53 protein-coding genes and 3 tRNA genes (2 of these 56 running past the window's edge) are annotated in these 57,671 nt (G+C 35.3%); 27 read left to right on the forward strand and 29 right to left on the reverse strand.

The window, feature by feature from the left end; genetic code table 11:
- From DR871_RS01775 to purT, 5 genes are all read left to right on the forward strand, one after another.
- Positions 1-1,024, forward strand: partial view of a pyridoxal phosphate-dependent aminotransferase gene (locus DR871_RS01775; RefSeq protein ID WP_113665118.1) — the 3' portion only. The gene continues 164 nt to the left of window position 1, outside the view; 1,024 of the gene's 1,188 nt are visible here — the last part of the coding sequence; its start codon lies beyond the left edge, outside the window; it ends in the stop codon at positions 1,022-1,024.
- A 464-nt stretch (positions 1,025-1,488) separates the two neighbouring features.
- Positions 1,489-2,295 carry a hypothetical protein gene (locus DR871_RS01780; protein ID WP_113665117.1) on the forward strand — a complete coding sequence of 269 codons (807 nt, stop codon included), beginning with the start codon at positions 1,489-1,491 and terminating at the stop codon, positions 2,293-2,295.
- Positions 2,282-2,758, forward strand: a complete 477-nt coding sequence (locus DR871_RS01785) for a hypothetical protein (protein ID WP_113665116.1) — start codon at positions 2,282-2,284, stop codon at positions 2,756-2,758. The genes DR871_RS01780 and DR871_RS01785 overlap by 14 nt, the downstream gene beginning before the upstream one ends.
- A 159-nt stretch (positions 2,759-2,917) precedes the next feature.
- On the forward strand, positions 2,918-3,274 hold the full coding sequence (locus DR871_RS01790) for a bleomycin resistance protein (RefSeq protein WP_113665115.1): 357 nt from the start codon (positions 2,918-2,920) through the stop codon (positions 3,272-3,274).
- 61 nt (positions 3,275-3,335) lie between these two features.
- Positions 3,336-4,496 carry a formate-dependent phosphoribosylglycinamide formyltransferase gene (gene purT, locus DR871_RS01795; RefSeq protein WP_113665114.1) on the forward strand — a complete coding sequence of 387 codons (1,161 nt, stop codon included), beginning with the start codon at positions 3,336-3,338 and terminating at the stop codon, positions 4,494-4,496.
- 105 nt (positions 4,497-4,601) lie between these two features.
- On the opposite strand, the gene DR871_RS01800 is transcribed toward purT, so the two are convergent.
- Positions 4,602-5,465 carry a helix-turn-helix transcriptional regulator gene (locus tag DR871_RS01800; RefSeq protein ID WP_113665113.1) on the reverse strand — a complete coding sequence of 288 codons (864 nt, stop codon included), beginning with the start codon at positions 5,463-5,465 and terminating at the stop codon, positions 4,602-4,604.
- Between the two features lie 92 nt (positions 5,466-5,557).
- On the opposite strand from DR871_RS01800, the gene DR871_RS01805 reads away from it, so the two are divergent.
- Both DR871_RS01805 and DR871_RS01810 read left to right on the forward strand, forming a co-directional pair.
- Positions 5,558-5,920: a DUF983 domain-containing protein gene (locus DR871_RS01805; RefSeq protein WP_113665112.1), complete on the forward strand. Its 363-nt coding sequence runs from the start codon at positions 5,558-5,560 to the stop codon at positions 5,918-5,920.
- A 39-nt stretch (positions 5,921-5,959) separates the two neighbouring features.
- Positions 5,960-6,277 carry a DUF6370 family protein gene (locus tag DR871_RS01810; RefSeq protein WP_113665111.1) on the forward strand — a complete coding sequence of 106 codons (318 nt, stop codon included), beginning with the start codon at positions 5,960-5,962 and terminating at the stop codon, positions 6,275-6,277.
- A 38-nt stretch (positions 6,278-6,315) separates the two neighbouring features.
- Here the strand turns inward: DR871_RS01810 and DR871_RS01815 are convergent, their stop codons facing one another.
- Entirely contained in the window at positions 6,316-7,959 is a 1,644-nt protein-coding gene (locus DR871_RS01815; RefSeq protein ID WP_113665110.1) for a hypothetical protein, read from the reverse strand.
- A 226-nt stretch (positions 7,960-8,185) separates the two neighbouring features.
- On the opposite strand from DR871_RS01815, the gene DR871_RS01820 reads away from it, so the two are divergent.
- The 6 genes from DR871_RS01820 to DR871_RS01845 all read left to right on the forward strand — a co-directional run bounded on the left by DR871_RS01820 (position 8,186) and on the right by DR871_RS01845 (position 13,471).
- On the forward strand, positions 8,186-8,860 hold the full coding sequence (locus DR871_RS01820) for a response regulator transcription factor (protein ID WP_113665109.1): 675 nt from the start codon (positions 8,186-8,188) through the stop codon (positions 8,858-8,860).
- A 3-nt stretch (positions 8,861-8,863) separates the two neighbouring features.
- Positions 8,864-10,252, forward strand: a complete 1,389-nt coding sequence (locus DR871_RS01825) for a HAMP domain-containing sensor histidine kinase (RefSeq protein ID WP_113665108.1) — start codon at positions 8,864-8,866, stop codon at positions 10,250-10,252.
- An 80-nt stretch (positions 10,253-10,332) separates the two neighbouring features.
- Positions 10,333-11,040: an adenine nucleotide alpha hydrolase family protein gene (locus DR871_RS01830; protein ID WP_113665107.1), complete on the forward strand. Its 708-nt coding sequence runs from the start codon at positions 10,333-10,335 to the stop codon at positions 11,038-11,040.
- Between the two features lie 39 nt (positions 11,041-11,079).
- Positions 11,080-12,030: a bestrophin family protein gene (locus tag DR871_RS01835; RefSeq protein ID WP_113665106.1), complete on the forward strand. Its 951-nt coding sequence runs from the start codon at positions 11,080-11,082 to the stop codon at positions 12,028-12,030.
- Positions 12,031-12,234: 204 nt separating this feature from the next.
- Positions 12,235-13,110 (forward strand): ACP S-malonyltransferase, encoded by an 876-nt coding sequence (gene fabD / locus DR871_RS01840; RefSeq protein ID WP_113665105.1) that lies wholly within the window; start codon positions 12,235-12,237, stop codon positions 13,108-13,110.
- A gap of 109 nt (positions 13,111-13,219) precedes the next feature.
- A complete protein-coding gene (locus tag DR871_RS01845) occupies positions 13,220-13,471 on the forward strand; it encodes a hypothetical protein (protein ID WP_113665481.1) in 252 nt (83 codons plus the stop codon).
- A gap of 155 nt (positions 13,472-13,626) precedes the next feature.
- On the opposite strand, the gene galE is transcribed toward DR871_RS01845, so the two are convergent.
- Positions 13,627-14,640 carry a UDP-glucose 4-epimerase GalE gene (gene galE / locus DR871_RS01850; protein ID WP_113665104.1) on the reverse strand — a complete coding sequence of 338 codons (1,014 nt, stop codon included), beginning with the start codon at positions 14,638-14,640 and terminating at the stop codon, positions 13,627-13,629.
- An 83-nt stretch (positions 14,641-14,723) separates the two neighbouring features.
- Positions 14,724-15,854: a DegT/DnrJ/EryC1/StrS family aminotransferase gene (locus tag DR871_RS01855; RefSeq protein ID WP_113665103.1), complete on the reverse strand. Its 1,131-nt coding sequence runs from the start codon at positions 15,852-15,854 to the stop codon at positions 14,724-14,726.
- A gap of 227 nt (positions 15,855-16,081) precedes the next feature.
- Between DR871_RS01855 and DR871_RS01860 the strand changes: the two genes are divergently transcribed.
- From DR871_RS01860 to DR871_RS01875, 4 genes are all read left to right on the forward strand, one after another.
- Complete coding sequence (locus DR871_RS01860) at positions 16,082-17,317, forward strand: 3-deoxy-D-manno-octulosonic acid transferase (RefSeq protein WP_113665102.1); 1,236 nt, start codon at positions 16,082-16,084, stop codon at positions 17,315-17,317.
- Positions 17,310-17,756, forward strand: a complete 447-nt coding sequence (locus DR871_RS01865; protein WP_113665101.1) for a GNAT family N-acetyltransferase — start codon at positions 17,310-17,312, stop codon at positions 17,754-17,756. The genes DR871_RS01860 and DR871_RS01865 overlap by 8 nt, the downstream gene beginning before the upstream one ends.
- A 420-nt stretch (positions 17,757-18,176) precedes the next feature.
- Positions 18,177-20,351 carry a S46 family peptidase gene (locus DR871_RS01870; protein ID WP_113665100.1) on the forward strand — a complete coding sequence of 725 codons (2,175 nt, stop codon included), beginning with the start codon at positions 18,177-18,179 and terminating at the stop codon, positions 20,349-20,351.
- A gap of 193 nt (positions 20,352-20,544) precedes the next feature.
- A complete protein-coding gene (locus tag DR871_RS01875) occupies positions 20,545-20,769 on the forward strand; it encodes a PG1828 family lipoprotein (protein ID WP_113665099.1) in 225 nt (74 codons plus the stop codon).
- A gap of 185 nt (positions 20,770-20,954) precedes the next feature.
- Here DR871_RS01875 and DR871_RS01880 read toward each other — a convergent pair whose 3' ends face one another.
- From DR871_RS01880 to mutS, 4 genes are all read right to left on the reverse strand, one after another.
- Positions 20,955-21,302, reverse strand: a complete 348-nt coding sequence (locus DR871_RS01880; RefSeq protein ID WP_113665098.1) for a YegP family protein — start codon at positions 21,300-21,302, stop codon at positions 20,955-20,957.
- A gap of 137 nt (positions 21,303-21,439) precedes the next feature.
- Positions 21,440-21,525: transfer RNA gene (locus DR871_RS01885), tRNA-Leu, on the reverse strand.
- A 12-nt stretch (positions 21,526-21,537) separates the two neighbouring features.
- Positions 21,538-21,613, reverse strand: a tRNA-Gly gene (locus DR871_RS01890).
- A 147-nt stretch (positions 21,614-21,760) separates the two neighbouring features.
- The gene (gene mutS, locus DR871_RS01895) at positions 21,761-24,367 is read right to left on the reverse strand and encodes a DNA mismatch repair protein MutS (protein WP_165355296.1); all 2,607 of its coding nucleotides are present in this window, start codon (positions 24,365-24,367) and stop codon (positions 21,761-21,763) included.
- Between the two features lie 161 nt (positions 24,368-24,528).
- On the opposite strand from mutS, the gene DR871_RS01900 reads away from it, so the two are divergent.
- From DR871_RS01900 to DR871_RS01910, 3 genes are all read left to right on the forward strand, one after another.
- The gene (locus DR871_RS01900; RefSeq protein ID WP_113665097.1) at positions 24,529-24,978 is read left to right on the forward strand and encodes a DUF1573 domain-containing protein; all 450 of its coding nucleotides are present in this window, start codon (positions 24,529-24,531) and stop codon (positions 24,976-24,978) included.
- 69 nt (positions 24,979-25,047) lie between these two features.
- Positions 25,048-25,584 (forward strand): RNA methyltransferase, encoded by a 537-nt coding sequence (locus DR871_RS01905; protein WP_113665096.1) that lies wholly within the window; start codon positions 25,048-25,050, stop codon positions 25,582-25,584.
- Between the two features lie 93 nt (positions 25,585-25,677).
- The gene (locus tag DR871_RS01910; RefSeq protein WP_242497062.1) at positions 25,678-27,789 is read left to right on the forward strand and encodes an Ig-like domain-containing protein; all 2,112 of its coding nucleotides are present in this window, start codon (positions 25,678-25,680) and stop codon (positions 27,787-27,789) included.
- Between the two features lie 17 nt (positions 27,790-27,806).
- On the opposite strand, the gene folK is transcribed toward DR871_RS01910, so the two are convergent.
- Complete coding sequence (folK, locus tag DR871_RS01915; RefSeq protein ID WP_113665094.1) at positions 27,807-28,943, reverse strand: 2-amino-4-hydroxy-6-hydroxymethyldihydropteridine diphosphokinase; 1,137 nt, start codon at positions 28,941-28,943, stop codon at positions 27,807-27,809.
- Positions 28,944-29,081: 138 nt separating this feature from the next.
- On the opposite strand from folK, the gene sppA reads away from it, so the two are divergent.
- Together sppA and DR871_RS01925 are read left to right on the forward strand one after the other, a co-directional pair.
- Entirely contained in the window at positions 29,082-30,842 is a 1,761-nt protein-coding gene (sppA, locus tag DR871_RS01920) for a signal peptide peptidase SppA (RefSeq protein WP_113665093.1), read from the forward strand.
- A gap of 187 nt (positions 30,843-31,029) precedes the next feature.
- Positions 31,030-33,642 carry an AsmA-like C-terminal region-containing protein gene (locus DR871_RS01925; RefSeq protein WP_113665092.1) on the forward strand — a complete coding sequence of 871 codons (2,613 nt, stop codon included), beginning with the start codon at positions 31,030-31,032 and terminating at the stop codon, positions 33,640-33,642.
- Positions 33,643-33,829: 187 nt separating this feature from the next.
- Here the strand turns inward: DR871_RS01925 and DR871_RS01930 are convergent, their stop codons facing one another.
- Complete coding sequence (locus DR871_RS01930) at positions 33,830-34,624, reverse strand: DUF2797 domain-containing protein (RefSeq protein ID WP_113665091.1); 795 nt, start codon at positions 34,622-34,624, stop codon at positions 33,830-33,832.
- Positions 34,625-34,718: 94 nt separating this feature from the next.
- Here DR871_RS01930 and DR871_RS01935 point away from each other — a divergent pair, with 94 nt between their 5' ends.
- Both DR871_RS01935 and DR871_RS01940 read left to right on the forward strand, forming a co-directional pair.
- A complete protein-coding gene (locus DR871_RS01935) occupies positions 34,719-36,242 on the forward strand; it encodes a GH3 auxin-responsive promoter family protein (RefSeq protein ID WP_113665090.1) in 1,524 nt (507 codons plus the stop codon).
- Positions 36,243-36,256: 14 nt separating this feature from the next.
- On the forward strand, positions 36,257-36,442 hold the full coding sequence (locus DR871_RS01940) for a hypothetical protein (RefSeq protein WP_113665089.1): 186 nt from the start codon (positions 36,257-36,259) through the stop codon (positions 36,440-36,442).
- A gap of 354 nt (positions 36,443-36,796) precedes the next feature.
- On the opposite strand, the gene serB is transcribed toward DR871_RS01940, so the two are convergent.
- The 4 genes from serB to DR871_RS01960 all read right to left on the reverse strand — a co-directional run bounded on the left by serB (position 36,797) and on the right by DR871_RS01960 (position 41,914).
- Positions 36,797-38,035, reverse strand: coding sequence for a phosphoserine phosphatase SerB (serB, locus tag DR871_RS01945; protein ID WP_113665087.1), 1,239 nt, complete (start codon positions 38,033-38,035; stop codon positions 36,797-36,799).
- A gap of 162 nt (positions 38,036-38,197) precedes the next feature.
- Positions 38,198-39,430 (reverse strand): ATP-dependent Clp protease ATP-binding subunit ClpX, encoded by a 1,233-nt coding sequence (gene clpX, locus DR871_RS01950; protein ID WP_113665086.1) that lies wholly within the window; start codon positions 39,428-39,430, stop codon positions 38,198-38,200.
- Positions 39,431-39,516: 86 nt separating this feature from the next.
- Positions 39,517-40,191, reverse strand: a complete 675-nt coding sequence (gene clpP, locus DR871_RS01955; protein WP_073351820.1) for an ATP-dependent Clp endopeptidase proteolytic subunit ClpP — start codon at positions 40,189-40,191, stop codon at positions 39,517-39,519.
- A 397-nt stretch (positions 40,192-40,588) separates the two neighbouring features.
- Positions 40,589-41,914, reverse strand: a complete 1,326-nt coding sequence (locus DR871_RS01960) for a trigger factor (protein ID WP_113665085.1) — start codon at positions 41,912-41,914, stop codon at positions 40,589-40,591.
- 383 nt (positions 41,915-42,297) lie between these two features.
- Between DR871_RS01960 and DR871_RS01965 the strand changes: the two genes are divergently transcribed.
- The gene (locus DR871_RS01965) at positions 42,298-42,864 is read left to right on the forward strand and encodes a hypothetical protein (protein ID WP_129752519.1); all 567 of its coding nucleotides are present in this window, start codon (positions 42,298-42,300) and stop codon (positions 42,862-42,864) included.
- A 209-nt stretch (positions 42,865-43,073) separates the two neighbouring features.
- On the opposite strand, the gene DR871_RS01970 is transcribed toward DR871_RS01965, so the two are convergent.
- Positions 43,074-43,145, reverse strand: a tRNA-Glu gene (locus tag DR871_RS01970).
- A 482-nt stretch (positions 43,146-43,627) separates the two neighbouring features.
- Between DR871_RS01970 and DR871_RS01975 the strand changes: the two genes are divergently transcribed.
- Positions 43,628-45,079: a flavin-containing monooxygenase gene (locus tag DR871_RS01975; protein WP_113665081.1), complete on the forward strand. Its 1,452-nt coding sequence runs from the start codon at positions 43,628-43,630 to the stop codon at positions 45,077-45,079.
- A 135-nt stretch (positions 45,080-45,214) separates the two neighbouring features.
- On the opposite strand, the gene DR871_RS01980 is transcribed toward DR871_RS01975, so the two are convergent.
- A complete protein-coding gene (locus tag DR871_RS01980) occupies positions 45,215-45,499 on the reverse strand; it encodes a hypothetical protein (RefSeq protein WP_113665080.1) in 285 nt (94 codons plus the stop codon).
- 150 nt (positions 45,500-45,649) lie between these two features.
- Here DR871_RS01980 and DR871_RS01985 point away from each other — a divergent pair, with 150 nt between their 5' ends.
- On the forward strand, positions 45,650-45,829 hold the full coding sequence (locus DR871_RS01985; RefSeq protein ID WP_113665079.1) for a hypothetical protein: 180 nt from the start codon (positions 45,650-45,652) through the stop codon (positions 45,827-45,829).
- 138 nt (positions 45,830-45,967) lie between these two features.
- Here the strand turns inward: DR871_RS01985 and DR871_RS16380 are convergent, their stop codons facing one another.
- The 13 genes from DR871_RS16380 to DR871_RS02045 form a co-directional block, all read right to left on the reverse strand.
- On the reverse strand, positions 45,968-46,105 hold the full coding sequence (locus DR871_RS16380; RefSeq protein ID WP_165355297.1) for a hypothetical protein: 138 nt from the start codon (positions 46,103-46,105) through the stop codon (positions 45,968-45,970).
- A 106-nt stretch (positions 46,106-46,211) separates the two neighbouring features.
- Positions 46,212-48,803, reverse strand: a complete 2,592-nt coding sequence (locus DR871_RS01990; protein WP_113665078.1) for a multicopper oxidase domain-containing protein — start codon at positions 48,801-48,803, stop codon at positions 46,212-46,214.
- Between the two features lie 8 nt (positions 48,804-48,811).
- Entirely contained in the window at positions 48,812-51,346 is a 2,535-nt protein-coding gene (locus tag DR871_RS01995) for a heavy metal translocating P-type ATPase (RefSeq protein ID WP_113665077.1), read from the reverse strand.
- A gap of 80 nt (positions 51,347-51,426) precedes the next feature.
- A complete protein-coding gene (locus DR871_RS02000; RefSeq protein ID WP_113665076.1) occupies positions 51,427-51,987 on the reverse strand; it encodes an AraC family transcriptional regulator in 561 nt (186 codons plus the stop codon).
- Positions 51,988-51,989: 2 nt separating this feature from the next.
- Positions 51,990-52,721 carry a DUF3347 domain-containing protein gene (locus tag DR871_RS02005; protein ID WP_113665075.1) on the reverse strand — a complete coding sequence of 244 codons (732 nt, stop codon included), beginning with the start codon at positions 52,719-52,721 and terminating at the stop codon, positions 51,990-51,992.
- Between the two features lie 75 nt (positions 52,722-52,796).
- Entirely contained in the window at positions 52,797-53,606 is an 810-nt protein-coding gene (locus tag DR871_RS02010) for a hypothetical protein (protein ID WP_113665074.1), read from the reverse strand.
- Positions 53,606-54,136 (reverse strand): heavy-metal-associated domain-containing protein, encoded by a 531-nt coding sequence (locus tag DR871_RS02015; RefSeq protein WP_113665073.1) that lies wholly within the window; start codon positions 54,134-54,136, stop codon positions 53,606-53,608. The genes DR871_RS02010 and DR871_RS02015 overlap by 1 nt, the downstream gene beginning before the upstream one ends.
- Positions 54,133-54,612 carry a TlpA family protein disulfide reductase gene (locus DR871_RS02020; RefSeq protein WP_113665072.1) on the reverse strand — a complete coding sequence of 160 codons (480 nt, stop codon included), beginning with the start codon at positions 54,610-54,612 and terminating at the stop codon, positions 54,133-54,135. Before DR871_RS02020 ends, DR871_RS02015 begins: the two co-directional genes overlap by 4 nt.
- 20 nt (positions 54,613-54,632) lie before the next feature.
- Positions 54,633-55,508, reverse strand: coding sequence for a DUF3347 domain-containing protein (locus tag DR871_RS02025; RefSeq protein WP_113665071.1), 876 nt, complete (start codon positions 55,506-55,508; stop codon positions 54,633-54,635).
- A 153-nt stretch (positions 55,509-55,661) separates the two neighbouring features.
- Positions 55,662-56,033 (reverse strand): hypothetical protein, encoded by a 372-nt coding sequence (locus DR871_RS02030; protein WP_113665070.1) that lies wholly within the window; start codon positions 56,031-56,033, stop codon positions 55,662-55,664.
- Positions 56,034-56,119: 86 nt separating this feature from the next.
- Positions 56,120-56,464, reverse strand: a complete 345-nt coding sequence (locus tag DR871_RS02035) for a phage holin family protein (protein WP_113665069.1) — start codon at positions 56,462-56,464, stop codon at positions 56,120-56,122.
- Between the two features lie 53 nt (positions 56,465-56,517).
- Positions 56,518-57,276: an alpha/beta fold hydrolase gene (locus DR871_RS02040; RefSeq protein WP_113665068.1), complete on the reverse strand. Its 759-nt coding sequence runs from the start codon at positions 57,274-57,276 to the stop codon at positions 56,518-56,520.
- 105 nt (positions 57,277-57,381) lie between these two features.
- Positions 57,382-57,671, reverse strand: partial view of a pyridoxine 5'-phosphate synthase gene (locus DR871_RS02045; RefSeq protein ID WP_113665067.1) — the final stretch only. The gene runs 424 nt beyond the window's last position; 290 of the gene's 714 nt are visible here — the last part of the coding sequence; its start codon lies off the right edge, out of view; its stop codon occupies positions 57,382-57,384.

Raw genomic sequence — 57,671 nt, forward strand, 5'->3', positions numbered from 1 at the left:
AGCGATTGATGAAAATTACAGCACGTATTCTCCGGTAGAAGGATATGCTGAATTAAAAGAAGCCATCTGCAGAAAATTCAAAAGAGATAATGATTTAGAGTACAAACCATCTCAAATTGTAGTTTCAACAGGAGCAAAACAATCCTTATACAACATTGCACAAGTAATGTTAAACGATGGTGACGAAGTAATCTTACCAGCGCCTTACTGGGTTTCTTATTTCGAAATTGTAAAATTATCCGGTGGAGTTCCTGTAGAAGTTCCTACATCTGTAGATACTGATTTCAAAATCACACCAGAACAATTAGAAGCGGCCATCACGCCAAAAACAAAAATGATGTGGTTCAGTTCTCCTTGTAATCCAAGTGGATCTGTTTATAACAGAGAAGAATTAACGGCTCTTGCAAAAGTGTTAGAAAAATACCCAGACGTATATGTTGTTGCTGACGAAATCTACGAGCACATCAATTTCTCAGGGACTTTTTGCAGCATCGCATCCATCCCAGGAATGTTAGAAAGAACAATTACCGTAAATGGAGTTGCTAAAGCTTTCGCCATGACAGGATGGAGAATTGGATATATTGGCGCACCAGAATTCATCGCCAAAGCCTGCACAAAAATTCAAGGTCAAGTAACCTCAGGAGCAAATTCTATCGCACAACGTGCTACCATTACAGCAGTAGATGCTGATCCAAGTGTATTGAAACACATGGTTGACGCTTTCCATAGCCGTAGAGATTTAGTGGTAGGATTATTAAAAGAAATTCCAGGAGTAAAAATCAACGTTCCCGAAGGTGCTTTTTACGTATTCCCGGACGTTTCTTCTTTCTTCGGAAAAACATTGAAAGGAACCGAAATCAAAAATGCAATGGATTTATCAATGTACCTTTTGGCCGAAGCTAACGTAGCAATGGTAACAGGTGACGCTTTTGGAAATCCTGACTGTATCCGTTTCTCTTACGCAACCAGCGACGAGATCTTGAAAGAAGCATTAAAAAGAATCAAAGATGCTTTGGCACTATAGTCAAAACTCATAAAATCGAAAGTTAGAAAGTCAAAAATCCAACTTATAATTCTATAAAAACCTCAAGATATTCTTGGGGTTTTGTTGTTTTTGGGCGTGACCACAAGGGTCGGGCTTTCCGCTGCAATCTTTATATTTTTAAAGAAAAAATGTAAAGGATTTCCACTGCACTCCCTCACGCAAACCCTGCCAAAATCTTAATTTTTCTAATCCAATACGGAATGTTCGTGAGCTGTCCTTACACTTCTTAATACATTCGGAAAAACAATGAAATTTCTGATGATTTGTATTTTTAATTTTATACTTTTAGGAGATTAACTTAAATTTCGTTTGGCTACCTAAAGCCGCAAAATTTAGGTAGATTTTAATAACGATATAAATCCTGTCAGCAAGTTAACTAGCGACAATGCACACACAAAAAAGAAAGAAGTCAATAAATTTAGAAATAACAATTTAAAAATTATATGAAGAAAGCAAATAAGAAATCTTTAATTTTTAGCGGAGTTTTTCTATATCTAAATGATGAAAGATTATATATTGATAATTTTCAACAGAATCTTCCGACGGGTTCATATACAAACAATGATGATAGTAAAGTTCAAATTTTCAATATAGAATATGAAGAAAATTACATGAAAATGAATTTTGGAGAAGGAATGGTAGGACCAAGAAATCCAAATGTTTATAATTTTAATACAAACGAAGAAGAGCCAAATCCTAGACAAAAAAATCAAGTTGAACCTAGACAAACTTTTGCAATCATTGATTTTAAAACTAGCTTTCTATGGATTAGTAATTCGAAAAAGAGGACTGCCTTAATAGAATTATTTAAAAGATATTTCCCTACTTCATCAATTGTTATAAAAGAAATTTACGATGAAACACAATTCATCGAGATGTTAAAAACACTTGATAATATAAAAATTTCTGCAGTGCCGAATTTATTCAGTGATTCAGGATTATTAAGCAAAATTTTATCTGAAGAAATCAATGGATATGAGGCTAGTGTTGCCACTTTAAGTTTAAGTTATAATAATAGATTGACAAATAATTATTTAATCGACAAAGTTAAATCAATATTTAAACAAAAAAATTCACTAAAAAGCATTGTTATCTCAGGTAAAGATGAAAATAATTTAGGAATGCTTTTTAATACCGAAGGCTTTTCACGAAAAATTGATATTGAGGCACTAGTTGATGAAGATGAAATGTTTTCATCTGATGATGTATACAATATATTAATAAGTAAAGTAAAAAATGAAAACACTTAAAATAATACTTAAAATTTTCATTTCAGTTTTTGCAATATCCTTTTTTGCAATAAGTTTTAACTTGAATAATAAAGCTTTTGAAGTTGTTGCCACTTTTTTATCAATAACAACAGGTTTTTCAATCACTGCATTATCAATTATTGCTACTTCTCCTTTCTCAAAAAATCTTTATAACCAAGAAAGTAGTAAAAACAATTCTAAAACTTTACTTCACGAACTTGTAGATAGGTTTAAAACATCTATGATACTTTTTATAGCAACTATTTGTCTTATTGTCTTACTAAATTTATATCCTGAAAAATATATTCCAACAATATTTAAAGTTTTTGAAACTGAAATTACCACAATGGCAATTTTAAAATCTTTTGTACTATATTTTTCAATTTTATCGCTAATTTCGTTCGTTATTTTATTTAACACCTTTTCAAAATTTGTAATTAAATCCGGAAAATTAATTAAATAAAGCAATACCATCAAAAGCTAGAGTTAAGAGCATAGCACTAGCTATGAATTGAAATCACTAAACCAACTTTGCAAATAAAATTCTTTTATTACCACAAACAACAGCAATAAAACAAGTGATCAAACTAGACTTATAGAACTAATCAAAAACCAAACCATCATGCTAACCGCCATCAACCCAAAGTTACCCATGCGTAACAAAGCAATTACACGGAATTTCTATATCAACCAATTGGGTTTTCAGGAATGGGGTAGCGCGGATTTTGATGGGTATTTGATGCTACAAAAAGACAGCATTGAAATTCATTTTTTTGAGTTTCCGACCATTAATGCTGTCGAAAATTACTCAGGAGTTTACATTCGGGTGCAGGATATTGAAACTGTTTATAGCAACTTCTTGAACAACGGCGTTGCCATTCATCCCAATGGTCCTCTGGAAATCAAACCTTGGGGACAAAAAGAATTTTCGATATTGGACCCAGATCATAATCTATTGACTTTCGGGCAAAGTTTATAGCGAATGGGCAGTCATAAAAAAGCAATTTAGTATTTTTACATTCTAATTAAGACTTCAAAAAATGAAAATACTATTGCTAGGCTCAGGCGAATTAGGAAAAGAATTTACAATCGCGGCACAACGTATCGGACAAACCGTAATCGCTGTGGACAGTTACGAAAATGCTCCGGCAATGCAAGTTGCCCATGATTTTGAAGTCATCAATATGCTGGACGGAGATGCGTTAGACAAAATCGTCGCCAAACACAAACCAGACTTTATCGTACCTGAAATCGAAGCCATCAGGACCGAGCGTTTTTATGATTACGAAAAACAAGGAATCACCGTAGTTCCTTCTGCGAAAGCGGCAAACTTCACCATGAATAGGAAAGCAATTCGGGATTTGGCATCCAAAGAATTAGGTTTAAAAACCGCCAAGTATCGCTACGCCACCACTGCCGAGGAATTGCAAAAAGGTGTTGAAGCCGTTGGAATGCCGTGTGTCGTAAAACCATTAATGAGTTCCTCAGGAAAAGGACAATCAACTATAAAAACCGAAGCGGATATCGAAAAAGCATGGAATTATGCCGTAGAAGGTTCCCGAGGTGATGTGGTAGAAGTAATTGTGGAAGCATTTGTCAAATTTAATTCGGAAATCACATTATTAACGGTGGTACAAAATAATAACCCAACACTTTTCTGTGCGCCAATTGGTCACCGTCAAGAACGTGGCGATTATCAGGAAAGCTGGCAACCCGCCAGAATATCCGACAAGGATTTGTACGAAGCGCAAGACATGGCCGAAAAAGTAACCGAAGCTTTGGGTGGCGCAGGACTTTTTGGTGTAGAATTTTTCTTGGCTGATGACGGTGTTTATTTCTCGGAATTATCGCCTCGACCTCATGATACAGGAATGGTAACTTTGGCGGGAACGCAAAACTTCAACGAATTCGAATTGCATTTACGAGCCATTTTGAGTTTGCCTATTTTCGAAATTACATTAGAAAAAGCGGGAGCGAGTGCTGTAATTTTAGCTTCGGAAAATTCTACAAATCCAACCTATTCCGGAATAGAAAAAATTGCTTCCTTACCAAAAACGGATTTCAGAATCTTTGGCAAACCAACTTCAAGACCGTATAGAAGAATGGCTGTGGCTTTAGTCAATGATACTTTAGAAACTCCAATTGAAGAAGTGGTAGAAAAAGCGAAGAAAGCAGCCAATTTGGTTACCGTGCATTCTTAATTTACTATCATAGTATTGTCAAGTAGAGCGCAGTCGAGACTAAGCGTTGAGTCTCGACTGCGCTCTACTTGACACACGTCTTAAGGAAACGACATTGATCCGTCTTTACTTTTTAGAAATACGAAAATCTGTCGGAGTCATTCCTGTATGTTTCTTGAACAATCGGGTGAAATAAGAATAATCATCAAAGCCTAATTCCGTTGCAATTTCATTGACGGTAAACTTTTTATCCATCAGCATGCGTTTCGCTTCAAGGATAATTCTAGCTGTAATCACTTCTGTTGTGGTTTTTTGCAACATTTCATTACAAATCCTGTTCAAGTGTTTCAAAGTAATATTGAGTTGTGAAGCGTAGAAAAAAGGCGCCTTTTCTGTTTTAAAATTATGCTCTAAAAGTACTTCGAAATTTTTAATTTTCACATTATACGAATGTGCTTCGTGCAAATGTGTTTCACTATATTTTCTAGCAATTTCAATGTGAATAATATCCAACAAATTCATTATTTTATCTTGCTTCAAAAGCTGATTCGATTGTATTTCTACAATCAGACTTTCAAAATAAGGCAGAATCGCTTTCAATTCGGATGCGTCAAAAACCATTTCCGGTTTATTGTCCACCGAGGAATAAAATGGAAAGTCGGCGATTGTTTTTTGTCCAAAATAAAGATTATACATTTCCTGCGAGTAGAAAATTACAAATCCTTCCACGTCATCAGATAAATTCCAATGGTGCATTTGTCCGGGTTGCAGAAAAAACATACTTCCCTGCTGAATCGCAAACACATCAAAATCAATTTCATGTGTTCCCGAACCTTTGGTAAAAAAGACCAAAACATACGAATTATGCCTGTGCGGTTCCTCAACAAAACTATGATCAATTAAGTGATTTTTAAAGGTATTAATATACAAATCACTATTCACAGAATTGCAGTTAAACCGCTGAATGTTATAAATAGGATATTTTTTCATTTTGCTCTAAATGTCTTTATTGTGCTATAATTAGCGAATATAGAAAACATCCATGACATGAATAAGAAATACCTTTGATAAAAATAATTACGATGTCAAATTCTATTGTACACATCTTGAATAATGATTGCCCTCATTGTCTTAAAGGCAAAGTTTTCAATGAAAAAAGTATCTTTTTCAATTTTGGATTCCCTAAAATGAACGAATATTGTTCTCATTGCAATTACAAATTCGAAAAAGAACCCGGTTACTTTTTTGGAGCCATGTATGTAAATTATGGGTTAACAGTAGCACAAGGAATTGCGACTTATGTTATTGCCCAATTCTTCTTTACCGAAACTTTCGATTTACGAATCATTCCAATCATTGCCGTGGTGATTATTGCAATGGCTTCCATCAATATTCGTCTTTCCAGATTATTGTGGATTTACATGTTTAAAAATTATTCGATGTAAAAAAACCTGTATCTTAGCTAAAGTAAAATTTAATCATTTATGAAAAAGATACTATATTTAGCTATTTTGTTCTCTGCAACACTTGCTAGCGCTCAGGATAAAAAAGAAGAACCAAAACCTCAAATTGTTGAAGCTTCGTGCGGACAATGTCAGTTTGGGATGGAAGGACATGGTTGTGAATTAGCCGTTCGCATGGACGGAAAGTCCTATTTTGTTGACGGAAGTTCCATCGACTCCCACGGAGATGCACATGCCGATGATGGTTTTTGTGCGGCAATAAGAAAAGCGGAAGTTACTGGTAAAGTAGTTGATAATCGGTTCAAAGCTACTTCTTTTAAACTGTTGCCAAAAAAATAAAAAAAGGGCTTAAAGAAAATTCTTTAAGCCCTTTATCATTAATTCGATTTCATACTCAATTTGAGATTACTATTCTCAAAACTCGAGATATCAATCACTTCTTCCAAGTCTACATCAAAAGAAATTGTGACACTATCACCCACCATGGTCACCGGCAATTGATTGGATATTTGGGATGAACCCACAAAAATATTAGGATAATCTTTGACTTTAAAATAATAGAAGCTATTCCCGTTTTTTACATCATTTTGGATTCGGGTCACGACTGATTTCAGCGATTTTTTATTGGAAACACTATTCGGATTTATTTTATTATCCGCCATATTATAAACGTTTTTAAACGAAGTCAAGGTTTCTCGCATGGTATTGCCCACACCCACAATCGTATAATCTGAAATGGCAACCATCGCAAACATTTTAACCAAGCCGCCATCATCTTTCAGCGTCATCACATAAGTCGGAATATTATTAATGTTGTACGGAATAGGCAACGACGCCTTGTATCCTTTCTCCTGAACTTTCCCTTGTGCAGAGCTTTGAGCAGCAAATTCTGTTGCGCCACCTTGTTTATAAAAGGTTGTTTCTTTGGTTCTGGTATCCACCAAAACAAAACCTACAGCAGACTCTTCTTTCCCCACGGAAGTCAATCCGGTGTACCAATAGGATTTATTGTCTTTTCCGTAAACCAATGTCAATCCTTCCGTAATTTGAAGTTTATCTTGATTAGAAAAATTCCAATACCCGTGAACGTATTCGCCCCAATCATTCAATTGATCTTCTATGAAATCCAAAGGCTGAATTCGGTCCACCCATTTTGGCGTTTTAGGAATTGAATATTCATTTATAACACCCGATTGCGCATCAACCACAATAACTCCTGTCGCTTCTTTTCCTGAGAAACCAATTTTTTTTCCATATTTCGTAACAATCCAAAACGGATTTCCAGCATCATCAATCTCAAAACTAAAATCAGCCAAACCAACCGTAGCATTTCCGTTAAAATAAACGTGTCTGTGAATATCGCTTTGAAAATAGGCGCCTTGCTGGTACTTAATTTTAATATCCTTCCCTCCTATACTCTGAACTAATTTTACATCACGTTCATTAGTTGCAGAAACCATAACATATCCCGCAGTTCCTTCTTGGTTGTTAAACCATTTTAAAAAACCCGAATGCAATAAAGGCGCAACCCAATACAAGTTGTTATTGACTTTTTGGATGCAAAAATCACCTAATTCTACCTGACTTCCCAAAGCGGGTTGCGAACCTAAAATTTTCTCTCCTAAAAGATGCGCTAATTCCTCATCGACAACACGGATTTTATCAATAGAAATTGGAGCAATATGATTGGTGATTTTTTGACCGTTTTTAACCTCGCCAATTAATTTTTGATACGAATCGCTCCGGAACATTTTTAGGCTGGTTACAAAAGGAAGCGCAGTACAATACACCAAAAGCAGTCCTGCCAAAACAAATAAAATCTTGTTTGGCTTAGAGACAATCTTGACCTGTTTGGTTTGTTGAGAAACCGTTAATCCAAGAGAAAAAATAATAGCAAGAAGTACTAAAACCAACAAAATAAAGGCAAAACCCGTAAAACCATAATTGATTACCGGCAGGATGCCATAAAACAAGAAAAACCCAAAAAGGAACAAGAAAACAATACCAACTATCTTTTTCATAACGCTGTTTTTTATAGTTTATTAGTTTACACAAAACGAAAAATGTTACAGAAAAAAGTAGTAATAAATCAATATTAAAGACCAAAAAAATGTTCTGGTTTGGATCAAAAAAGCTAAAAATACAACTTTCAACTATTTATAAGGTTTTGTTAATATTAGTTTAGCAGCGGTTTTTTCGAAAAAAAACAAAAGTTTAATCATTAGATTTGTGGAAATCGTAATGTTAATGAAGTTATTAATAGTTGAAGATGAACCTAATCTTTCGTCAATTATCCGCAAAGGATTTTCAGAAAAAAATCACGAAGTAAGTGTTGCGCTTGATGGCACAACAGCATTAGATTTACTTTCGAATCACAATTTTGATGTGGTAATTCTAGATGTAATGTTGCCTGACATTAATGGAATTGAAATTTGCAGACGTTTGCGAGCCGCGAAAAATTTTGTTCCCATTTTGTTGTTAACCGCTTTAGGAAGCACTGAAAATATAATAAACGGATTGAATTCCGGAGCCGATGATTATTTATTGAAACCCTTTAAATTCCTGGAACTTGACGCAAGGGTCAACGCACTTTCCAGACGGGCGGGTCAAGTACAAAAACCGAATGAAATTATCACTATTGATGATCTTCAAATTAATTCGAAAACAAAATCCGTATCCAGAAATGGAGACACTATTGTACTGACGGCCAAAGAATTTAAACTTTTATATTATCTGGCCATTAACTCTGAGACAATTTTATCCCGTGAGCAACTTTTAGACAATGTTTGGGATATTAATTTTGAGATGAACACCAATGTGATTGATGTTTACATTAACTATTTGAGGAAAAAAATTGACAAACCATACGACACTAAATTAATCCACACCATGAAAGGTTTGGGTTATGTACTGAAACCATAAAAAATGCAGATTAAGAAAAAAATTACCTTTACCTATATTGCGCTTTCAACCCTCAGCACACTTTTACTAAGTTTGGTGGTTTTCTTTTTGTTCAAACAAAATAACCAATATCATTTTTTAAAAAGATTACAAGATCGGGCTAAAATTGTGGCGTCGATTCATTATCAAAATGACCCTGTAAAAACTCGTTATTTCAAAGAATTTAAAGCCAATGGACTTGAAGAACTGATTGATGAGAACAATTATGTGTTAAAAGTCAGTGGAAAAAATACCTTTGAATATAACACCGATCTCGATTTACCAGCTGATTTCTATTCGAAAGTAATGGTCAATGGTTCTAATTGGATAGAAAACAGCAACCGCTATTTTTATGCCCAAACTTTTACGGAATCCAATCAAAAATATATTGTAATCATTACTGCAATAGACCGCAGGGGAAATGTCAGCAGTATCTATATCATTCAAATTCTGTTTTTTGGAGGGCTGGCTTTTATATTATTGGCGTATTTTCTTGGTAGATTTCTGGCCAGAAGAGTCATCAATCCAGTAGCGCGAATTACGGATGAAGTAAAAATAATTAGCGCATCAAATCTTCACAACCGCCTTCCTGAGACTAAGAGTTCGGATGAAATTGGTGATTTGACAAAGACGTTTAACAATATGCTGGACCGATTGGAAACCTCATTTGAAATTCAGGCAAATTTTATCAATAATGCGTCACATGAACTAAAAACTCCCGTAACAACCATCATTGCTGAAGCAGAAATCATGCTTTTGAAAGAAAGAAATGTTGCGGATTACATTGCATCTTTAGAAAATATTCACAGTCAGGCATCCCGACTTGGCGATCTTACAGAAAGTCTTCTGAAACTTACACAAACCGGTTATGACGGTAAAAAACAATTATTAGATATCGTCCGTATTGATGAACTTTTAATGGATGTAAAATCAGATATTGACAAAATTTACCCCAACAACAGAGTAACTATTAAGATCCAGAAAATTCCAAGTGACCCAAGCTTGCTGGAAATCCCTTGTAACAAATCTTTATTGGAACTTTCATTGAATAATATTATCGCGAATGGAGTCAAATATTCGGATAACGAAACGGTATTTGTTACTTTATCTGCCAACAACTCAAGTATCAAAATTTCAATTACCGATATTGGAATTGGTATTCCCGCGGAAGATATTCCACATCTTTATGAGCCTTTCTTTCGAGGCAAAAAAGCATCAAAATATAATGGCTATGGTTTAGGGCTTCCGCTTGCCATGAAAATAATCCGGATGCACAACGGAGAACTTCTAATACAATCGGAACCTGACAAAGGGACAATTGTAAATATTACTTTTAATACGGTCAACATTAAAAATTCTAATGTTAATTCTTAGAATATTCTAATTTTAATTTAAGGTTGCTATAAACTGGGAACTGTTATTTTGTATGTATAAAGAAATCAAATCTGCTACATATGAAAAATATTCTTATCCCATCGACATTACAAAACGACACAATCAATGCTGTAAAAACAGCTATTAATTCTGCAAATGGCAACCAATGTCAGCTCACATTAATGTTACTTACAGATATTCCTGACACGTTTTCCTCTGCCAGTTTATTGCGAAATATCAATACAGGCTTAAACTCAACCCAAGAAAATGTTTTGGATCTGTGTCGCCAAATCATCTCTGAAAGTAAAAATTGCAGCTTAAAAATCCACCATCAATACGGAATTTCTTCACCGGTTTTTAAAAATTTAGCAAGCCATTTCAACATTGGTTTAACCATTATAACTCCTTCTTTTAAATCTTCAAAAAAGAAAATCAATTCTTTTTGCATCCAAATTATTTCCAATAGCAAATGTCCGATTCTGCATACCAACGCAAACTTTGACCAAGACATATTTAGCCAAGCTTTATACCTTAAAAATTCAGATTCACTCCTTCATGCAGAAGATTTGCAAGCTTATGTGAATACACTTTTTTCTTTGAAAATTGTAAGTGAAAGCGAAACGAACGAAAGCCAACCTTTTTTGAGCGATACAATAGCTAAAAACAACATCAACATATTGATTGAAACCAGAAAACCAAAGAAATTAAAACTATTAAAGAAAGAAAAAGCAGCACTCAACGAGTTACTAGGATTACCAGTTCTTTCATTATACGAAGAGATTTACTAGGGAAATCAAATGATTGTTTAAAATTTTAATCCAAAGTATATGTTATTAAATAAAAAAATTCCAATGAAATATGTGTTGGGTAAAATAAGAACCGAATTGACATTAGTCATTGTGTTTTGTATTTCCTTTCAAATGTTTCATTATTTCTTCGAAACGATTTCAACCAATATTCCTATTGCGATACCTACAATAATTGGAACCATTATTTCATTATTACTGGCATTCAAATCGAACCAAGCGTATGACCGCTGGTGGGAAGCAAGAATAATTTGGGGTTCTATTGTCAACGATTCCAGAACGTTATTGCGCCAGATCATTATTTTTTATGATGATCCAGATTTTTCGGTTCAGGCAAACGATTTTAAAGAAAAATTTGCCAAAAGACAAGCAGCTTGGTGTTATAGTCTTGGACAGTCGCTCCGAGAAAAAGATCCTTTAAAGCCAATAAAAGGTTTACTGGACGAAGACGAATTGCGTTTTGTAAAAAAACACAAACATGTTCCTAACGCAATTTTACTGTTACATGCCAAAGATTTAAAAAAAGCGCTCAGTAGCGGTAAAATTAATGTTTACCAACAGGTAGAAATAGACAATACATTATCGCGATTGTGTGATTCGATGGGTAAATGTGAACGTATAAAAAACACCATTTTCCCAACAACTTATAGTATGTACATTAGGTTTGCATTGTGTTTGTTTATTATTCTATTGCCTTTTGGCTTGATAAATAACATTGGTTGGCTTCAAATCCCACTAGTAACAACTATTGCTGCCGCTTTTTTCTTAATCGAAAAAATGGCTATTCATTTGCAGGATCCATTTGAAAACAGACCTACAGACACTCCTGTAAGTGCTATTTCAAATACCATTGAAAAAAACCTTATGCAAATGGTAAACGAATATCGAGATGAGTTTGAAGAAGAATATTATTCATACCAAACAGCGAATCAACCCATTAAACCGCTAAAAAACACGTATTTCGTACTTTAAAATTTTCATTTTTAGTGCCAATCCACTCTATTTATTGGGGTGGATTTTTTTATATTAAATGTTTGTTTGAAAATCGGCATCTCTTTTTCGATAGGAAAACGACTTAAAGCGATAGTTTTAAATACCGTAAAAAATAGTATTTTTGCATCCCGATTGAAACTGATTTTTCAATCTATACATTTTTTCAATCTTTAAATTAGACACATGAAAGCATACGTATTTCCAGGTCAAGGCGCACAATTCACAGGAATGGGTAAAGACTTATATGAAAATTCTGCTCTTGCAAAAGAATTATTCGAAAAAGCCAATGAAATTTTAGGTTTCCGCATCACAGACATAATGTTTGAAGGAACTGCAGAAGAATTGAAAGAAACCAAAGTAACGCAACCGGCCGTTTTCTTGCATTCGGTGATTTTAGCAAAAACATTAGGCGAAGATTTCAAACCAGAAATGGTAGCGGGACATTCATTGGGTGAATTCTCAGCTTTAGTGGCGAACGGAGCTTTATCCTTTGAAGACGGATTAAAATTAGTTTCACAAAGAGCTTTGGCAATGCAAAAAGCCTGCGAAATAAAACCTTCGACTATGGCAGCAGTTTTAGGATTGGCTGACAATATCGTTGAAGAAGTTTGCGCTTCAATTGACGGAATTGTTGTGGCCGCAAATTACAACTGCCCGGGACAATTAGTGATTTCTGGAGAAACATCAGCAGTCGAAAAAGCGTGTGAAGCGATGAAAGCAGCAGGTGCAAAACGTGCTTTGTTATTACCAGTTGGTGGTGCTTTTCACTCTCCAATGATGGAGCCGGCACGTGAAGAACTAGCTGCAGCTATTGAAGAAACTACTTTCTCTACTCCTATTTGTCCAGTATATCAAAATGTGACGGCAAAGGCAGTTTCAGATCCAAGCGAAATCAAGAAGAATTTAATTATCCAATTGACAGCACCTGTAAAATGGACGCAATCGGTACAACAAATGATTGCTGACGGAGCCACTTTATTTACTGAAGTAGGTCCTGGAAAAGTATTGGCAGGATTGATTGGAAAAATTGATAAAGAAGCGGTTACTGCAAATGCATAATTAGCCTTTAATGTTCAAAATAGTATCCTCATAAACTCTGGTTGATGAGGATTTTTTTTTATCTTTATAGAACGAGTTCAAATTAATTTTAACTTTTAAAATGAAAAAAATGAAAAAAGCACTTTTAGGATTAGCATTTATTGCAACTTTAATGACTTCTTGCAAAAAAGAAACAAAAGACGAAGTAAAAGAGGCTACCGAAGCCGTTGGCAATGAAATGGAAGATGCTATCGATACAGCAGCTGTAAAAGTTGATGCTGCAGCTGATTCCACTAAGGTTAAAGCAGGAAAAGTTCTTGAAAAAGGAGCGAAAAAAATGGATGAAGCCGCTGAAAAGTTGAAAGAAGCCGCAAAAAAATAACTCTACTTCAAATCAAATTGAAACCTGAACGAATGACAAATTAAGAAAGAACGTTTTCATTCACAGTGATTTTCACCTAAAAAAATCCCAAACTATCATCATTGATACTTTGGGATTTTTAATTATTTTAATATAAATGCTTTCGTAGTGTATCTCTACGAACGAATTTTCTGTTCCCATTTCCAAGCGCTTGCCATCGCTTCTTCAAGCGTCGATTGTGCTTTCCATCCTAAAACAGTATTGGCTTTATCGGTATTGGCATACGCTGAAGTTATATCTCCTTCTCTACGGCCTACAATTTTATAAGGCAATTTTTTACCGCTTACTTTTTCGAAAGTATGTATTACTTCTAAAACGGAGCTTCCGGTTCCGGTTCCCAAATTAAAGGTTTCTACTTTTTCCGTATTTTTTTTGTTCAGCAAGCGTTGCAAAGCGATAACATGGGCTTTCGCCAAATCTACTACGTGAATATAATCGCGAACTGCTGTTCCATCTGGAGTTGGATAATCATCTCCATAAACCGAAAGCTCTTTACGCAATCCAAAACCGGTTTGTGTAATAAACGGCACTAAATTCTGAGGAACACCAATAGGTAATTCTCCAATTTCAGTAGAAGGATGCGCCCCAATTGGATTAAAATAACGCAATAAAATCGCGTTGATATTAGTAACTTTGGCTGTATCAGTGATAATTTCTTCTCCTATTTGTTTCGTATTCCCATAAGGAGACATCGCTGTTTGAATCGAAGCATTTTCAGTTATCGGCATGGTTTCCGCCTGACCATAAACAGTACATGACGAGCTAAAAATGAAATTTGCTTCCGGTTTTTGCTGTAATTCTTGTAAAACATAAACCAAGGCATTGATATTATTTTCATAGTATAACAATGGGTTTTCTACACTTTCGCCCACTGCTTTCGAAGCTGCAAAATGAATAACACCTGAAATATCATGATGCCTTTTGAAAAAATCCTGCACTTTTTCTTTTTCTCGCAAATCTAATTTTTCGAAAGCCGGAACTTTACCCGTAATATTATGAATTCCGTCCAAAACACTCAAGGAAGTATTTGATAAATTATCGACAACGATAACTTCATAACCTTCGTTTTGTAATTCTACTACGGTATGAGATCCTATGAAACCCAACCCACCTGTGACTAATATTTTCATGATTTCTTTTTTCTATAAAAACGCAACTTATTGCGTCTTCTCGTTTATAAAAAAAGACGCGATAAATCGCGTCTCTACTAAAATTATCCTAAATATTCTAAAACAGAATCTGTTATAAACTTAATTTGCTCGTCATCTAATTCGGTGTGCATTGGCAATGAAAGTACTTCCGTAACCAATTGATTGGTTACTGGAAAATCTTCTTCTTTGTAACGAGAATCAGCGTATGCTTTTTGCGAATGCAACGGAATTGGGTAATAAATAGCACAAGGTATTCCTTTATCTAATAAATGCTGCATTAAACCATTCCTGTCAGCACCAATAATTCGTAATGTATATTGATGAAAAACGTGACAGTCGCAAATATCACAAATACTTGGCGCAACGATATTTTTATGCCCTTCAAAAGCAGCAGAATATTTCCTGGCTGCGTCTTGTCTGGCTCTTCCATAATCATCTAATAAAGGCAACTTAGCGTTCAAAACCGCTGCCTGAATACTGTCTAATCTAGAATTTACACCTACAACATCATGATGGTATCGCTCGTACATTCCGTGATTTACAATTCCGCGAAGTTTGTGTGCCAAAGCATCATCATTCGTAAAAATCGCTCCACCATCTCCATAACATCCAAGATTTTTAGAAGGGAAAAACGAAGTTGCTCCTACGTGTCCAATCGTTCCCGCTTTCTTTTTAGTCCCATCCGAAAATTTACAGTTGGCACCAATCGCTTGCGCATTATCTTCGATAACGTATAAGTTATATTCTTTGGCAATAGCCATAATAGCTTCCATATTGGCGGCACGACCAAACAAATGTACCGGTACAATTGCTTTTGTTTTTGACGTAATCGCTTTTTTGATTCCTTCAATAGAAATATTCATGTTGAACAAATTCACATCTACTAAAACGGGAGTCAATTGCAATAAAGCAATGACTTCCACTGTCGCAGCAAAAGTAAAATCAGCAGTGATTACCTCATCTCCTGGTTTCAAATCCAGTCCCATCATCGCAATTTGTAGCGCATCGGTTCCATTTGCACAAGGAATTACGTGTTTTACGTCCAGATATTTCTCTAATGATTTTTGAAATTGATGAACTTGAGGTCCATTAATATAGGTATTAGTGTCTAAAACTTCCTGAATAGAAATGTTAACGGTATCTTTTATTTTTTCATATTGACTTTTTAAGTCAACCATTTGGATTTTTTTCATTGCAATTTTTGTTTAATGTTCGAAAAATTGCCGTTTCTAAACACAGCAAATACTTTCTTAAAACGAAGAACAAAAATAGTTATTTATGAGTTGAAACCAATGCAACCAACAGTAAAAAAGATAATATTCCAATGAAATAAAAAGGAAGTACCTGTAACCAAAATTTAAATATTACTGCAGAAGAAATTAAAATAAAGAAAACGTATTTTAGCCCCAAAATTTTAATCATGCTTTTTCTTTATAACTTAATCGTTCATTTTGCTGGTTTTTTATTAAAAATCACTGCGCTTTTCAGTCCAAAAATGAAACTTTTTGTGGATGGCAGGAAAGAAGTTTTCCCTGTTTTGGAACAAAAAATAAAATCTACTGACAAAACAATCTGGTTTCATGCCGCTTCTTTGGGCGAATACGAGCAAGGTTTACCCGTTATTGAAAAGATAAAAGAGCAATTCCCATTGCACAAAATCGTGGTTACGTTCTTTTCTCCTTCGGGTTATGAAGTTCGTAAAAACAATACTGTTGCTGATGTTACGGTGTATTTACCTTTGGATACCAAGAAAAATGCACAACAATTTCTACAACTCGTTCATCCGGATTTAGTGTTTTTTATCAAATATGAATACTGGCCCAATTATTTATTCGAACTCAAAAAATCAAATACTAAAACCTACCTGATTTCTGGAATTCTAAGAAAAAACCAACTGTTTTTTAAATGGTACGGTGGTTTTTATAGAGACGCGCTGGCTGCATTTACCTACTTTTTTGTTCAAAATGAAATTTCAAAAAAACTACTGCAGCAGTTAGGGAAAAGTAATGTTGCCGTTTCTGGTGACACCCGTTTTGACCGAGTGGCCACAATTTTAGAAAAAGATAATTCGCTGGATTTTATTTCTCAATTCAAAAACAACACACTCACTATTGTTGTGGGAAGTTCGTGGCCAAAAGACGAAGATTTAATAGTGAATTTTATTAATTCGAATACTTTCAATGTCAAGTTTATAATTGCACCACATAATATCAAGGAAGAACAAATTCAACAATTAAAAAACAGTATCACTAAAAAAACTGTTTTATTCTCTGAAAAAGAAGGAAAGCAGCTTGCCACTTTCGATGTCTTCATTATTGACACCATCGGGATTTTAACTAAAATCTACAGTTATGCAGATATTGCTTATGTGGGCGGCGGTTTCGGGAATCCCGGAGTTCACAATGTTTTAGAACCCGCTACTTTTGGTGTTCCAATCCTTATTGGACCTAACTATTCGCATTTTGCAGAAGCAATTGCGCTAGTCAATATGGAAGCTTGTCTTGCGGTCAGCAATCAAAAAGAATTAAACGAAGCTCTTGAGAACCTAATACGCAATGATGACATTCGTAACGAAAAAGGACACATGTGCAGCACTTTTGTACAAATGAACAAAGGCGCTACTGCCATCATTTTAAAAAATATTCTGAATGATTGAGTTCAAACATATCACTACTGCTGATATCGAAACCATCGTCTCCCTGATGGAGAAATTTTATGCCATCGATAATTATCCCATTAAAAGTGACGTTTCCAAGGCTTTGTTTGAAGAATTTATTTCTAATAAAAATCTGGGCAAAGCATGGTTGATTGTATCCGATAACGAAATTGTAGGATATCTAATTCTAACCTTTGTTTTTAGTTTTGAATACCAGGGAAAAATTGCTTTTTTAGACGAATTGTACATCACCGAAAAAGCACGCGGAAAAGGGATTGGCTCAAAAGCCATTGAATTTATAAAAGATGAAAGTCATAAATTATCGTTAAAACTGATCTATCTGGAAGTAGAACCACACAACAAAAAAGCTCAAAATTTGTATATTGCCAACGGTTTCGAAATGCATAATCGAAAATTAATGCGTCTTAAAACTAAATAATATTGCTAATTGAGCACTCAAGCGGTAGATTTTTAAATTATTCTTAACCTGAGTCGTTTTTTAGACACATTCTCAAAACAAGTAATTATAGACTGTAAAAAGGAAACGTTTTAATTTTTTGTGCGTATTTATAGCGCTTTATCCAAATATAAAACCGCAAGCAACAATGGTATTATGAAGACTAAAATATGTGAAATTTGTACTGCGACGGCGGATAATATGTTTCGGATTCAAATTACTTCAGGAAAAAATTGGATGTTTGTTTGTCAAACCTGTTGTGAAAACTCTAAACCATTACCTCATTACAGATACGGGGGCACTTGGAAAGGCAAACACCATTAGTGCACTTTCTTACTGGCTTACAATTCAAAATAAATCATCAATTTGTATCACACTTTTATCAAACTAAATTATATACTAATGAAATTTTTAAAATTATTCTTATTACTATTTGTCATTCAGACGCAAGCCCAGCAAGGGGGTATGTGGATTCCTTCGCTGCTGAAAGGAATGAATGAAACCGAAATGAAAAATCTGGGCATGAAAATATCCGTGCAAGACATTTATGATGTGAATCAGTCGAGTATGAAAGATGCGGTACCTCATTTTAACGGAGGTTGTACCTCAGAAGTTATTTCGCCAAAAGGGCTAATCCTGACCAATCATCATTGTGGATTTTCACAAATTCAATCGCATTCTACCGTTGATCATGATTACCTGACGGATGGTTTTTGGGCCTACAAAATGGAAGATGAATTACCAAACGAAGGTTTGACAGTAACTTTTATGGTAAAAATTGAAGATGTAACAACAGCTGTTCTAGAAGGCACTGCAACCCTTACTAACGAAGCTGCAAAACAAAAGAAAATTCAAGAAAACATTACGGCATTGTCGAAATCGTTGCCAAAGGAAAATTGGCAGGAAAATAAAATCCGTACTTTTTTCGAAGGCAATCAATACATTCTTTTTGTAACGGAAACCTTTACAGATGTGCGTTTAGTTGGCGCTCCGCCTTCCTCTATAGGGAAATTTGGTTCTGATACTGATAACTGGGTTTGGCCGCGTCATACCGGAGATTTCTCATTGTTTAGAATTTATGCCGACAAAAATAATCGCCCGGCAGCCTATTCAAAAGACAACGTCCCTTATACGCCTAAACATTTCTTGCCTATTTCATTGGATGGCGTAGCCGAAGATGATTTTACATTGGTTTTTGGTTACCCAGGAAAAACAAACGAATATTTACCTTCGGTTGCGATTGAGCAAATTGTAAACGAACTGAATCCAGCAAAAATCGAAATCAGAGACAAAGCCTTGAAAGTTGCCGATGGTTTTATGCGAAAAGACAATGCCATCAAAATTCAATACGCTTCAAAATATGCAAGCATTGCCAATTATTGGAAAAAATGGATTGGCGAAACACAAGGATTAAAAAAATCAAATGCAGTTGCCGTAAAAAAAGAATCTGAAAAAGAATTTCAGCAAAAAATAGTAAAAACAGGCAAAGAAAAAGAATACGGAACACTTTTGGCTGACTTTGACAAAAACTACACGGAAATTGCTCCTTATGCGGTAGCAAGAGACTATTTTACAGAAGTAGTACTGCGCAATACTGAATTACTAAGTACGGGATATAAATTATACCAATTGGAAGAAGTTTACAAAAGTAAAGGAGAACAGTCTTTCAATGACCGAAAAAATAATTTAATAGCAGGGCTGGCTGATTTTTACAAGAATTTCAATGCAACTGTCGATGAAAAAGTTTTTGAGCAGTTAATTGAATTGTATGCGACGAAATCTCCAAAACAATTTTTACCAAAAGGCTTGGTGAATGTAAATGCTAAAAATCTGGCTTCGGAAGTTTACACCAAATCTCAACTGAAAAATTACGCCGGTTTGAAACAATTGTTAACGGGTGATGCCGGAACTGTTTTGGCAAATTTAAATAATGATCCGGGTTTCTTGCTTGTAAAAGAATTAGCCGACAAATATTCTAAAGAAGTTGCGCCAAAATACGACGAACTGAACTTAACGATTACTGCGTTGCAACGCACGTACATGAAAGCGCAATTAGAATTGAATACGGAAAGCCGCATTTTTCCGGATGCTAACAGCACCTTGCGTGTAACCTATGGAAAAGTAAAAGGTTATGAGCCTAAAGATGCCACTGTATACACTCCAGTAACGTATTTGGACGGCGTGATGGAAAAATATATTCCGGGAGACTATGAATTTGATGTTCCTGCTAAATTAATCGATTTATACAAAACAAAGGATTACGGTCCTTACGGCGAAAATGGGAAAATGCCCGTATGTTTTATTGGTACAAATCACACTACAGGAGGTAATTCAGGAAGCCCCGCAATTGACGCTAACGGAAACTTAATAGGACTGAATTTTGACAGGGTTTGGGAAGGAACTATGAGTGATATTTATTACGATCCAAGTATTTGCAGAAATATCATGGTGGATATCCGTTACGTGTTGTTCATTATGGATAAATATGCAGGTGCAAAAAACTTAATCAGTGAATTAAAACTAGTGCATCCAAAGAAAAACAAACCACTAAAAAATAAAAAATTAAAACAAAAATAGCCGAAAAACAAGACTAATCAAATGTTATTAAACATTTCTTAATCAATTGCTTAAACTGGCACAATAATTGTAACCTGTTCCAACGTTGGCAAAAAATAATATTTTATAAAAAAAAAATAAAAAAATATTTTACATATTAAAAAATTTATATCTTTGCCACGAATTAATAATTAACCTTTTATATTAAATTAAGATGAAAAAAGTATTTTTAAGTTTAGCTGCTGTTGCTGTATTAACTGTTGTATCATGTAAAAAAGCTGACGCTCCTGCTGAGGACGCTGCAACTACTGTTGATTCTGCTGCTATGGTAGTTGATTCTGCTGCTGCTGTTGTTGACTCTGCTGCTGTAGTTGTTGATTCTGCTGCTGCTGTTGCTACTGATGCTGCTGAAGTTGCTACTGAAGCTGCAAAAAAATAATTAGAACTCAAATTCTAAAAATTTTAAAGCCATCCGCTCTGCGAGATGGCTTTTTTAATTTGTAACAGTTTCTTAAAAAAGAAACAGCTTTACAAAAGCAAAAAAAAAGAAGAGCGTCTTGGCAATTACCAAGACGCTCTTCTTTTTGTCGATTTAAGTGAAAAAAAAAAAAAAAAAAAAAAAACTCAATCAATGAAAACTAAATCATTTGCTGAGAAATCTAAAATTTCAGATACAGAACCATATCGTACAATTTCGTCAATTCCCTTCTGCAAACGCAGGGAAGTAGTGTACTTTCTGCTTGTTGCAAAATGATTATCCCCAAGCATTAATTTGAAATAAAACTTCCCACTGGAAGATTTAAATTTCAAAAAATTTGCTGACTGAATATTCGTTTTAAACCTTTCAATATCTTCTTCACACTCAAACTTGAGTTCATAACTCAGACTCGTAAAAACAACTTTCCCTTTTCTGGAAGTAAATACAAATTTATATTCGTCGTTATATCTTTTACTAATTACAAAAGCTCCCATGAAATTTTAGATTTTTGATTGCGGATTTCAGATACTAAACATCGAACTTCAAATTCATTTCTGCAAAATCATTTTGTTTTGAGTTACAAATTTCTATAAATAAAAAAAGCTCCAAACATAGTTTGAAGCTTTTTTAGTACTCAGAGCGGGACTTGAACCCGCACGAACATTGCTGTTCACTGGATTTTAAGTCCAGCGTGTCTACCAATTTCACCATCCGAGCATTATGTGGTGTTGGAGCGAAAAACGGGGCTCGAACCCGCGACCTCGACCTTGGCAAGGTCGCGCTCTACCAACTGAGCTATTTTCGCATTATCAATTCTTAAAAGAACCGCAATACTTGATCTGTATTGCGGATGCAAATTTAAGACATTTATTGAATTACACAAGCCTTTTAGATAAAAAAATCATGTGCAAAAGTTAATCTTCTGATAACCTAAAGATTAAAAAAAATAAAATTATTTTCTTGTCAACATTCTTTTAATTTCATTGAGTTTCATCAGCGCTTCCATAGGCGTAATGGTATTGATGTCCAGATTTAAGATCTCTTCTTTGATTTCCTCCAACAAAGGATCATCGAGATTAAAGAAACTCATTTGCATTTCATCTTTTGCAGCTTTAATTCCGTTCAGCGCATCACTGGAATGATTTTTTTCTAATTTCTTTAAAAGCTTTTGCGCTTTCAGAATTACAATTTGAGGCATTCCTGCCATTTTTGCTACGTGTATTCCAAAACTATGCGCGCTTCCTCCTTTTACCAATTTCCGAATAAAAAGTACAGTATCCTTTAATTCTTTGACAGCCACATTATAATTCTGAATTCTAGGCAATGATTCACTCATTTCATTCAGTTCATGGTAATGTGTAGCGAACAATGTCTTCGGTTTCGAAGGATGTTCGTGTAAGAATTCTGCAATTGCCCAAGCGATCGAAATCCCGTCATAAGTGCTCGTTCCTCTTCCAATTTCGTCTAAAAGAACTAAGCTCCTATCGGAAATATTATTCAAGATAGAGGCCGTTTCGTTCATTTCGACCATGAAAGTAGATTCGCCCATCGAAATATTATCACTCGCTCCTACTCTAGTAAATATTTTATCTACAATTCCCATTCTCACGCTATCCGCAGGCACGAAACTTCCCATTTGGCACAACAGCACAATCAGCGCCGTTTGACGCAAAATAGCTGATTTTCCGGACATATTCGGACCCGTAATCATAATCAGCTGCTGCGTCTCTCTATCCAAGAAAACATCATTGGCAATATAAGGCATCCCAACCGGCAATTGCTTTTCGATAACAGGATGTCTTCCGTTTTTGATTTCCAATTCGCATGTTTCGTCTAGCTCCGGACACACATATTTATTTTCGATAGCTAATTGTGTAAAAGAACACAAACAATCCAATTGCGCCACAAGATTAGCATTCATTTGAACCGGTTTTATATACGTAGCGATCCAGCTCACCAATTGTTCAAATAATTCTACTTCTATTTTGTGGATTTTTTCTTCGGCACCAAGTATTTTAGTTTCGTATTCTTTTAATTCCTCTGTTATATAACGCTCTGCATTAACCAAAGTTTGCTTTCGAATCCATTCCGCAGGAACTTTATCTTTGTGCATATTTCTGACTTCGATGTAATATCCAAAAACGTTATTAAAAGAAATTTTCAATGAAGAAATTCCCGTCAATTGTGATTCCCGTTTTTCAATTCCTTCCAAGAATTCCTTTCCTGAAGTTGATATTGCCCTTAACTCATCTAATTCAGCATTAATTCCTTTGGCAATAGCATTTCCTTTGGCAATAGCAACAGGCGCATCTTGATTTAAAACCGTTTTTATTTTCTCCCGCAGCAATTCGCAACTGTGCAAACTGTCACCAATTACTTTTACTGCTTCTTGAGGACTTTCTAACGCCAGAGTTTTTATTGGAATAATAGCATCCAACGATTCTTTCAGATAAACTACTTCGCGAGGCGATACTTTTCCAGCTGCAATTTTAGAAATCAAACGTTCCAAATCGGAAATCTGCTTGATTTGATTTTGAATGTTTTTCAGAACACTTTGGTTTTCTTTTAAATAAGAAACCACTTGGTGCCGCCCTTGAATTTTATGACTGTCTTTTAGCGGCAATGCTAACCATCGTTTCAGTAAACGACCACCCATTGGCGAAAGCGTTTTATCGATAACATCCAGTAACGTCACTGCGTTTGGATTGTAACTGTGGTACAATTCCAGATTACGAATCGTGAATCGATCCATCCAAACGTAGGCGTCTTCGGCAATACGTTGAATCGCAGTTATATGTTGCACTCGATTGTGCTGCGTCTCGGATAAATAATACAAAATGGCTCCCGAAGCAATAATTCCTTCTTTCAATTCTTCGATTCCAAATCCTTTTAGGGAAACCGTTTGAAAATGCTTGGTTAAGGTTTCAAATGCATAATCTTCTTTGTAAATCCAATCTTCAAGATAAAAACTATGATAGTCATCCCCGAAAATTTCCCGAAAATCATTTTTATTGTTTTTTGGAATCAGAACTTCACTTGGATTAAAATTCTGCAACAGTTTGTCAATATATTCAGCATTCCCTTGCGCCGTCAAAAACTCTCCGGTAGAAACATCCAAAAAGGAAATTCCTATCGATTTATTGGCGAAATAAATTGAAGCCAAAAAATTATTTGTTTTGGACTGCAATACCTCATCATTCATTGAAACCCCAGGAGTTACAAGTTCAGTTACACCACGTTTTACGATAGTTTTAGTCATTTTAGGATCTTCAAGCTGATCACAAATGGCTACACGAAGTCCAGCTTTTACTAATTTTGGCAAATACGTATTCAAAGAATGATGCGGAAAACCGGCAAGCGCCGTTTCTGTTTCAGATCCCGCTCCACGCTTGGTTAACACGATTCCTAAAATTTTAGAAGCACGCACAGCATCTTCACCAAATGTCTCATAAAAATCGCCCACACGAAACAACAAACACGCATCAGGATATTTCCTTTTTATCTCGTTGTATTGTTTCATTAATGGTGTTTCCTTAACTACTTTATCTTTAGATGCCAATGGTTTTATGTTTGAGAAATTAAAAAATATTTAGGCGAATTTATAGATTTTTAAACAAAAATGCGGTCTCTTCAAAAAATTAAACTATTTTTTTAAGAAAAAATTAAGGCGTAAATTCTAATTTTTATATAGATTTGTATATATTTTAAAATTAGAATCACATGAAAAAAATAATTGCTTTAGGTATGCTAGTTGTTTTAGGAGTTACTACTTCTAACGCACAAGAAACATCAAAAAAATTAAAAGCAACAACTACTAAAGTTGCAACTGCAAAAGTAAATGGAGCAGGAATGGTTTTCGTAACTGAAACCATTGATTATGGCACTGTAGCTTACAACTCTGACGGTCGTCGTGAATTTGTTTTCACTAATAACGGTAACAAACCATTAATCATTACTAATGCACAAGGTTCTTGTGGTTGTACTGTACCAACGTATCCAAAAGAACCAATTGCTCCAGGTGCAAAAGGTGTTATTGGAGTAAAATATGATACGTCAAGAGCGGGTCAAGCATTTACAAAAACAGTTACTTTGACAACTAATGCAGTTGTACCAAGTAAAACACTTACAATAAAAGGAAATGTTTTAGCTGCTGATGCTGCAAAAAGCTAAATTTTAACGCAATGCATAAAAAAGCTTCCATTAACTTCGGAAGCTTTTTTTTTGGTAAATTTACAAAATATGAGAAAGCTTGAAAATAGCGAACTGGAACGAAAATCCATTGAAGCATTTAAACAATCTGAAAAAACACCCCTTATTTTAGTATTGGATGACATTCGTAGCCTACACAATATTGGCTCTGTTTTTAGAACTGCCGATGCATTTCTAATTGAAAAAATATATTTATGTGGCATTACAGCTACACCTCCCAACAAGGAAATTCACAAAACCGCACTTGGAGCCACTGAAACTGTTGCTTGGGAACATAAAGAGAATGTTCTTGAAGTTATCGAAAAATTAAAAAAAGAAAAAGTAATGACACTTGCCATAGAACAAGTGGAAAGCGCTATTTTTCTGCAAAACTTTAAGGTTAAAAAAGGAGAAAAATATGCTTTGGTTTTTGGAAACGAAGTCTATGGCGTTTCGCAAGAAGCAGTTGCGTTGTGCGATGGCTCCATCGAAATTCCACAACTAGGCACCAAACATTCTTTGAATATTTCCGTAAGTGCCGGAATTGTGGTCTGGGATTTATTTCAAAAAATGAACTGGCCAAAATAGAAATTTTTAAAAAAAATAGGAACAGCAATATCGTATCATATGAGGATTTATACTTTCTTAAAAATAACAATAGCTTTTTTATTATTTGTACCAATGGCTAACTATTCAGCCAGTCCCATTTGTACTCTAAAAAAAGACAGCGCTGTTATTTCTAAAAAATTAATAAAATCAACTAATACAGCTATTGCCCCCAGAATTACAGCAACAGGAACTCAAATTTACTGTACGGGAACTCCATTAAAAATAGTGACCGATGTAAGCATAACTGGCTCTGATGCCAGTGACATTGCAACTGACGCAATTTATATCCAAATTTCTACAGGATATGTAAACGGACAGGATGTAATCCAATTATCCAATCCCACATTACATCCAAATATTGTGACTGAATGGAGTCCTCTTGAGGGAAAACTAAAATTATCCAGTGCTACTCCACCAGTAAAAGTACTTTATGCAGACTTTGTAGATGCGATCAAAGATGTTGTTTTTAGCAATTCCTCTATAACTCCTTCTGGTAGTAGGACTTTTTCTATTACCCTTGGAGCAGCCAATTATTTACCTAGAAACGGTCATTATTATGAATATTTCCCTAACATAGGCATTAGCTGGACAGCCGCAAAAGCAGCCGCAGAACAGAAAAATTATTTTGGAATTCAAGGATATTTAGCGACAATCACCGCCGCTGATGAAGCAAAAATAGCCGGAGAGCAAGCTTTAGGAAATGGTTGGATTGGCGGAAGTGATGTGGGAACGGAAGGCATTTGGAAATGGATGACAGGTCCAGAAAACGGAACTGTTTTTTGGAATGGCGGAATCAATGGCTCAGCGCCACCAAACCAATTTGCTTTTTGGAATAATGGCGAACCAAATAATAGTAATGGAAATGAGCATTATGCACACGTTAAAGCGCTTGATGTTCCAGGAACTCCTGGATCGTGGAACGATTTACAATTAAATGGTGATGCAAGCGGAGATTACCAATCAAAGGGATATATTGTAGAATACGGTGGAATGCCTGGCGATCCAATTCTTGAAATTTCAGCCAGTACCACGATAATAATTCCTCAAATTACAGCTACTACACCAGCTTCAAATTGCGGATCAGGAACTGTGACATTGCAAGCAATAGCATCCGGCGGAACGATTAATTGGTATGATGCGGCAAGCTTTGGGAATTTATTACACACGGGTAATACATATACTACCCCATTTTTAAATACAACAACAACCTATTATTTAGAAGCAGGATGTTCCAATAACAGAACAGCCATCACGGCAACAATAAACACTATTCCTAACATAACATCAACCAACAATCCAGTTTCAAGATGTGGAGCAGGCTCTGTTTCAGTTCAAGCAACTACCACCAATGGAACAGTTAATTGGTATTCGAGCTTAACTAGCACCGCTGTCATAGGAACTGGAACAAGTCTGACTGTTCCCAACAGTACACAAAATACAACTTATTATGCCGAAGCCCTGAATAACGGTTGTACAAACGGAAATCGGATTCCTGTTGATATCATAATTTACGATCTTCCGGTAGTTACGGACGAAGAACTAATTCTTTGTAAATCAGGTAGTTTAATCCTTGATGCAGCAATCCCTGCTATGACGTATTCATGGTCAACCGGCGAAACCACGAAAACAATTCAGGTTACCACGCCAGGCATTTATAACGTAACCGTAACAAATAGCGCCAATTGCAGCAGTACCAAAAAAATCACTGTAATTGAACATGACACCCCAGAAATCGACCGGATTGATGTTAATGAAACCACTGTTGTAATTTATTTAAAAACCCAAAAAAATTACTTCGAATATTCTGTTGATGGGATTAACTATCAAAGTTCTAATATATTTTTCAATGTAGCGAGTGGCTTACAAACCGCTTATGCAAGAGAAATAAATTCATGCGGAATTGACAGCGACGTTTTTATAGTATTGATTGCTCCGAAATTTTTCACCCCAAACAACGACTCCTTTAATGACGCATGGGAAATAAAAGGATTAGTCAATTATCCTAAAGCTGAAGTAAGCATCTTTGATCGTTATGGTAAATTCATCACGAAATTATATGCGGCTAAACCATCGTGGGACGGAACGTTCAATAAAAATTTACTTCCGGCAACCGATTATTGGTATGTATTAAAAATTGACACAAACAGTCCTGAAAAAAGAGGACACTTTTCATTAAAAAGATAAGAATTTGAATTACTGAATTATCTTGATATTTTTTGTTGAATTTCACCTAAAATATACAGATAATCTTCTTGATTTTTTACAAAATCCCGATCCGAAACATCTATAATCAACACATTCAAATCAGTTTGAGATTTGATATAATCAAGATAACCACTATTGATTTTATCCAAATATTCAGCTGGAATTTTTTGTTCATAGCTTCTGCCACGCTTTTTTATATTTTGCAAAAGCCTTTCTGAATTTTGATACAAATAAATGTACAAATCCGGTTTTGGCATTTCTCTGTAAATGATATCAAAGAGATTTCGGTACAAACGATATTCGTCTTCGGCCAAAGTTATTTTTGCAAAAATCAAGGATTTAAAAATATGATAATCGGCAACAAGAAAGTCTTTAAACAAATCAAATTGTGCTAAATCATCCGATAATTGTTGGTATCTGTCTGCTAAAAAAGACATTTCAAGTGGAAACGCGTACCGGTTTTGATCTTTATAAAATTTAGGCAAAAATGGATTATCGGCAAAACGCTCCAATACTGTTTTCGCATTAAAATCCTCGGAAATTTTTGTAGCCAACGTTGTTTTTCCCGCGCCAATATTTCCTTCAAAGGCAACATAATTAAATTGTTCCAATGGAATACTTTGCAAAGGATTAACCAAATTCTGAACTACTGTACAAACACTTTCGTCTGGTGACAAAGTTAATAATTCCGAAATGTTTTTTTGAAGAATAGGATGTTTCCAATCTAAATTTAAATCCTGAATGGGCAACAAAACAAAATTCCTATTTTGCATCAAAGGATGTGGAATTTGGAGTTTTTCCGTCGCAATAATTTCTGAGTCGAATGCAATCAAATCAATATCAATGGTACGCGATTGGTATTCCTGAGTTTTATTGCGCAAGCGACCCAAACGCTTTTCGATTTTTAAAACCTGAGCCAAAATTTTATGAGCAGAGGAAAAAGTATGCAAAACCAAGGCACAATTATAAAAAGCATCACTTTGAAAACCCCAGGCTGGAGATTCGTATAATTTGGAAACTTTGAGAACTGTACCAATTTCCTGGTGTATCAATTCCAAGCAATGCTCAATGTTTTCTAAACGATTGCCCTGGTTGCTTCCTAGCGATAAAATGACCTGATGTTGTGATTTCATAATTAGGTGCAAATTAACTAAAAGAATTTTAGAATAAGCAATATATTTGTATCCTCTGTTGCTATTTAAACATAGAAATTCTAAACCATTGTTTGTAACACTTCTATGTTTTATGCGACTTATTAAAAAAATATAATTATGAAATTTTTAGGAAATGTATTGGCTACCATTATAGGTATTTTTGTTTTTTTCATGTTGTTCTTTTTTGGAATTATCCTCATTGGAGCCATTTTTGGTGGTGAATCTGAAGGTGTTGTGGTGAAAAATAATTCGGTAATCGAATTGAACTTGGAAGACATAAGAAATGATTATGCCGGAAAATATAAAGATCCTTGGATGACTATTTTTTCAGAAAACAAAAAAGTAGGTTTATCAGACATTATAAATGCTATCGAAGAGGCAAAATCAGATAATGACATCAAAGGAATCTCTATTCTAAACAACGACTCCTCACTGGGAATGGCACAAAGTAAAGCATTGAGAGATGCTCTGGAAAGCTTTAAAAAATCTGGCAAATTTGTTATGGCTTATGCCAATTCATATTCTCAAAAAGAATATTATTTAAATTCTGTTGCCAGCCCAATTTATATCAATCCGGTTGGAGATATGGATTTCAAAGGATTATCTTCTGAAATTATGTTCTTTAAAGATTTTCAGGAAAAATCAGGATTAAAAATGGAAGTCATCCGTCATGGGAAATATAAAAGTGCTGTAGAACCATTTTTAGAAAATAAAATGAGTGATGCCAACAGAGAGCAAACTACCGCATTATTAAATTCTGTTTGGAATTCAATTACTGCTGACATTGCAAAAAGTAGAAATATATCAGTGGCAAAATTGAATGAAATAGCTAACGGACTTCTTGCTCGAACTCCTGAAATGGCAAAATCCCAAAAATTAGTTGACATTATTGCCTACGAAGATGTGTATCATAACGCGATAAAAAAAGCACTTAAAGTGGCTAATGACGAAGATTACAATAAAGTATCTGTTGTAGATTATGCTCAAAAAGTAGCTACAACTTCACAAACTTTTGACAGTAAAGACGAAATCGCCATTATTTATGCGCAAGGAGAAATTATGGGTGGTGAAGGTGATGTGAATGTGATTGGTGAAGGTTCTATGCGCCGTTCGTTACAAGAAGCTCGAAAAAATAAAAATGTAAAAGCAATTGTACTTCGTATTGATAGTCCGGGAGGAAGTGCTTTGACTTCAGATTTAATTTGGAGAGAAATTGAGTTGACAAAGAAAGTTAAACCGATCGTGGTTTCAATGGGGAATTATGCGGCTTCAGGCGGCTATTATATTGCTTGTAATGCCAACACCATTTTTGCCGAAGAAAACACAATTACTGGTTCTATAGGCGTTTTTGGAATATTACCAAACTTTACACCATTGGCCACTAAAATAGGGATTTACACAGAACAAGTGAAAACCCATGAAAATTCCGCTAATTATAGCCCTTTTGTTCCCATAGATGAAAAATTCAAAGCTGTCACGTTAGAAGGTGTAGAACACATCTACAAAACATTTGTTGCTCATGTAGCTCAGGGTCGAAAAATGACATTTGCACAAGTAGACGCTATCGCTCAAGGAAGAGTTTGGACCGGTTCAGAGGCTTTGAAAATTGGACTTGTAGATAAAATTGGAGGTCTTGATGACGCTATTGCAAAAGCAGCTTCTTTGGCAAAAACAAAAAGTTACAGCACCCAAAATTATCCGGAATACGAGAAAAACTTCGATGATCTTTTAGCTAATCTTCCTTTTGCAAAATCGAAAGCTGATTTCATAAAAGAAGAAATTGGAGAAGAAAATTATCGTATGATGCAGGAAATAAAAAAACTGCAAGCACGAAAAGGTATCCAAGCTATAATGCCTTTTGAAATCAATATGCATTAAAAAAAAAGATAAGGGCCACTATTAAATCCGTTTTCGCACTTGCTGAAACGGATTTTTTCATCCATTATAGTTAAATTATTGTTTATAAAAACGCCACAAAAGGCACACTGTCCTAAAAATACTATTTTTGTAAAAGAATACAAGGCACCGTTTTTGCTAAACTTATAAATCTAAAGACAATCAAATTATGCTAAAGAAAGTTTTAAAAATCATTGGAATACTTTTTATCCTACTCATCCTAACTTTATTTGCCGCGCCTTATTTATTTAAAGATCAAATAAAAGCTAAAATTTCTGAGGCTATCAATGCCAAAGTAGATGCCAGAGTCTCTTTTGCAGAAGCGGATTTAAGCTTATTCAAAAATTTTCCAAATGCGAATGTAACATTAGAAAAATTAGTCATTATCAACAAAGCTCCTTTTGAAGGAGACACATTGATTTCACTAGGAGAATTGAATTTAAAAATGTCTATCAAAGAACTTTTTAAAGGCAAAAACGAAGCAATCGCTATTGATGGAATCACTTCTAAAAACGGATTAATCAATATCATATTTAATAAAGACGGAATCGGAAATTACGACATTGCTTTGAAAGATGAAAAAACTGCAACCGATGGAAAAAGTAGTCCGTTATCCTTAAAAATCCAAGAGTATAAAATTGAGAATTTCAAGTTTCGTTATTTTGACGAAAGTTCAAAAATAAAAATGGTAATCGACAGTTTAAACCACGAAGGAACAGGCGATTTTGCATCTCAAAAATTAGATTTGGCTACCAAATCAACGGCAAAAGTATCGCTGGATATGGACAAAGTCAATTATATGAATAATGTTGCTTTGACTCTGGACGCAGTTTTAGGAATTGATTTAGAAAAAAGCAAATATACCTTCAAAGAAAACAAAGCATTAATCAATCAATTGCCGTTAGAATTTGATGGATTTATTCAAATGGTAGAAGCTGGACAGGAATATGATTTGAAATTTAAAACGCCAACTTCGTCTTTCAAAAATTTCTTAGGAATCATTCCAGCAGCGTATGCATCAAGCCTGGACAACGTGAAAACAACTGGAGATTTTACTGTGGCGGGTTTTGCAAAAGGTTTGTATTCTGATACAACGGTGCCAAAATTCAACATTGAAATCGCTTCTAATAACGCCTCCTTTAAATATCCTAATTTGCCAAAATCGGTTCAAAACATTGTAATTGACACTAAAATCATCAACGAAACAGGGATTCTAAATGATACATACGTCAATTTAGACAAGCTTTCTTTCAAAATTGACCAAGATGTCTTTAATGCCAAAGCCAACATTAGAAACATAACACAAAATGCAATCGTTGATGCCGCTTTAAAAGGAACTATCAATTTAGCCAACCTTTCGAAAGCGTATCCTATAAAGCTGGACAAGCCCTTATCAGGAATCTTAAAAGCTGATGTGACTACCAAATTCGACATGCAATCAGTTGAGAAAAGCCAGTATCAAAACATTAACAATGCCGGAACCATGAGTTTATCCGGTTTCAACTATGTGGATGAAAACGGCAAAACAATGAAGATTAGCACTGCTTTAGTTCAATTTAATCCGAGTCAAGTCAATTTAAAACAACTGAACGCAACGACAGGAAAAAGCGACATTAGTGTAACGGGAGTTTTAGAGAATTTTTACGGTTTTATATTTAGAAATCAAGAATTGAAAGGAAACTTCAACATGAATTCCAAACAATTGGCTGTTGATGATTTTATGACAACAGGTGAAACCACTAAAACCACAACAAAAAAAGCAGAGGCAATGAAGATTCCTGCTTTCTTAAATTGTACGCTTACCGCAAAAGCAACTACGGTTTTATATGATAATTTGACTCTGAAAGATGTATCGGGAAAACTAATCGTGAAGGACGAAAAAGTAACTTTAGAAAATGTGAAAACATCAATTTTTGGAGGAACAATTGGAGTAAATGGAGCTGTTTCCACAAAAGGAAAAACGCCAGTCTTCAATATGGATTTAAAATTAAATCAAGTCGATATTGCGCAGTCGTTCACCCAATTGGACATGTTGAAAAAAATAGCACCAATTGCAGGAATCATCAACGGAAAATTAAATTCAAGCATCAAATTGAACGGAAATCTTGATGCAACAGAATTTACTCCAGACTTGAAAACGCTGACTGGAGATCTATTGGGACAATTGCTTTCTACGACTGTAAACTCCAGTAATTCGACTTTATTGACCGCTTTAGGTGCAAACTTGAAATTCATTGATGTGAGCAAAATCAATTTGAATGATTTGAAAGCGGCAATCACGTTCAAAGATGGAAAAGTAAATGTAAAACCATTTGACATCAAGTACAAAGATATCAAAGCAACTATTGGAGGAACGCACGGTTTTGACCAAAGCATGAATTACAATTTAAAATTTGACGTTCCTGCTAAATATTTGGGTTCAGAGGCAAATGCGTTAATAGCAAAATTATCTGCTGCCGATGCTGCGAAATTAGAAAGCTTTCCTGTAAATGCTGTATTAGTAGGTAATTTTACAAATCCAAAAATTACAACCGACATCAATAGTGCGGTGACTAAATTGACTACTCAATTAGTAAACCAACAAAAAGACAGACTGGTAAAACAAGGAACTTCGGCTTTGACGGATTATATCAATAAAAACAAGAAACCAACTGATACTACAAAAACGACTGCTCCCGCAACGCCTGTAACTAAGGAGGAAGTAAAAGCGAAAGCTGCCGATTTGCTAAACGGTTTATTTAAAAAGAAAAAGAAAGCAGTAGATACTACAAAAGTAAATTAAGACCGCTTCATGAAACAAAAAAGAGGAATTTCACCAAGTGAGATTCCTCTTTTTTATTGAATTTTATACTTGAATCTAAACAACGAAACTATTTGCTTTTGAGATTTTACCATTAAGGAATTAAGAAAAATTAAGCTCTAAATCTTAATGGAACTTAATTTCTTAATGGTTAAAAAACCTATGTTTCTTATACATTAATCGTCACTACATATCCTTCGGAACCACGAATATTAAAAACTGTTTCATTCTCAAAAAGTAAATATTGCCCTTTTATTCCGGTCAATTTTCCTTGAAAGTGAGGTGTTTTATCTAAACTCAAACTGTTTACTTTACTTGGATACTGTAAAACGGGATAATGCATCTCGTATAAATCATTCTTTTGCGAATAAAAGTATTCCTGAACTTCCGATGGAATCAAATTTTCTACTTTTAAACGTTCGGCGATTAAGTCAATTTGTTCGACATTATTCGTCAGCATTTTTCTCCAATTGGTTTTATCGGCATAATGATTCTTCAGCGCCACCTCCGTAATTCCTGCTAAATAACGATTCGGAACTTCCACAATCGAAATCGCTTGTGTTGCGCCCTGATCAATCCATCGTGTTGGCATTTGCGTTTTTCTGGTCACGCCAACTTTTACTTCGCTGGACAAGGCCAGATACACGATATGCGGTTGTAATTGTACTTTTTCTTCATACGCCAAATCACGATCCTGAATCCCAAGATGAGCGGTACTCAGCTCCGGTTTCATAATCCAATCGCCAACAGCAGCACTGGAATAAAAACAATCGTAACAAAATCCCTGACGGAATATTTTTTTCTTTTTTCCACAATTCAAACATTGGTATCCCACAAAATTGATCTCAATCTCTTTATTCAGCAATTGATTCACATTTAAAAATCCATTCTCAAAAACCAAATAATATTGAATTGGGTTTCCAAATTCGGTTTGCATTTTTGTAAGTACGCCTTCGTATGTCATTGTGATTAAAGTTTCGGGTTTAACGCAACAGTTAAACAAATTTTGTTATTTTTGGTAAAGTTATAACTCACAATTCATAATTCATAATTTAAAAATGCCTCTAACCATAATCAATTCGTTTGCTTCTTGGGTTCTCAAACAAAGAATTCATCAGATCGAACTTTTCTTGAAATATCCAAATGAAGTTCAGGAAGAATTGCTTATGAATTTAATTCACTCTTCTAAAAATACTGTTTTAGGCAAGCAATACGATTTTGCTACAATAAAATCCTATGCGAATTTTGCAGAGCGAGTTCCCATTTCGACTTATGAAGAATTGCAGCCGATGATAGAAAGAACCCGTAAAGGCGAACAAAATGTTTTTTGGGAAACACCTATAAAATGGTTTGCCAAATCAAGCGGAACTACCAATGCAAAAAGTAAATTCATCCCAGTAAGCAATGAAGCCTTAGAGGATTGTCATTACAAAGGAAGTAAGGATTTGTTGTGTTTGTATTTGAATAATAACGAGGATTCCGAACTGTTTCTGGGAAAAAGTCTGCGTCTTGGCGGAAGTTCCCAAATCTATGAGGACAACAATACGTTCTTTGGCGATTTATCCGCAATATTAATTGAAAACATGCCTATTTGGGCAGAGTTCAGCAGCACGCCAAGCAACAAAATTTCCTTGATGAGTGAATGGGAAACTAAAATTGCAGCTATTATAAACGAAACGAAAAACGAAAATGTAACCAGTTTTGCCGGAGTTCCTTCCTGGATGTTAGTTTTAATGAATAAAATGCTGGAAGAAACCGGAAAAGGAAATCTTTTCGAACTTTGGCCAAATTTGGAAGTGTACTTTCACGGAGGCGTAAATTTTGAACCGTACCGAGAACAATACAAAAAAATACTTCCTAAAAAAGAGTTTAAATATTACGAAATATACAATGCTTCTGAAGGCTTTTTTGCCATTCAGGATTTAAATAATTCCAGTGATTTATTATTGATGCTGGACTACGGAATTTTTTATGAGTTCATTCCAATGGATACTTTTGGGACACCGGATCAAAAAATTATTCGATTAGCAGATGTAGAATTGTTAAAAAATTATGCTTTGGTGATTACCACCAATTCTGGTTTGTGGCGCTATTTGATAGGAGACACCGTTCGTTTCACGTCATTGAATCCATACCGAATTCGGGTTACGGGAAGAACCAAGCATCACATTAATGTTTTTGGCGAAGAATTGATGGTCGAAAATACCGATCAGGCTATAGCCAAAGCTTGTGAAATTACCCAGACGGAAGTAGTTGATTACACGGTTGCTCCTATATTTATGGAAGGCAAAGAAAAAGGCGCCCATGAATGGATGATTGAATTTAAAAACCCTCCTACTGATGTATCGCAATTCCAGAAAGCATTAGATGAATCCATACAATCCTTAAATTCAGATTACGAAGCGAAACGTTACAACAACATGACATTAAATCCGTTAGTAATCAATGTAGCGCGGAAAAATTTGTTTTACGATTGGTTAAAAGACCGAGGTAAATTGGGTGGACAACATAAAATTCCAAGATTATCCAACCAAAGAGATTACCTGGAACAACTAAAAAACATGCAGTTTCAAACCGTATAAAAATAATTCAAAAGATGAAAAACACCTTCTACATCTTGATTGCACTTTTTGTATTGAGTTCCTGCGGACCGCACAGAATGAGTTGCGGTGCCAGAGGAATTTGTAAATCTCCCGAAAAACAAACATTTGAACAGCCTCAAAAAATAAAGCATAAAATTACAGTAGCGTTTTATACCTTACCAAATAAGTATTCTAAATAAAAAAGTTATTCTCTTAAACAAACACTCACTTAATGTGCAGTTTTTATTTGCATATCCAAGTCAAAAAATTAAATTAACATCATGATTGAAAACATCGTCTATTTTGTTCCAGCACTTTTAATTTTAATTATTTCAATTTTTTTAATTGATTTGTATTTATTAGTTCGAAAAACACTTGTACTTAAAATAAAATATTATTCAGACCTAGTGAATAGAATTAAACCCAAGGAATCTGAAAATCTCCCGACCAACAAACATGACTAAAACCTGAAAAAGCGTTTACCCTTAAACCATAAAAAAGGCTGTACAAAAACGAATCTGGTACAGCCTTTTTTATTTTTTTAATTTATATAATTACTCCTCCTCCATCATATCAATATGTCTGTCGTGATATCCTAACAGGTATAAAACACCGTCGAGTCCTAAGCTGGAAATAGAACTTTCTGCTTTTTCTTTTACCGTAGGTTTGGCATGAAAAGCAATTCCTAAACCTGCCAAATTCAACATTGGCAAATCATTGGCACCATCACCCACTGCAATAGTTTGATTAATGTGAATGCCTTCTTTATCGGCTATAGCTTGAAGATATTCTGCTTTCTTTTTACCATCAACAATTTCGCCAAGATAGTTACCAGTCAGTTTCCCATCTTTGATTTCCAATTCATTGGCGTGAACATAATCAATCCCTAATTCTCTTTGCAAGTACTTCCCAAAAAAGGTAAATCCTCCGGACAAAATCGCAGTTTTATATCCGTAATATTTTAAGGCCTTCATCAAGCGATGCGCTCCTTTTGTTATTGGTAGATTTTCAGCAACGTTTTGCAGTACATCCTCGCTCAAACCTTCTAGCAAAGCCATGCGTTGCTTGAAGCTTTCGCTAAAATCAATCTCGCCGTTCATGGCTGCTTCTGTAATTGCTTTTACTTGCTCACCCACACCCGCTAACTCTGCTAATTCATCAATTACTTCCGTTTGAATCAAGGTCGAATCCATATCGAAACACACCAAGCGTCTGTTTCTTCGGTACATATTATCTTCCTGAAACGAAATATCCACATCTAATGTTCTGGAAATTTCCATAAAACTCGCCGTCATAAACGTTTTATCGACAATCGTTCCTGTAACTGATAATTGTATGCAAGAACGCGGAAACTCCTCTTTCTCCAAAATAGAAACCCTGCCAGTTAATCTTTTGATTGCGTCAATATTTAAATTTTGATTGGATAGAATTTTAGTTACCGCAGCCAATTGTACCGCCGTTAATGTTTCTCCCAAAACATTTATGGTGTAGCGTTGTTTACGTTGTCCTTTTACCCATATTTCGTAATCGGGAATAGAAATTGGTATAAACTTCACTTTCACGCCCAATTCATAGGCTTTAAACAATAAATCTTTTAGAACAGGCCCTGAAGAGGAACCCGCTTTTATTTCAAATAAAATACCTAGAGAAAGCGTATCATGGATATCTGCTTGGCCAATATCCAGAATAATGGCATCGTAAGTCGCCAAAATGGATGTTAAACCAGCAGTAACTCCTGGTTTGTCCTGACCTGAAACTTTTAGTAAAATTACTTCTATTTCGTCTGTTTGCATGCTATGTTTGTATGATTTAGAATAGACAAAAATCGACAATCTGAAGTTGATAAAAAAAAATATTGCTCCTTTTTTCAAACAATAACAAATAGTGTAATTTACCCATAAAAAAACCTGTCCAAATGAATGAACAGGTTCGTATTTTTAAGAAAAATGCATTTTTTATGATGCAATCTCCAAACGTTTCAATAAATTTTTATTCAACGTCTCTTTAGCGTAATCTACATCTATTTCTAAAATTTTGTCATCAGAACTTGGTAATTCATACATCGCATCGGTTAAGATAGCTTCGCATAAAGAACGCAATCCACGAGCACCTAATTTATACTCTAACGCTTTATCCACAATAAAATCCAAGGCTTCATCTGTGATGGTAAAAGCTACCTCATCCATCAAAAACAATTTCTCGTATTGTTTGATTAACGCATTTTTAGGTTGTGTCAAAATCGCACGCAAAGTTTCTCTATCTAAAGGATCCATGTGTGTCAATACTGGTAAACGACCAATAATCTCCGGAATCAATCCAAAATCTTTGATGTCTTTTGGGATAATGTATTGCAACAAATTGTCTTTGTCAATATTATCCACATTTTTTGAAGTCGAATACCCCACAGCCTGACGATTCAATCGTTTCGAAATAATTCTTTCGATTCCATCAAAAGCACCACCTGCGATAAACAAAATATTCTGCGTATTTACTTCAACAAATTTTTGGTCCGGGTGCTTGCGTCCTCCTTTTGGTGGCACATTCACAACGGTTCCTTCCAATAATTTCAATAATGCTTGTTGCACACCTTCACCGGAAACATCACGAGTAATAGACGGATTGTCACTTTTACGTGCAATTTTATCTATTTCGTCAATGAATACAATTCCGCGTTCTGCTTTGGCTACATCATAATCAGCAGCTTGCAAAAGACGTGTCAATATACTTTCGACATCTTCCCCAACATAACCTGCTTCAGTAAGAACAGTCGCATCAACAATAGCTAAAGGCACATCCAACATTTTCGCAATGGTTTTAGCTACTAATGTTTTTCCTGTTCCTGTTTGCCCCACCATGATGATGTTACTTTTTTCAATCTCAACCTCATCGTCTAATTGCTGCTGCATCAAACGTTTGTAGTGATTGTAAACCGCAACCGACATTACTTTTTTAGTTTGGTCCTGTCCAATTACATATTGATCCAAGAACGCTCTGATTTCTTTTGGTTTTTTCAAAATCAAATCTCCAACCAATTTGGAACTTCCGCTGGATTTTAATTCTTCTAAAACAATTCCGTGAGCTTGTTCGATACATTTATCACAAATATGTGCATTGATACCAGCAATCAACAATTGAGTTTCTGGCTTCTTTCTTCCACAAAACGAACACTCTAATACTACTTTTGCCATTCTTTTTTTGTTTAAAGTTTAAAAAGTTTAAAGTTCAAAGTTCCCGCAGCAACCTTAAACTTTAAACCTTAAACTTGTAACTATTTTTATCCTCTTATTAAAACCTCATCAATCATTCCGTATGCTTTTGCTTCTTCAGCAATCATCCAATAATCACGTTCGCTATCAGTATGAACCTTATCAAAAGTTTGTCCGGAGTGGTGAGAGATAATTTTGTATAATTCATCTTTCAGTTTCAACATTTCACGTAAGTTGATTTCCATATCAGTAGCAACTCCTTGTGCTCCTCCTGATGGCTGGTGAATCATTACTCTTGAATGTGGCAATGCCGAACGCTTTCCTGCAGCTCCTGCACACAATAGCACTGCTCCCATAGAAGCTGCCATTCCTGTACAAATCGTTGCTACATCTGGTTTGATGTATTGCATCGTGTCATAAATTCCCAATCCTGCGTAAACGCTTCCTCCTGGAGAATTCAAGTAAATCTGAATATCCTTAGAAGCATCGGCGCTTTCAAGGAACAATAACTGTGCTTGAACGATGTTTGCAATTTGGTCGTCAATTCCTGTTCCAAGGAATATAATTCTGTCCATCATCAATCTGGAGAAAACGTCTAATTGTGAAATATTCAACTGACGTTCTTCAATGATATATGGAGTCATGTTTTTAGGAGTCATTGCGCCTACGATTTTATCGTAATACATGGAGTTTACGCCGTGGTCCTTTGTAGCAAATTTTTTAAATTCTTTACCGTAGTTCATATTTTTTTGTTCTAAGTTTTACGTTATATCTTGTGATTCCATTTAATGCAAAGGTCATACCTCTTTCTAAATGATGTCAATATGTCTTATTTTTTAGCCCAGATGGAAGAGAAAAGCTTTTTGAATTCCGTTTTTTAGTTTTTTTATTCTTGCAAAGCGACTGAAAGAAGCTCTTGCAGGAATTTAAAAAACAAAAACAGAAGAAAAAACTTGAAACGTACAGCTGGATTAGCTCCTGAAATTAATTCAAACAAAAGAGCGCCAAAAAATATTTTTTCTGACGCTCAAATATAACTATTTTTTATTGTTTCGTATCTGTAATCAAATCATAAAATTTTAATAATCTCTCGCTCTTAGGGCTTTTGACTTTCAACTTTACGACAATACAAACACTAATTTATTCTCCGTAAGAAGCAGCAATAAATTCTTCGTAAGTCACTTCTTTAGTAGTAGGATTTGCTTTTTCTTTGAACAATTCCAATAATTTCTCAGCAACAACTTGGTCAGAAAGTCTTTTCACTTCGTCTTGATTAGACAAAACTCTCGCTACAATTCCTTGAACTTCTTCGTCAGTAGGATTTGTTTGCCCGAATTGTGCCATTTGTTGACGGATATTTTTTGTAGTGAATGTTTTCAAGTCTTCAAAAGTGATTTTGATGTCAGATTGAGCCATTGCTCTACCTTCGATCAATTGAAAACGCAATCCTTTTTCAGAACGTGCATATTCAACTTCAGCTTCCTCAGGAGATAATTTTTTCTCACCAACAGTTTGCAACCATTTTTTAAGGAATTCAGCTGGTAAATCAAATTTTGTGCTTTCGATTAAGAACTCAGTAACATCACCTAATAATTTTTGGTCTGCTTGCTGTGCAAATTGAGTTTCAGCATCTTCTTTGATTTTTGCTTTCAATTCTTCAAGTGAAGAAACAGTTCCAGCTCCAAACAATTTATCAAACAATTCTTGGTTCAATTCCGCTAATTCAGCAGTGTTGATTGCTTCGATTGTGAAGTTTACATCAACATCTAAACCGTGAACGTCATCATGACTTACTTTCATCACGTCCATCAATTGATGGTCGTCTTCAAATAAACCTTTAGTATTTACAATCACTACATCACCTACTTTTTTACCTATGAACAAGTCAAAAGTCGCTTTGTCTTTGAAAAGATCAGCAGCAATAGTGGTAGCGTTATTAATTCCTTTTTCTTCGTTAGAGAATGTTCCAGTTACATCTGAATCTGCAGCAACAACTTCTTGAGGAATTGCAGTTCCAAATTGTTTTTGGATTCTTTCCACTTGACCGTCGATTAATTTATCGTCAGCAGAAACCACATATTTCACAATGTCGTTTTTAGCATCTAAGTCTAAAGTGAAGTTTGGAACCAATCCAATTTCATATTCAAAAACCAATTCTTCAGCATCCCAAGAAAAATCTTCGTTTACTTTAGGAAGTGGCGTTCCAAGAAGGTTTAATCTTTCTGATTGTACAAAACGCTCTAGAGCTAAATCAACAACTTTCTGAACTTCTTCTTGTTTGATAGCTTTACCGTATTGTTTTTCAACAAGATCTTTAGGCACCGCTCCTTTTCTAAATCCCTTAACAGTTGCCAAAGGCATTTTTTCGTTTATTCTTTTTGCAACTTGTCCTTTGTAATCCATGTGAACAACAGTCATTACAATTGTTTCATTCACAGCGTCTATTGCTACTCTTTTGATATCCATCTTCTTCTTTAATTTACATAATAAAATTGGGTTGCAAAATTATAAAATTTTTGCAACCCAAACAAGCTTTTTACCATTTTGAATTTTAGGCAGTTATTTGACAAAATCACAGGCTGAAAAAGGAAAATAATTTGGGCGTGTCCCTCCGCTCGTCCCAAAAGACGAGACGGAGGGTCAGGCTGTACGTTCCCGCTTTTTATCGCCTGCCAAAAAAAGACAGCCCATAAAAGAGCTCCACTACCATCCTTCACGCGGGTCGTGGTTTTCAAGATTACATAATTGCTTTGATATTTTGTAAACTTTATTTTATAAATTAGCATTAAATTAAGTAGCGCTTAATTTTCACAACAAATTAAAAATTACTTTGAAATATAAATCATCTTATGAATAAAATTTTAATATCTATATTTTTCATAGCAGTTGTCTTCATGACAACTTCATGCGGTAACATCAAGAGCACTAAAACAGAATCGAACATAAATACTAAGTTTAATACTGAATACAAAAAAAGCAGAAAAACTTTTTATGGTGAACTGTCGGAAAAAGAAAGTAATGAAATACGAAAAATTATAGAAAATGAGCTTAATAGCAAAGTTCCGGAGGGAAAATCAATACTAATTAATTTTAGCCAAAAAGGATCTAATTGTATTTCAACGGGCTTAAATAATAAAGATGCTGCAACAGTAATTAATAATGGAATTCAAATATCATCTAGAATTAGTATGAACAATAATACAATTGATTTTTTTGTTTATACCGCAGATGTATTTCATAAGGATGTACATCAAACCAAAGCTAATTTCAAGTTAGATTCAGGTTTTTTTTACAATAATATTTTTACTCTTCATGAAAATTGTGAAGCTTTTTTCATTTTAAAACCGAATGGTCAGTTTATGAAATTTTATGGTGAAGATTATTTTAGTGAGGTTGAAAATTTTTTACAGAAGTAATCTAGGCAATTATAAAAAGCTCGAGTATTACAATTAAAATATGAATAACCAGCTTCACAAAGTGTTCTTTCAAAGAATAAATTTGTGTATAAGCTGCGCAAACGTTTATGACTTTGCGCCCACAATAATGAGTAAATACTACAACAACCAATAAAAAAAGCCTCGAAAATTTCTTTTCGAGGCTTTTTAAGATAATTGTTTATGAGTTGTAGCCCGTAGCGGAATCGAACCGCTCTTACATGGATGAAAACCATGCGTCCTAACCGATAGACGAACGGGCCATTTTTCAATGTTTCGGGTACAAAAATAGCACTATTTTTGAGATGCGCAAAGCCAAACCCAAAAACCGATGGGTGGAAACCGCATTTTTTTATTTGAAAATTATAATTCATTCAGGATTAACACTTACGATAAAACAGGAAGAGACATTTTTTTAAAACATTTTATCGTTGCTTTCAGTTTACGGCTCCATTCGAATACAAAACATCAAAAAGTCAAGAGACTTTATGGCGTTTTCTCCTTAAATCAAACTATAAAAATTAACGTGAGTCGGGTAAATATCCGATCGAAAGCAGTGATTTCTCCTTCGTAGAAAAGACAAAGACAAAATCTCATAGCGTTCCTCAAACAACATCGTACTCACTTTTCACTTTCAAAAGGTTTTCACATCACTTATAAACATCATTATTTAAGAAAATCTAATGGCGTTTTTTGTTGATAGTATTTTGTATTTTGCAACAGCATTTAATTCTAAAATAATAACATGAATACGACGCATACCGATATTATTATCATAGGAGCAGGATTATCCGGTATAGGCGCTGCCTGTCATTTGTCCCGTAAAAATCCAGACAAAACCTATGTTATTTTAGAAGCAAGGGCAGAACTTGGCGGTACCTGGAGCTTGTTTCAATACCCCGGAATCCGTTCCGATTCGGATATGTACACTTTTGGCTACTCCTTTAAAACATGGGAGGACCAAAAGTCTTTCGCTGATGGGCCTTCTATTTTAAAATACCTGAATGAAGCCGCAGACGAATATAAAGTACGCGATCATATACGCTACAATCAACGCGCTCTTTCGTATAACTTCGATACAAAAGCGAAATTATGGACCGTCACTACCATAAATACTGCCACGGAACAAGAAACGGTTTATACGTGCCAATTTATCTTTAGCTGCAGCGGCTATTACAATTATAACAAAGGATACACTCCTGAATTTAAGGATCAATCCGCTTTTGAAGGTGAAATAGTCCATCCTCAAAAATGGCCTGAAAAATTAGATGTTGCCGATAAAAAAGTGATAATAATTGGCAGTGGAGCCACTGCTGTAACCATCCTTCCTGAACTTGCCGACCAAGGGGCAGAAGTTATTATGCTGCAACGATCGCCAACCTATATTGCTGCTTTGCCCAATAAAGACAAAATCGCTGCCCGTCTGAAGCGCTTGTTCCCAAAAAAAGTAGCCTATAGACTGATTCGTTATAAAAACATTTTCTATGCTATTGTCTTTTTTAATCTGTGCAAGTACTTTCCGAAGGCAATGAAAAATTTTATCATAAAAGGGGCTAAAAAAGGTCTGGGTGACTTTCCCGTAGACCCTCATTTTATACCCAACTACAATCCATGGGAACAACGTTTTTGCATTGCCCCAAACGGTGATTTTTTTAGAGCCATCAGAAAAGGGAAAGCAGCTGTGGTTACGGACCATATCGATCGCTTTCTAACTAATGGGATTTTATTAAAATCAGGAAAAACACTAGCCGCCGACATTATAATCACCGCAACCGGACTTGATTTAGTAGCGTTTGGAGGCGTGAAAATCCAATTGGATTCGCAGCCTTTTGATGTTTCTAAATCTTTTGTATACAAAGGCCTTATGTTAAGCGACCTGCCCAACTTCTTTATTTTTGTTGGCTATACCAATGCTTCGTGGACACTGAAAAGTGACCTTACCAGCGAATATATATCTCGGGTTTTGAAATATTTAGACAACCACAATTACAAAGCGGTGCAGGCAAAAGTAGTCGAGACAAATTTAAAGCCTGTTCCGCTATTGAATCTGAACTCCGGCTATATAAACAGAGCCGCGAATACACTTCCTAGTCAAGGGAACAAAGCACCATGGCGTGTTTACCAAAATTATGTACTGGATTATAAAATGCTTCGCATAGATTCCGTTAAAGACAAACGACTTACCTTTTTCAAATAAGTGGTTCAAGAGTGGCGGATAATAAAGAATTTGGCACTAATAATTCAAAAATTAAAGGTAATTTAGCCGCAAAATCCTAACAAAACCTAGGGACGTTATACAATAATTCAAATTAAAATAGATTGACAAAGTATTTTAAATATCTCCTTTCACTCTTTCTGGCTTTTGGCTTGATGGTGAATGATGGTACTTTAGATGCTCCATCAAATTCACCAGATTATTACCAATTCTCGAACGTAATTCTAAGAAGAGAATTAAACGATAAGCGTTCAAAATTATATGTGTTCCATCAGCTAAATTCGGCTGAAAAAACGGCATTCCTATTTCAGTTAGCCTTCCTACAATTTCAAGATAGTTACAGTCTTCAAATTCCGGTTCTGCTAAAATTACAAACGTTTCTTTATCAAAAAGTACGTTCATTTGCAATGCAACACATCTTCATAAACGAGATGATTACTTCCCGAAATTCCTACTTAAGTTTATACACGGCCTAGAAATTTCTTTCTACGCATTTATGCAATTCCCTGCATAAGGATGATACCAAATGTCTAATCATTTATCATTTACAAAATGTATAAACACAACAATAAAGCACGTTTAGAGCAACCTAAACGCCCTATTCTTTGGGCAAAAAGAAAAATCATGCTAATCATTACTGCCTTTATGATTGGAATGTCAAACGGAATGAATGTGGGAGACCATACGATTCACGGAAATCAAAATCACACGGAACAACATAAAAAAGATTGATTTAATTGTGTCTTACTGTTATACAATAGTAAGACACATTAAAATATTTAGGATAACTTTTCCAGTTACTACACCCACACTTTCAACCAAATCAATAGGTTATTTTACATTTTTAAATTGAAAATATCTAGTTCAAAATCATTTTTTTCTCCTGTATCTGTGAGCTGCCGCTAATAATGCCAGTCCTAAAACGATTATTGAAAACCACCAAAATAAATGTATCCCCATAAACATGTAGGATCCCATGTGCATTTCTCCATTATCGTTATTCAACATAATTTTCTATTTTAAATGTTATGCGTATCTTAATGACTCCACAGGGTCGATTTATAGTTTACGCCGACTCCAATACTTCACGATATAAACGTTTCACTCTGTGAATTTAATAATTCAAACTCAATCCAAAACCCATTCCCATATCGCTGTCATAATGCGTGGTTATTCCAAAATTTCTTTTGACAATATACCGTAATCCCGCCATATATTCATTATCGGTATTCCACATTAAATTCATGCGCAATCTTTTGGAAACCGGAATATCCATGCGTTCAAATTGCAACCTGAAATTCCCGTCGGTATAGACTTCGGCTTGTGCTTTAATGAGCATTGGCAACGTATACTCGACTCCGGCACTGAAAACAGCACGATTATCTTTAGTGTTAGATTGACCAAAAAGATTCTCTTCCGTTTCTCCCATTTCCATTTTTCGGTACCTCCAGTCAAAACCGATGAACGGCATCAGCCATTGCATTTTCCCGATGTATCGTCCGATATGCGTTTCGGTTTCATACCCGTGATGTTTGCTGTAGCCCAAACGCCATTCGGTACCAATACTCCAACGTGTGTTTTGAATCATCAACATTCCATCATTTCCATTGGTGGCAAAATCATTTTCGGCCATCACATGAAAAGCTTTATCATCAGCAAATAATTTGCGTTGCGCTAATTTTGGATTTGGAATCAAAGGATTTGGCTCTTGATTTTCATAACTAAAAACGCGACCCATTCCCGCCATCATGTGATACAGAATGTGACAATGAAAAAACCAATCGCCTTTAACATTAGCATTAAACTCAATCGTGTCAGTTTCCATCGGCATAATATCGATGATGTTTTTTAGTGGTGCGTATTCTTCTTTGCCGTTCAATACCCTAAAATCGTGTCCGTGTAAATGCATCGGGTGACGCATCATGGAACCGTTGAAGAGTACAATTCGAACATTTTCGCCTTTTTTAATCAGAATTTTATCGGCTTCTGAAACTACTTTATTATCCAGACTCCAAACATAGCGATTCATGTTTCCTGATAATTCAAAACGTAATTCTTTTATCCCCCCAGCCCCCGAAGGGGGAGTTGGAAGCGTTGTTTTAGTGGGTGATTTCAGCATCGCATAATTCAATGTGACAATATTTGAAAGTGAATTAGAATCATACTTATTATGGTTTGCATGCTCATCATCGGTTTTTATATTGTTTTTTTTAGTCTCCCCTCCTTCGGAGGGGCTGGGGGAGGATAACTCTGGATACATCACCACATTCATGTCCATTTGATTCAGTGACATTTTCATACCCATATCATCTAAATCGCCATTCATTTTCATCATGCCGTTCATCATTTTCATACCCTCAAAATACTTTAATTTAGGCAAAGGCGCAATCAATTGCTTGATGCCATCTCCCAAATACAACGAGGCCGATTTAGTCCTGTCCTCTGATGTCACTAAAAATTCAAACGCTGTTTTTTCCGCAGGAATCGTTACAACAACATCATAAGTTTCAGAAACAGCAACTATTAATCGGTCGACTTCAACTGGTTCCACATCATTACCGTCACTGGCCACCACGGTGATTTTTCCTCCGGCATAATTCAACCAAAAATAAGTAGAAGCACCACCATTAGAAATCCGCAAACGTACTTTATCTCCAGCCTTAAATTGCGAAAGCTGACTTTCGCTTTTACCATTAATCAGGAATTTATTGTAATATACATCACTGACGTCCATGGCGTTCATTCGTTTCCATTCGTTCGCGACCTTGGTTTTAAAATGTCCTGCTTTTATTGCCTCAGAATAACTCTGCGTGGTTCCTTTTTGAATCGCAAACCAGTCCGTGGCATTGTGCAACATCCGATGTACATTCTCTGGTTTCAAATCGGTCCATTCGCTCAGAATAATTGGAACTGTTGGCAAATCATCAATTCCTGCTCTAAAAGTCGGATCTTCATTTCTTTTGTTCATCACAAAAGAACCGTACATTCCAATTTGCTCCTGCAAACCTGTGTGACTGTGGTACCAATGCGTTCCGTGTTGGATAATCGGGAACGTATATTTATGCGTCGTTTTAGGCTTGATTGGCATTTGAGTCAAATTCGGCACACCATCTTCTTTATTTGGTAAAAATAATCCGTGCCAATGCAGTGAAGTATCTTCATTTAATTCATTGTGCACGTAAATTTCAGCAATATCGCCTTCGGTAAACGTAAGTGTTGGCATCGGAATTTGTCCGTTTACGGCAATCGCTCTTTTGGGCGTATCACCAAAAGTGACAATCGTATCCCGAACATATAAATCATAGCGAACGGTTCTCGAAGGGACATTTTTAACAATCTTTTTTACTGGCTCTTCTATAACTTTAGCATTTTCTGCAGGAGCACTTACATGATTTTTATGCAAATCATCACTTGCTGCTTTAGTCTCGATAATCTTAGCTTTTTTCACAACTGCCTTTGGCACTTGCTTTTTTGACACAGATTTTTTTACCAATTTTGCTTTTTCCTTGATCAAATCCATACCACATTTGGGACATTTTCCCGGTTTGTTGGCATGAATTTCAGGATGCATTGGGCATGTGTATGTCGTAGGCTGTACCTGAAAAATTTCTATTTTTTTTGAAATACTCTTTTCATTTACATTTTCCGCTTTTGCAAAAGGAGAAATCAGAATTAGAAATACTGTTAATAATATGTTGCTTTTCATGTTTATATTTAAAATTTTAAATTTCGCAGTCTTAACGCATTTGCAATAACTGAAACCGAACTAAAACTCATCGCCAAAGCCGCAATCATTGGCGAAAGCAACACTCCAAAAAACGGATACAAAACACCCGCGGCAATTGGAATTCCCAACACATTATAGAAGAAGGCAAAGAATAAATTTTGCTTGATATTTCGCATCACCGCATGACTTAAGTTTTTGGCTTTTACGATTCCTTGTAAATCGCCTTTCACCAACGTAATTTTCGCACTTTCGATGGCTACATCTGTTCCGGTTCCCATAGCAATGCCAATATCAGCTTGCGCCAAAGCCGGAGCATCGTTGATTCCGTCGCCAGCCATAGCTACAATTTTCCCTTCGGCTTGTAGTCGTTTAATTTCCTTGAGCTTGTCTTCTGGTAAACAACCCGCTTTATAGGAACTTAAATGCAATTCCTGAGCGACTGCTTTTGCCGTATTTTCATTATCGCCTGTTAGCATGATGACCTCAACTCCCTGACGAATTAATTCCTTTATAGCTTCGACACTTGTTGGTTTTATGGCGTCAGTGATTGACACAAATCCAACAGCAGTTCCATCCAATGAAATATAAGAAACCGTTTTTCCCAGTTTTTGTTCAGCTATAATTTGATTTTCTAATTCATCGGAAACCGAGGCATTCACTTGCTCCATTAATTTTTTATTTCCGAGCGCCACTTTTTTATTGGTAACTGTGCCTGTGACCCCTTTACCAGAAATTGCTTCAAAATCTTTGACTTCGATTAATGTAACTTCTTTTGCTTGCGCATAATTGACTACGGCTTGCGCCAAAGGATGTTCGCTGTACTGATTTAGAGAAGCGATACTTTGCAATAAAATGTCTTCTTGATTATTCGAGGAATAAATTTTCTCCACTGAAGGTTTCCCTTCAGTAATTGTTCCTGTTTTATCTGTAATCAGAACATTTACTTTATTCATGTTTTCCAATGCTTCGGCATTTTTTATCAAAACTCCCGATTGCGCTCCTTTTCCAACACCAACCATTACTGACATTGGCGTGGCCAATCCCAAAGCACACGGACATGCAATGATTAAGACGGCAATGGCATTAATAAATCCATAAACCAGTGCGGGTTCCGGTCCAAATTTTGCCCAAACCAAAAAGGTAACTAAAGAAACAATTACCACTATTGGCACAAAATATTTAGCAATTCTATCCGCTAATTTTTGGATTGGTGCTCTGGAACGACTGGCGTCATTTACCATTTGCACAATTTGTGAAAGCAAAGTTTCCGAACCTACTTTCTCGGCAATCATCACAAAGGATTTATTTCCGTTTATTGTTCCCGCTATTACGGCATCCTCTGTTTGTTTATCAACGGGAATAGGTTCTCCTGAAATCATTGATTCATCAATCGTACTTTCGCCATCGGTAATTTTTCCATCAACCGGAATTTTATCCCCCGGTTTTACTCGCAACAAATCTCCTTTTTTGATGTCGTGAATTGATATTACTTTATCAACTCCTTCGATAATCAAAGTGGCTTCGGTTGGTGCTAATTTTAGTAATTCTTTTATCGCGCCACTGGTTCGGCTGTGTGCTCTGGCTTCTAATAACTGCCCCAGTAAAACCAAAGTTAATATCACCGTTGTCGCTTCAAAATAAAGATGAACGGCTCCATTATGTGTTTTAAATTCTTCCGGGAAAATAGTTGGAAAAAATAATCCAACCAAACTAAACAAAAAAGCTACTCCAGAACCAATTCCGATAAGGGTAAACATATTGAGATTCCAGGTAACAATGGATTTCCATGCACGCTCAAAAAACATCCAACACGCATAAAAAACGACTGGAAGCGACAAAATTAGTTGCACCCAATTCCATTTTGAAGCATCCATAATTTTCATTAATGGATTATTCGGAATCATATCCGACATGGCAATAATAAAAATGGGAACCGTAAAAACTACAGCAATTTTCATTTTACGCACCAAGTCATCATAAACCTTATTTTCTTCGGCATCGGTTGGCTCCATAGGCACTAAATCCATTCCGCAAATAGGGCAAGAACCAGGACCTTCTTTGATAACTTCGGGATGCATGGGACAAGTATACATTATTTTACTATTTGCTATCGCCGCTTCTTTAACCAAATCCATTCCACAAACCGGACAATCGCCTGGTTTATCATACACCTTTTCACCTTCACAATGCATCGGGCAATAGTATTTACCTTTTGCATTTTTGGGTAAAATCACGGTAGCTTTTTCTTGTGGTTTATTCGAGCCACAGCATGATTTTGTAATTGGTTCCTCAGTCTTTTCATGAGAATCGCCACCAGTACTCATTGCAATTGTATAGTTTCCTGCGGCAGTTAAAGTCTCCTGCAATTGCTTAGTAGGAATGTGTTTATCCATTGTTATCGTCGCTATTGGGGGAACTAAAGTAACAACAGCTTGAATTCCATCAATAGCGTTTAATGTTTTTTCCACTTTCGAGCGACAACCGTCGCAAGACATTCCGGTAATAGTATAGGTATGTTTCATAATACTCAAATTTTGATACCACGAATCTCCGATTATTCCGTCATTCCCTTGTTACACAATTTTGGAAAAGGTTTGCGTGATTACAAATCATCGATTTGCTTTCTCGTTTTTACTTTCAATTGTTTAAAATAAGTTGGCGTAAATCCAGTTGTTTTTTTGAACTGATTGCTCAAATGTGCCACATTGCTATACTGAAGTTGAATGGCGATTTCGCTTAAAGTCAACTCATCATACGTTAATAATTCTTTGACTCTTTCTATTTTTTGAGCAATAAAATACCGCTCAATTGTAATTCCTTCTATCTCCGAAAATAAATTGCTCAAAGCACTATAATCTTGTGCCAAATCGTTTGATAAATAATCCGATAAATTGCTGTTTAACACATTATTTTTGTTGTAAACCAAATCAATTAGCACTGTTTTAATTCTTTCGATGGTTCTGTTTTTTTTATCATCGATTAAATCAAAACCCAAAGAACGTAAGCGTTTGAGCAAATCCCTTTTTTGAGTTTCGGTACATTCTGTCTCTAATTCGACTTCTCCGAGCGCTATTGAAACGGCATGAAGTCCGAGTTTTTCCAACTCTAACTCCACTGCCGTAATGCAACGGTTGCACACCATATTTTTTATGTTAAGCTTCATTATTATTTGACAGCCCCAATTCTTCTGCCACAATTCAGCATCTCCGAACCAAAATAGGGATTAATCACGTCTTTAGTTTCACTGATCCAGTACCCGGTTTTTCCTTCTCCGTACATTGGACAGTAATCCTGATAAACCGTTTGTTTTGTTCCAAATGTTTTTATTAAACCAAAAATATCTTGGCTTAATAAGGAAAAATATTCTCTTTGGTGGTCGATTTTAGCGGCATTATCGCCAATGTGTTTGACATGCGCTTTGGCATCAGCCACAAAACCATTGTACTTATTTTTTGATTTGGTATCCAAAGAAGTTGTGGTCGAACCATTCAAAGTCGCAATTAATTCTTTTGCGGCAGCGGCAGCCCTATTTGAATCATCTTTTGTTAACGCATTTTTAACTTTCAGATAATTGGAAACAATTGCATCGGTTGGGAAAGCCGTTTTGCTCACATTTCCAGTTGCAGTTATGGCACTGGATTTTTCGTTAGCAACAGCAACAGGAGTTGCTTCGTTATCAGCTGCGTTTGTTTGCGCCACTTTCTCGGTTAATTCCATTCCGCATTCAGGGCATTCACTTCCAGCTACGCCTGTTACTTCAGGATGCATTGGACAAGAGTATAATTCAGCCTTTTTTTCAGTTTTATCAGAATTCAAAGTTGTTTCTTCTTTGTTTTTTTGGTTACAAGAAACCGTCATAAAAGTCGCAATCAGAGACAAAAACAGTATTTTTTTCATGGTATTTTTTTTTATAATAATATAATGACTTCTATTTAAATTAGCTATTCACTGCCTAAATTCAAGCCCTAAAATTTATTTTATGATATTAAAAAAGTTGTATTCTAAGTTCAGATAAAATCCATTTGGCGCAGACCGCAACATAGAACTGTATAATTCATGCCTGTAAGCAACATCAATTCGGGCTTGGCTGTTTATGATAAATTGAATGGAAGGCACAATATCCAAATACGATTTTCCATTTTCGTTTAATGTTTGTCCTACAAACTCAACCATTGTGTTGATATTTGTTTGCTTAAAATTAGTGTATTTTTTTGGATACATCAGTCTTCCAAACGACAATGTATAATTAGTGGCGTTATCACTTTGCGCTGCAGGAAATTTGTAACCCGGCTTATTGTCGAATGCTTTTTCATAACTGACAGAAGCACTTATGGCTAGTTTTTTTATCAGTTGAGTAGCCACAATTCCAGTTTCAAAACCTGTATTTTGTCCCAAAATTTCTAACTGTTCCTGATGAATATCGGAGTTATTGAAACTGTATCTTCCAAATGCTGCCATCCTAAAATGACTGTGTAAATCATCCGTGGAAAGGAAACGATATTTTGTATAAAAACTGGCGCCTTCAGTTACCAATTGATTGCTTCTATTGCTGACAAACATGGATGTTCTCACCATCAAATTTTTATTGATTCCCAAAGTAACTTCGGGCATGACATGGTAATTATATCGTGATTGCATTTGCTCCTTAAAAATGGATTGTCCCAAACGAACTCCTAATGAACCCGCAGGAACATTACTTGCCGGATCAGTAACCACAAAAAGCTCTTGAGCCGATATTCCTTGAATAACAAAAAGCGTAAATACGATTAAAAAATTTCTCATTATAGTACAGCTTTAATATGGTAATCGTCATCATTGTTTAAAGAATATGTCGCAGTTTTTGAAAACGTTTTAAGCAGTTTTTTATGCTCTTTTTGAGTGACATATCCTTTATCAAAAATCCTTACTTTTGTTTCTCCGTTACTGTCTTTAAGTTCTCCATTCAATAAAACGAAAGTGGAACCGTTTACCGAAATGGTTTTATCACCTTCGGTTTTTAAGCTTTCTGTAGGCATTGTAATTACTAATGAACCGATAAAAAAGCCTGCTTTTTCAACACCTTCTTTCAATACTCTTGGCATAATTTTACTTTCTTTTTTAAAATAAACCGTGAAGGTATTCGTGTTCAAATCAGTACTCACGCTATCCACACCAACGGTTGCCTTCAGTTGTTTGTTTATCGCATTGGAACACATAGAACAGGTTAAACCAGTCGCCATTATCTCAGCTTTTGAGATTTGAGAATAGGATTGTACACTTGTCATTAAAACCAAACAAGCAATACCAATGAATTTTAAATTTATATTTTTCATTCTACTTTATTTTTTATTTGTATGATTATTTCTTCCTCCGTTGGATTGATGGCAACTAATTTTCCTGCTGCATCAAATAGATATGAATTAGGTAATTCTTCAACTCCAAAAAGCAGTGCAGATTTCGCATCAAAACCTTTAGCGTCGATTAATTGCTCGTACGCTAATTTATCTTTTTGAATAGCATTCATCCATTTGGTTTTGTCCGTATCCAGCGATATCCCAACAATTTCGAAGTTTTCATCTTTATACTCATTGTATAAAGGAGCCAGTTTTTTATTAGCCAGCCTACAAGGCGCACACCAAGAAGCCCAAAAGTCAATCAAGACCGTTTTCCCTTTTAGAGAAACTAAATTTATGGTGGTCTCTTTATTATTTTTGAGTTCTAAATCAGGCAAACTGTCTCCAATTTTCATTTGGCCGGATGCAGTTGAAATACTGATTATTAAACTGAATAGCAGCATTATTTTTTTCATTTTATATTCCTATTAATCGCTTATTGAATCGTTTCGACTGTTTTTCCACAAGTCATCATTTGGGAACCATAATAAGGATTTTTAACCGTATTTTCTTTGCTCAACCAGTTTGCACCTTTACCGTCATTTGCCATTGGGCAAAACTGAAGATAAACCGGAGTTTCATATTTAGCCACTTTTATCAATTCATACATCGATTTTGAAAAAGGAATAAAAAATTCTCTTTGACGCTTGATATCTTGAGTTTCCGAAATGTTCTTGGCATCAGCCATTAAACCCTTCATTTCTTTCATCCAAATCATGTGAACATCCATAGCAAGCTCGTCCATTTTTACTGCATTCAAAGCTGTCAGAACGTCTTTCGCTGCAGTAGCAGAAGCTTTTCCTTCAGTTTTCACCAAAGCATCTTTCAAAAGAAAATAGGTATCAAAAACAACTTTTAATTTAGTATCCACTTGTTGTTTTGCAACTGGAGCATCAGAATGATTGACGTGGTTTGCATGATTTTCTGTACTAGTAGTTTCCATTTTCATCTCTGTTGAAACGGCAACTTTTGCTTCTCTATCATATTGACAACATCCATGTAATACATCATAAGTAGCATCCGGCGCAAGAAATTTATCGCTGTCGTAACCGGCTAAAGCGATGCGTTTCAAAATTTCGTCTTGACTCGTTTTGGTAGAATCATAGGTAAGTGTTGCCATTTTGGAATCTTTATTCCACTCCACTTTCGCTGTTTTTTTCAAGTTTCCGGCAGTTTCTATCTTGCTTTTACACATATCACAGTTTCCATATATTTTGGCAGTTTCTGTTTTGCTGTTTTTAATTTGCGCGCTTGCACTTGTAACTGAAAGCAATAGGATTATTGCCATCAATATTTTTTTTATTGAGTTCATTATATTAATAATTTTGAAGTGAATTAGTCGCAAAAACATTCAAAACAATAGCATATTCCGCTACATTTCAATTTGTATTCGACTAAAATTTAATGATTATAAAAGCATAAAATGCTTTAAAACAGACAGTCTTTTGGCTGTCACAGAAGGAATTTAGCTTATTTTGGGTGGAAGCCAAATAGAACGGAAATGCGAAGAAATAAAGATTTCCGAGTAATAATAATTTTGTTTTTCAGTAGAAAAACTAAAAACTTGGTTGTTTAATTCGGTATAAAACGCCGAAGTCAACCCTAAATAAATTGTCGAACTGCCGCAAGTAACATCTTTACAAGCACCTTTGCAGCCGTCATGTGAACTTTCATTCGATTTTTTTTCTTTTTTGCAACAGTCTTTCTTGTCCTTTTTTGAAGAAGATTCTTTTTTGCAACATGCCTTCTCCGTTTTTGTAGCACATGCAAAAGCTACGCCCGGTGTCATAAAGAAACCAAGCATAACCAATAACATTATGTAAAACTTTTTAGACATTGTTTATCTGATATAGAAGTACAAAGGTATAAAATTAAGAAATACTGTAAATTGATTCAATCACAAATGCGTGTTAAAACAATATTTTACTTTCCTTCTCCTAATATTCCATTCATTATAGACTGCAAAACTGATAATATAACACTAAAAATCAAAGCCGTCAAAAACGTATCCACGCTAAATCCGCCTACTATTTTTGTGCACAATAAAATCATAAGCGCGTTTATGACCAACAAAAATAATCCTAAAGTTAGGATAGTAACCGGCAATGTAAGAATTACCAATATTGGTTTGATAAATATATTCAGTAACCCTAGAACAATGGCTACAATTAATGCTGTAGTAAATCCAGCCACATGAACGCCAGGCATAAAGTTCGCTATAAGCAATACTAAGCCAGAAGTAATAAGAATTTTGATCAGTAAATTCATGGTTTTTTATTTTAAGATTTAATAAATGTAAGAAAAATTTAAATCTGATTCGTTTATTTCAAAAAGGAAATAACTTTTTGATAGAAATCGGCTGGGTTTTCAGCATGAAGCCAATGCCCTACATTAGGGATTGTTTCAATGCTTGAATCCGGGAAATGTTGTTTTATGTTTTCGAAATCGCTGTCTAAAATATACTTTGAATTTCCACCGCGAATGAATAATGTTGGTTTCTCGAAAATAAATCCTTCTGGTAACGGAATTCCTATTTCATCCATTTTTGTATTAAAAACTGCCAAATTAAATCGGAAAGCCAATTGTCCCGGCTCTTGCCAATATAAATTTTTCATTAAGAATTGTCGGGTTCCAAAATCAGGAATGTACTTTTCCATAATTTCTTCGACATCACTTCGGCTTGGCTTTATTGAAAAATCTACCGCATTCAATCCCGCCAAAATATCCTGATGGTGTTGCGGATAAAATTTAGGTCCAATATCAGCCACAATTAATTTATCTACTAGTTCCGGGTAAGTAGTGGCCAAAAGCATCGCTACTTTCCCGCCCATCGAGTGTCCTATTATATTGATGTTTTCTAAGTTATGAGCTTTGCAATACTCGTAAACATCCTGCGCCATGATTTCATAACTAAACTCTTCTGAATGCAAGCTTCTCCCGTGGTTGCGTAAATCGAGAACATGAACTTGAAAATCAGTCGCAAATTGCGTTCCGAGTGTTTTCCAATTATCTGACATTCCCAGAAATCCGTGAACAATTAAAAGTGGTTTTCCTAAGCCCTCTATTTTTGAAAAAAGCATATAATTTTAGATTTTAACATTATAATTTATATTACAAACCATTAAGAAATTAAGATAGATTAAGTGTAAAGCTTACTAACCTTAATTTCTTAATGATTAAAAAAACTATTTTAATTTTTGCAAATACATATTTACCACATTATCCAATCCAAGATAGATAGCTTCGGAAATTAAAGCATGACCAATAGAAACTTCCAATAATCCTGGAATGTTTTGTTTGAAAAACTGAATGTTATCCAAACTCAAATCATGACCTGCATTGATTCCTAATCCAAGTTCATTAGCCAAAATTGCCGATTCAGTGTACGGCAAAATTCCCTTTTGATTTCCTAAACTGTATTGATGAGCAAATGCTTCGGTATACAATTCGATTCTTTCGGTTCCAATTTTCTTTG

It is taken from the genome of Flavobacterium petrolei (assembly GCF_003314435.2).
GTDB lineage: Bacteria > Bacteroidota > Bacteroidia > Flavobacteriales > Flavobacteriaceae > Flavobacterium > Flavobacterium petrolei.

Bases quoted from the DNA above. Each gene is read 5' to 3' on its own strand.
- DR871_RS01780 (WP_113665117.1), top strand. From the start codon at position 1,489: ATGAAGAAAGCAAATAAGAAATCTTTAATTTTTAGCGGAGTTTTTCTA.
- DR871_RS01785 (WP_113665116.1), top strand. From the start codon at position 2,282: ATGAAAACACTTAAAATAATACTTAAAATTTTCATTTCAGTTTTTGCA.
- DR871_RS01790 (WP_113665115.1), top strand. From the start codon at position 2,918: ATGCTAACCGCCATCAACCCAAAGTTACCCATGCGTAACAAAGCAATT.
- purT (WP_113665114.1), top strand. From the start codon at position 3,336: ATGAAAATACTATTGCTAGGCTCAGGCGAATTAGGAAAAGAATTTACA.
- DR871_RS01800 (WP_113665113.1), bottom strand. From the start codon at position 5,465: ATGAAAAAATATCCTATTTATAACATTCAGCGGTTTAACTGCAATTCT.
- DR871_RS01805 (WP_113665112.1), top strand. From the start codon at position 5,558: ATGTCAAATTCTATTGTACACATCTTGAATAATGATTGCCCTCATTGT.
- DR871_RS01810 (WP_113665111.1), top strand. From the start codon at position 5,960: ATGAAAAAGATACTATATTTAGCTATTTTGTTCTCTGCAACACTTGCT.
- DR871_RS01815 (WP_113665110.1), bottom strand. From the start codon at position 7,959: ATGAAAAAGATAGTTGGTATTGTTTTCTTGTTCCTTTTTGGGTTTTTC.
- DR871_RS01820 (WP_113665109.1), top strand. From the start codon at position 8,186: ATGAAGTTATTAATAGTTGAAGATGAACCTAATCTTTCGTCAATTATC.
- DR871_RS01825 (WP_113665108.1), top strand. From the start codon at position 8,864: ATGCAGATTAAGAAAAAAATTACCTTTACCTATATTGCGCTTTCAACC.
- DR871_RS01830 (WP_113665107.1), top strand. From the start codon at position 10,333: ATGAAAAATATTCTTATCCCATCGACATTACAAAACGACACAATCAAT.
- DR871_RS01835 (WP_113665106.1), top strand. From the start codon at position 11,080: ATGTTATTAAATAAAAAAATTCCAATGAAATATGTGTTGGGTAAAATA.
- fabD (WP_113665105.1), top strand. From the start codon at position 12,235: ATGAAAGCATACGTATTTCCAGGTCAAGGCGCACAATTCACAGGAATG.
- DR871_RS01845 (WP_113665481.1), top strand. From the start codon at position 13,220: ATGAAAAAAGCACTTTTAGGATTAGCATTTATTGCAACTTTAATGACT.
- galE (WP_113665104.1), bottom strand. From the start codon at position 14,640: ATGAAAATATTAGTCACAGGTGGGTTGGGTTTCATAGGATCTCATACC.
- DR871_RS01855 (WP_113665103.1), bottom strand. From the start codon at position 15,854: ATGAAAAAAATCCAAATGGTTGACTTAAAAAGTCAATATGAAAAAATA.
- DR871_RS01860 (WP_113665102.1), top strand. From the start codon at position 16,082: ATGCTTTTTCTTTATAACTTAATCGTTCATTTTGCTGGTTTTTTATTA.
- DR871_RS01865 (WP_113665101.1), top strand. From the start codon at position 17,310: ATGATTGAGTTCAAACATATCACTACTGCTGATATCGAAACCATCGTC.
- DR871_RS01870 (WP_113665100.1), top strand. From the start codon at position 18,177: ATGAAATTTTTAAAATTATTCTTATTACTATTTGTCATTCAGACGCAA.
- DR871_RS01875 (WP_113665099.1), top strand. From the start codon at position 20,545: ATGAAAAAAGTATTTTTAAGTTTAGCTGCTGTTGCTGTATTAACTGTT.
- DR871_RS01880 (WP_113665098.1), bottom strand. From the start codon at position 21,302: ATGGGAGCTTTTGTAATTAGTAAAAGATATAACGACGAATATAAATTT.
- DR871_RS01900 (WP_113665097.1), top strand. From the start codon at position 24,529: ATGAAAAAAATAATTGCTTTAGGTATGCTAGTTGTTTTAGGAGTTACT.
- DR871_RS01905 (WP_113665096.1), top strand. From the start codon at position 25,048: ATGAGAAAGCTTGAAAATAGCGAACTGGAACGAAAATCCATTGAAGCA.
- DR871_RS01910 (WP_242497062.1), top strand. From the start codon at position 25,678: ATGGCTAACTATTCAGCCAGTCCCATTTGTACTCTAAAAAAAGACAGC.
- folK (WP_113665094.1), bottom strand. From the start codon at position 28,943: ATGAAATCACAACATCAGGTCATTTTATCGCTAGGAAGCAACCAGGGC.
- sppA (WP_113665093.1), top strand. From the start codon at position 29,082: ATGAAATTTTTAGGAAATGTATTGGCTACCATTATAGGTATTTTTGTT.
- DR871_RS01925 (WP_113665092.1), top strand. From the start codon at position 31,030: ATGCTAAAGAAAGTTTTAAAAATCATTGGAATACTTTTTATCCTACTC.
- DR871_RS01930 (WP_113665091.1), bottom strand. From the start codon at position 34,624: ATGACATACGAAGGCGTACTTACAAAAATGCAAACCGAATTTGGAAAC.
- DR871_RS01935 (WP_113665090.1), top strand. From the start codon at position 34,719: ATGCCTCTAACCATAATCAATTCGTTTGCTTCTTGGGTTCTCAAACAA.
- DR871_RS01940 (WP_113665089.1), top strand. From the start codon at position 36,257: ATGAAAAACACCTTCTACATCTTGATTGCACTTTTTGTATTGAGTTCC.
- serB (WP_113665087.1), bottom strand. From the start codon at position 38,035: ATGCAAACAGACGAAATAGAAGTAATTTTACTAAAAGTTTCAGGTCAG.
- clpX (WP_113665086.1), bottom strand. From the start codon at position 39,430: ATGGCAAAAGTAGTATTAGAGTGTTCGTTTTGTGGAAGAAAGAAGCCA.
- clpP (WP_073351820.1), bottom strand. From the start codon at position 40,191: ATGAACTACGGTAAAGAATTTAAAAAATTTGCTACAAAGGACCACGGC.
- DR871_RS01960 (WP_113665085.1), bottom strand. From the start codon at position 41,914: ATGGATATCAAAAGAGTAGCAATAGACGCTGTGAATGAAACAATTGTA.
- DR871_RS01965 (WP_129752519.1), top strand. From the start codon at position 42,298: ATGAATAAAATTTTAATATCTATATTTTTCATAGCAGTTGTCTTCATG.
- DR871_RS01975 (WP_113665081.1), top strand. From the start codon at position 43,628: ATGAATACGACGCATACCGATATTATTATCATAGGAGCAGGATTATCC.
- DR871_RS01980 (WP_113665080.1), bottom strand. From the start codon at position 45,499: ATGAACGTACTTTTTGATAAAGAAACGTTTGTAATTTTAGCAGAACCG.
- DR871_RS01985 (WP_113665079.1), top strand. From the start codon at position 45,650: ATGTATAAACACAACAATAAAGCACGTTTAGAGCAACCTAAACGCCCT.
- DR871_RS16380 (WP_165355297.1), bottom strand. From the start codon at position 46,105: ATGTTGAATAACGATAATGGAGAAATGCACATGGGATCCTACATGTTT.
- DR871_RS01990 (WP_113665078.1), bottom strand. From the start codon at position 48,803: ATGAAAAGCAACATATTATTAACAGTATTTCTAATTCTGATTTCTCCT.
- DR871_RS01995 (WP_113665077.1), bottom strand. From the start codon at position 51,346: ATGAAACATACCTATACTATTACCGGAATGTCTTGCGACGGTTGTCGC.
- DR871_RS02000 (WP_113665076.1), bottom strand. From the start codon at position 51,987: ATGAAGCTTAACATAAAAAATATGGTGTGCAACCGTTGCATTACGGCA.
- DR871_RS02005 (WP_113665075.1), bottom strand. From the start codon at position 52,721: ATGAAAAAAATACTGTTTTTGTCTCTGATTGCGACTTTTATGACGGTT.
- DR871_RS02010 (WP_113665074.1), bottom strand. From the start codon at position 53,606: ATGAGAAATTTTTTAATCGTATTTACGCTTTTTGTTATTCAAGGAATA.
- DR871_RS02015 (WP_113665073.1), bottom strand. From the start codon at position 54,136: ATGAAAAATATAAATTTAAAATTCATTGGTATTGCTTGTTTGGTTTTA.
- DR871_RS02020 (WP_113665072.1), bottom strand. From the start codon at position 54,612: ATGAAAAAAATAATGCTGCTATTCAGTTTAATAATCAGTATTTCAACT.
- DR871_RS02025 (WP_113665071.1), bottom strand. From the start codon at position 55,508: ATGAACTCAATAAAAAAAATATTGATGGCAATAATCCTATTGCTTTCA.
- DR871_RS02030 (WP_113665070.1), bottom strand. From the start codon at position 56,033: ATGTCTAAAAAGTTTTACATAATGTTATTGGTTATGCTTGGTTTCTTT.
- DR871_RS02035 (WP_113665069.1), bottom strand. From the start codon at position 56,464: ATGAATTTACTGATCAAAATTCTTATTACTTCTGGCTTAGTATTGCTT.
- DR871_RS02040 (WP_113665068.1), bottom strand. From the start codon at position 57,276: ATGCTTTTTTCAAAAATAGAGGGCTTAGGAAAACCACTTTTAATTGTT.